Raw genomic sequence first — 57,671 nt, 5'->3', positions numbered from 1 at the left:
CCCGTCCGCTGATTTCCATCGCAACACGAGCAGGCGGGAGCAGGCGATCGGCGTCATCCCAGGTTTTCCATCTCGTCGACGCTGATGATCCGGGCGATTGTCGACATCAGCTTCATCGAAGCCTGATGCTCGCTTTCGTCACCGGCTGCACAGGCCTCTTCGACGATGCAGACTTCGTAGTCCCGATCATGCGCATCACGTGCTGCGGCTTGCACCGCCCATGAGCTGCTCACGCCTGCGATGACGAGCCGCTGCACTCCATTGGCACGCAGGGCTGCTTCGAGCGGGGTGGCATAAAAAGCGCTGACGCGGGGCTTTACGATCACCAGGTGATCGCCGCTGATCTTCAGCCCGGGATGAAACTCGGTACCGTGCGCACCCAGCTTCAGGGCGCCTACCTGCGCGGCACGCCCGAACATGGGTGAGTGCTTGGGTTGCTCCAAATAGTTCGGCGAGAAACCTATCTTGACCAACACGCGCAGCCATCCCTTGCTTTGGGCGATGGCCAGGGCCCGGTTGGCCTTGCCGATGATGTCCCGCTGCGCTGCGTGCGCGGCCGAACGCGCAATCTTGCCGTCGGGGTGCATGATGTCGACGATGTAGTCGATACCTATGAATGCCGTGCTCATGTCTACTTCCGCATGTTGTGGTGGGAGGGGTGCCGGCGAGCCAATCGCCGCGCTGCTTTCGGTTTTGATTGAGAACCGCGCAGCCGTGAAGGGTCAAATGCTTGCACTTGCAGTGGCATTTGGATCGTGACAAATTGGCGTGGGGATAAATATTCCCGATGCCGCCAAGGCCATCCTAGAGACACCGCCGGGGAGAGCTGCCATCGATATCTGGGGTTGGATCCGTGATCAGTTGACGGACTTCTTCGGCCTGGCGCCGACGCTGGCGATGTTTGCTTCCGGCGACTACCACAAGCTGCTTACGGTAGATGGCTTCGGTAGCGTGGTCGCGCCTATCGTCCCGCTGCTGCTGGTATTCGAACTCGTGCGCGGCGTGGGCCTGCGTCGGACCAAACGCGAGGATTACCAGGTTCCACTGCTGGAGCTGATACTGAACCGTTTCATCGGCAGCTTTCTCGCCATTGCCATGGTGAGTTTCTGCATCGGCCTGTTCAACCGCTTTGCCCCGTTCCAGGCCGGACTCAGCTGGTACGGATTGCTGTATGGCTACGTCGTGTGGGAGCTAGCGCATTTCGTGTACCACTTTCTGGCCCACAAAGTGCGTCTGCTGTGGTGTTTGCATTCGACCCACCATGCGCCCGTGGCGATGAACCTGTCGGTGAACTATGCGCACATTTTTCTGGAGGGACCCTATGCCGATTTCGTGCGCACCAGCATTTGCATGCTGCTGGGAGTAAGCCCGCCGCTGCTGGTGCTGATCATGATCATCGACAGTTTCTGGGGGCAGCTCATTCACCTTGGCGAGAACGTACTGCCGGCGGGGAAGCTGGGTGTGTTCTATCGCGTGGTGCTGACGCCCTCGCACCATCGAGTTCATCATGCACGCAACGTGCTCTACATGGACACCAACTTCTGCAACCTGCTGCCGATCTGGGATCGCCTTTTCGGCACCTATATGGAGGTGCACGAAGACATCCGGATCGAATACGGCATCACCCGGCCCGTAAGACGTTACAGCGTGCTGGATGCCTACCTGGGTGAATTCTGGTTGCTCGGGCGAGACGTTTGGTGCGCACCCGGCCTGCGCAACAAGCTGCTATACCTGCTCATGCCGCCAGGCTGGAGCCACGACGGCAATCATCACACCGCCAAAGCCGCCAAGGCGGCACTACTGACGCAGCCGAGATCCGCAACGCAGGTAGAGGCGGGCATTTAGCCGCCACTCGGGGTGCCGTCGGCTGGCGTAGACTGCGTGCTCAACGCCGCCAGCTTGCTCCCGGAAGGAGGTTGCCTACGAGCGTTCGACAAGCACTAATCGTGGACCCATATGCTTCGGGCACGGGGAAGGTCGGATGAGGGCCGATCGTGCAAAGCATGCCTGCACACCTCGCCGGCTGCCGGCCGGGCGAGCCTTGGTGTGCATGGCATGGATGGCGTGCGCAGCGTGGCTGTCCGGTTGTGTATCGACGGGCGCGGGACGTTCTTCCCATCTTTCTACCGAGGCGCTGCTGGAGAAAGCACAGGGATGGCAAGCGGTGGCGATCCGGGGACAGTCGGAACGGATTCAAGCCGATGCGTGGCTGCAATGCGCGACGCTAGCGCACGATGCCATGGGTACCGACAAGGCGGCTACCGAAACGGCTGCCGGCTTGCTCGCGACGCAATGCAGCCGCGCCTTCTTCGATCTGGTCGCGCAGGGCGGCCCGATCGGTGTTGCAAAAGGGCAATCGTTACTTGGCGGTGTCGCCATCCGCGTCGAATTCCGCGGCATGCCGGACAGCCTCGGCAGCAGCGTCTACCTGGAACCAGCCGACCAGGTATCGATGGACCCATTGGGCGGCGTTCGCCACCACCGTGCAGGTTTTGGCGTGCCGCTGGTGGCGTTTGCGTTGCCATGCTCCGATCGCCCGATCTGCCGTCATTATCCGCCGGAAGGTGTTTTTCGGCCGACGACGATGTGGCTGGAAGGGCCATCCGGCACAGATGCGCACAAGGACCCACCCGTGCTGGTGTTGCAGAATCCCGAGCTGCAACCGGAACACGTGACGGGCGCCAACCACTACGCTCTTGCCGAGGATGTATCGGCACCGTTCGCGCAGCTGCTGGAACGAACGCGCCTGAAGCGGCTGGCCTGGTGGGGCATGATCGGCGGTGCAGAGGTGGGCAAGCGGGCCGGGCTGTTCCTGCTGGATGACTACGATCCGCACAAGACCCCCATCATCATGATTCACGGCGTGGCCGGAAGCCCTTTGATCTGGTCGCGACTGAGCAACGCGATCATGGGCGATCCCGAGCTGCATCGGCGCTACCAGATCTGGCACATCGTCTATCAGAGCAACGCACCGCTGCTGGTGGAGCGCTACCGTGTACAGCACTACATCGATGAGGCCTGGCGCGTCCTCGATCCGGACGGTCATGCGCCGGCACGGCAGGGCGTTGTGTTGATCGGGCACAGCATGGGCGGCGTGATTGCGCGCTTGCTATGCGCGCAAAGTACACCCGAGGTCTGGAGCGCGGCTTTCCTGCAGCCGATGGACAGCCTGCATGCCAATGCGAACGACCTGGCGACGCTGAAGAACGTTTTCCAGTTCCAGCCGTATCCCGGCGTCGACGAGATCATCTTCATGGCCGCGCCACAGCGTGGCAGCCCTGCGGCGGATGGTTTGCTGGGACGCCTGGTGGGTTTGCTGGCCTGGCGGCATATCGAAGAAATGGCAGGGCTTATGCGCATCGTCGCCGCGAACCCGAAAGCGATTCAACCGGCGATCCGCGCGATGATCCAGACCGGCCACATCACCAGCATCACCAGCTTGCAGCCCGACGAGCCGGTGTCGCTTGCGGATGAAAAGCTGATGCCTGCGGCCGGCGTACGCTACGACACGATTGCCGGTGTACTTCCTGGCGTAAAACCGCCCGGCGACGGCTACGTGCCTTTGAGCAGCGCGCTATTGCCAGGCTCCACCACGACCTTGGTCGTCCGCTCCGACCACAAGGTGCCGGACCGGCCGGGGGCGATTGCGGATGTGTTGAAAATCCTGCATGAGCATGGCGCTTCACACGCTATGGCGAGCAATGCAATGCCATAGAAGCGCGTAGGCTGGGATGACAATCCCAGCATCGGATGCTGCATGCAAAGCTGGGATTGCCATCCCAGCCTACGCGATCGTCGATGCGATCGAATTCGGCGGAACACGGCGATAGCAACGCGCGGTAAACGCGATCAGCAACGCGACGACGAGCACGATCAGCCCATAGCCGATGAATCCGCGCTCATCGTGCTTGGGCGAGCGATCTACCACCTCAAAGAGGTTGAAGGCCAAGTTGCTCGCGGTATGAAAGAGCAGCGCAATCAGGATGCTTTGGCGATTGCTGGCATAGCCCCAGACAATCACGATGCGTAGCGCTACGGTAAAGAGTACGAATACCCAAAAGGGCATGAACGACTGCGTCAGTCCGGGGACAAAAAACAACGGGATATGCCAGCAGCCCCAGATCACGCCCAGCACCGCCGCAGCCCGTAGCAGTCCCTGTCCCTGCCGCAGGCGATCGATCGCATAGGCCCAGCCGAATTCCTCGTTGACCGAACCGCCGAACAGAAGCAATTCCAGATACAGCAAGGGCAAATGGCCAAGCGATACCCCGACGGCGAATGGCGGGCCGCCATGACTAGCCAGCCATGCCATCGACAGGGCGGCGGCAACAGGCGTCAGCAGCACGGCGGCCAGAAAATAGATCGGGCCCATGCGGTAGCGCAGGCTGCGACCGGCAAATTCGCGCACCGCCGGCCAACCGCCATCGCGATAGACCGCTAGAAAGGCCGCGATGAAAGGCCCGAAGGAGCCGGCGAACAGGCATGCTAGCTGTGCGGCCTGCCCAAGCTGCAATACGCCGTGGTTGGCAAGCACCGGTAAAAGCCAGAAAACCCAGGTGATGCCGAAGGCGGCCCCAAAGTAAAACCACGCCGATGTGCGAAAAGACGATTGCATACATGTCCCCTCATGGCTTCGCAGTGCAGCTTGTTCCCGTCCGCCATCGAAACTCCACTGCCAAAAGGCATTCATGCCAAAAGGCACCCTTGAGCCTAGGGTGCGGTCGCGAATTGCTCAACTCGGCTGGATCATTTTCATGAATGAATGCGTATTTTCCCTAACCAAGTTCACGCCATGACAACACACGACACTGCAAAAAGACCATTGATGTGGTGACAACGAGGCTTTTTCCATGCGCTCTTATCAACGTTTTGCTTATGTGTCGCTGGCTGTACTGGCTGTAGGCCTTGGCGGATGCCAGGGCTATGTCAAGAAGGCCGATTTCGACGCAGCCATCGGCGAGTTGCGCGCCAACCAACAAAAGCAGCAGCAGGAAATCGACAGTCTTACGCAGCAGATGCAGCAACATTTTGCTCAATACGACGCGAAGATCGCCGAGCTGAATGGCCGCATTCGCGTCGATACGGTGTCCCACTTCGCCTTCAACGACGCCACGCTGCGCGATCAAGACAAACCCTTGCTGGACGATTTTGCCAAGATCATGTCCAAGAATTACCCACAAGCCGTCATCACCGTGGAAGGTTTCACCGATCCCGCGGGCGGTGCGGCGTTCAACCGACGGCTAGGGCGCAAGCGCGCGGACGCCGTGCGCGATTATCTGGTGAACAATGGCGGCATGTCCGCCGACCAGATTCGCACGGTGAGTTACGGCAAAGAGGCTGATCGCCAGGTACTGAAGGGCAAATCAGGTGATGCGGGGGAGCCCAATCGCCGCGTCAGCCTGGTGGTGGATTTTGCCGGTGCCCAAACGCAAGCGCCGGCCACTTCCCAATCGCCGGCGGCTCCGCAAGGATAAGGTCGATAGCGCTGATCATGGCAGGCCCTTAGGCAGGGCTTGCCTGCTGCGCGCAAGCATCGGCAGGCGAGGCTATGCTTGCCGCTTCGCGTCCCGAAAATCGTCAAGACACTTCCTTTGCAACTTGGTGGCCCATGTCGCGACGCACGCTGCCTAGCTCGCGGTACTCGTCGCTTTCAAGGTAATCCTTCAATTTGACGTCGGCGCCATCGTCGATGCCGTAATCCGTGCTGCCGGCGCTTAGCATGGCGGCCATGGCGCGCAGGATTCGCAGCTCGGGCATCAGTTCTTCCACAAACAGGAACTGGCCGGCCTGGTTGACCTCCAGAAAGTAGATCTCGCCCTGTTGGTCGACGACCAGGTCGATGCAACCGAAGACTATCCCTAAGCGTTGCATCAGATTGCGTAGCTTGGCTTCCAGCGGGGCGCCTATGTCGCAGGCTTCGATCCGCATGTCGTGGTCGTGGGAATGCGGGCGCCAGTCGAAGTAGGCACGGCCGGATGCGTTTCTCATCCGCACGGCAAACAGGCGGCAGCCGATGACGGTTACGCGGATATCGTAGGATTTTTCGATGTAGCGCTGGTAGATGCCGGGGCTCATCGCGATGGCTGGTTCGGGAAGGTCGCTGGCGGCATCGAGCATCACCGCGCTCATCTGATAGGTAATTCCCTTGCTGCTGTCGTCCCAGCTTTGCGGATAAAAGGTTTTGAAAACGACTTTCCCGCAACGCTCGATCAGCTTTGCGACATCGGGCGCATGATTGCCAATGATCGTGTCGGGTATGCGCAGCCCGGCTGCACGTGCCGCTTGCAGTTGCACAAGCTTGCTTTCGGCGTAGTCCGCCGCGCGGGGGCGGTTTACCCACAGGGTATTGAGCAGGTCGTCCGCGGCGTCGAATACCCCCTTTTGAAAATACTTCCACTGACCCTCGATGAAGCCGCGATCGGCCTCCAGGCAGGAGCCCGCTTCGGGCAGGCGCGGGCGACGATACCAAATGGAGCGGATTTGCGCGCTGTCTACGTCGTCGATCGAAACGTGATCTTCTGCGTCGTCGACATGAATGGAGAAGCGTGTTGCAACGTCGACGCGCAAGGACGGATTTAGCCTATAAGGCGTACCGTTGCGACGCAGCGCCCAGGCGACAGCGGAGGCGTGCGGATCGTAGTCCACGGAAAACAAGAGGACAGAGGCGTTCAAGGTTGCTCCTAAGCGTGTCGCATAAGACCGCCACGGTGCACCGTGGCGGCATGTCATGCAGCGAACCGCCAAGGCAGTTCGAGATAACTGGATGAACAAGGCTCAGGGGATATCCGGCCAATCGTTGAAGACGTGCCCGGAACGGACGCTGACGAAAGCCCCTTTCTTGATCATCGAATCCACGTCTTCGGTGGGCACTTCATTGGCCATCATGCGTGCAAAGGGACGTACGATCTCGACGTTCTCGTTATTCATAGGGAATAACCTCCAGTTTGCATTGATGACAAGCGGTCATCGCGCTTCTTGCTGTGCAAGAAACTGTTCGGTTGCAAGGGGCTTGCCAGGCAGGCTCAGAGTTGCCCGGGCGTAGTCGCTTTTGCGTGGTATTGGCTGACCGGCGAGCTGTTCCATGTTCGAGTGCTTGCAGTGATCCCTCACATGGAGAGCGGCTTGCGGCTCTCCGATTGATTTGGCCGGATGAAAAGCTTCCTAAGCATCTTTACGCTGATTATGTGATAGTTAGGTGAAAAGCATTTTCACACGATCATTAACGCATAGCGAAAGAAAAAACACGAACTTCTTGCGAGTCAAATGACCTGCAAATGCGGTTCGTGCGCGAGTGCATTTTGCGCTGACTATTTATATTTAGCTGGCGTGCGCTTGTAATCGGTCATGCATTTTTAGAAAAATCCATATAGTAGGCTACGATTTTTTATTTGGATGCTTCCGCGGAAACTTTCCTATGCTTCGTATTCCCGCTGGATCAGGAGTACGAATTAAGTCCAGAGTTTCCGCGGGTCATGGAAAGTCACGCCTAGTGGGGTCTTGCAACACCCTCCAACAAGGAGTTCCGTGCGTTGTCGTGGCCGTGACAGATATTGCTCAGAGATACGATACCGACGAGCCTTTTCTGCCGATCGACTACCGGCAACCGCCGGATCCCCAAGTCGGCCATATTGTCGGCGACGTGCACGACATCTTCGTCCTCGAAACAATATTTGATGCCCTCGCACATCACCTCGCGCACCGCCGTATCGACGGATTTGCCTTTTGCTACGCCCTTGATGGCAATGTCGCGGTCGGTGATGAGTCCGACGAGGCGATCATGATCACCCACCGGCAAGGCTCCAATATCGTGCGCGGCCATGGCCATGGCCGCGTCGCGAAGGCTCTGGTCCGGGCTGACGATTTTCACGTCCCTCGTCATGACGTCTTTAATGGTGGTCATACGACTAATCCTCAGTTGCGCAGGAAAAGCCCTATGGTGAGGTGATGGGAGTAAATCGGCGTCAAATTTTCTACGTGATGTCGTAATCAAACCATTTGCCATACGGCGTCGCGAACTACCGGCTACGCACGAGGAAAACCTTTTCCTTGCATGCGGGATACATAAGGTGTACATCTCGCGCCCAGGGTTGGTGAGCACCGGAGCACGCTCTCCGGAAGGGCGTTCGAAACAGATCCGTGCGTCCCGCGGCCTGTAAGGTACGGCGGTCGCGCTGCAGAACGATGGTTTGTAATCAGGGGCAGCAGTGGTTTGATCCGGTGTGGCGCCGGTCATGGTTCCGTGGCGACGGTATCGACCGCCTGCCAGCGGTACTGTTGCCTCGATGTATCGGATGCGGGATCTTCGGTACGCCGCCTTGTGCTGCGCGCCACACGACAAGGAGGCAGCCATGGCAGCAGAGGATGTATTACCCGGTGATGCGCATCGCGATCGGGAAGCCGTGCGGCAAAGACGCGCGGCCCTGAAAAACGCTGACGGCACGCCACAGCTTGCGCCGGACGCGCCGATCATCGGCCTGGCGCTCTCCGGCGGTGGCATCCGCAGCGCCACCTTTTGCCTCGGCCTGCTCCGTGCGCTCGCCAAGAACGGTGTCCTGCATCGCTTCGACTACCTGTCCACGGTCTCCGGTGGCGGCTACATCGGTGCGATGCTCGGGCGCCTGTTCCATCGCGGGTCCTCCGGCGCCGCCAAGCATGTCGAGGCCGGCATGGCCGACGATAGATCGCTGCTGTTGTGGTGGCTTCGCAATAACGGGCGCTTTCTGCTGCCTTCGGGGGGAAAGGACATACTCCAGGCATTCGCGGGCCAGTTTCGCGGCTTCCTGGCCACGCAATTCGAGGTCATGGTGGTTGCCATGTTCCTGACTTGCCTGGTGGTGTTGCCGCACGTGCTCTATTCCTGGCGACTCGGGCCGAGCGCGGTGCCGCTGTTGAGTTTCACGTTGTGGTGGTGGGGGTTGCCGGTGGCGGGAATACTCGCGCTAATCACCATCGACGCCTACTGGATACTCGGCTTGGCGCCCCGTATCGGGTTCGGTATTTCCCTCCTCGCCATCGCGGTCGGCGGCTACTTGGCCTATCTCGGCTTCGCGTCGCCAATGACCTTGTCCGCCTCCTTGCTATGGGTTGTTCGCGTCGCCGCGCTGGCGATCCTTTCAGTCGTGCCCGGATGGGTATGTGCGGTGGTCAGCAATCGGCGGCGCGAGCAGGAGAGCAACCGCATCCTCTACACCAAGCGGCTGGCGTACTGCTTCCTGTTGGCTGGCATGTGCCTGGTGCTGGGTTGCCTGGACATGGGCGGCTGGATGCTGCGTGACATTTTTCTGGCCGTGTTGAATGGCGAATCGCAACTCGCCCTGCCTTGGGGCATCGGCTGGACCTCGCTGCTATTGATAGTCGCCCGCGCCATCGCACCCTTGTTGACGTCGAAGGAGCGGGTCGCGGCCACCGGCTTGCCGTTGGAGACCCTGGGCAACCTGCTGGGCCTGATCCTCATCTTGCTGGTGGCGGTGTTCTGGCTTGGCGTCTTCCAGATGATCCTGCTGCCTAGTGTCGAGGGTTCGTACATGGGCGTGCCGGCGGCTTATTTTTACCTCCCGGCCGTTGTCGTCGTCGGTGCGCTATTCCTATGCTTTACCGGCAACGAGGTGCAGCAACTGAATCGCTCGTCGCTGCATTATTTCTATCGCTCACGGCTGGCGCGATCTTATGTTGCCGTGGGCAATTATGGCGCGGCGAGCGGTGCCACGACCGCGCGATTTCCGGTTTGTCCGCTGCAGACCGACAGTCCTGCCCTGGTCGAGGGCACGCAGCGTGTCTCCGATCTGCTCCCGGGCGACGACGTGCTTTTGGGTGAATATCGTCCGCACGCAGCGGGCGGCCCCGTTCACCTGATCAATTGCTGCATCAACCAGACCACCGATGATCGCACCGGCTTGTTCAATGCCGATCGCAAAGGCGTCAGCCTTACGGTGGGGCCGCTAGGAGTGGAAACTGGCACTCAGCTTCCGAGCACCTCCCATCAGGCGGTACTGGAGCAAACGACACTGGCCGAATGGGTGGCGATATCCGGGGCGGCGGTTGGATCGGGCATGGGCTCGCTCACCAAGCCCGGTGTGGCGGTGATGACATTCCTAAGCGGCTTCCGCCTGGGCTATTGGCGGCGTTCACTGACCAGGAGCGCCGAGGCATCACGGGTAGGCTTGGCCAAGTACGCCTCGCTGCTGCGGGAGATGTTTGCCCATTTCCCGGGTTTGAATGCGCCTTATTGGTATCTCTCCGACGGCGGTCATTTTGATAATACCGGGGTGTATGCCCTGCTGAAGCGTCGACTGCCGCTGATCGTGCTGGCCGATTGCGGCGCCGATCCGGATTATCTATTTCGCGATGTGGAAAACCTGGTGCGCAAGGCGCGCATCGATCACGACGCCCTGATCGAATTCGTCGATGCCGACAGCCTCACGCCGTTCGTCGGCCCACTGGCTGCACGATTCGGAACGCCTACCTCGATCGCGCCCGGGGAAGGAGAGGGCTGTCTCATGCTTGCCCGCATCACCTATGCGAAGGGGCAGCAGGGTGCTTTGCTGGTGGTGAAACCTCGCGTGGTGCCGGATCTCGAACTGGACATCTCAGGATACGCCAGCCGCAACCAGGATTTTCCCCAACAGAGCACGCTCAATCAGTTCTTCAGCGAAGAAGAATGGGAGGCCTATTGCGCCCTGGGCCTGATGTTGGGGCGATGGGTTGACGCTTCGGTGCTCGATTCAGCGACCCAATGGGCCTGGCAAGGACAGGTGGCGCCCACACCGGCTGCCGGTTTGAGTTCGCCGACGCCGGCCGCGGCGAAAGCGCCCAGACGAGTTGCCGCAACGGTTGGCAAATCCTTGGGCGCCGGCGCCTTGATCACCAGCCTGTTGGCCGGCTGGCAGGCGTGGAGCGACTACCAGAAACAAAAGCAGACGCAGGACTCCGCGTTCGAAACCGTCGTGGACGAGGCATTCAAAGAGCTGAGTTCGGCTACCACCGGTTTTACGCCGGAGTTCAAGTTCCAATTGAATACCTTGCATAGCCGTGCGGTTCGCTATCAGCTTTCCAGCGATCAGCAGGCAACGATGCAGGAGATCGGCGAACAGATCCAGGCCTTGTGCGCAGACAAGAACACCGACGCGAGCCTGAAGGGCGATTGCATGGACATCGCGGCGAAATGGGGAAACGGCGACGTCAGCGCGAGAAGTTACTGGAGCGTCCCTCTCGCGCGTTATACCAACTGGCCTACGCGGTCGAGTACGGAAGCATCCCAGCCGGCAAGTACGCTGGCTGAGCTTTCTCTTCCCAGCATAGTTCCGCCACCTCCGCCACCTCCGCCACCCATGGTCGAGCCGCCGATGGCGATGGCATCGACACCAGCAGCTGCTCGCGCGCCGGTTCTTGTCGAGGCCGAATCGATGGTATCGCCCGCTGGCGGGGCGGCAAGGTCGAGAAATGAGATGGCAACCGCAGCAAAAAGCACCGACTTGGCCTCGGCATCTACGCAAGTAAGCCAGCAATGCGCACGCAGCGACGGGCGCTTGTTCACCCTCTACACCCAGATCTACGACGAACAGCAGCGGGCTTCCGCGCTACAGCTGCTTTCCAATATCCGTCCCTTCGGCATCGTCGTTCCGGACGTGGAGAACGTGACCGCAACGGCGAAGCGCAATCAACGCAAACCACCGATTCCCTGGAGCAAGCCGACACTGCTCTATGGTACGGATGGGCAACAATGCGCGCAGGCTCTGTCGGCTTGGATGCACGGCCACTTGGGCGATGTCCAAGCGCTCCCGCTTCCATCCTCCATGGCAACCGGCAACCATGTCATCGAGTTATGGCTGCCACCGCCGACGAACAGCCCTTGAGTCATCGCATATTTACGCAGCACTCGTGAACTTAAGACGAGGACAACCGGAGGATCGTCATGTCGAACTCGCCCCAATATCAGGTGGTTTTTCAGTTCATGTTCCAGCAGAACTTCACAGGAACCATCGAACTGGATATCACGGACAACAATAGTTTTCTCATCGCCCCATCACAGAGGGCTCAGCTGGCACCTTATCTAGGGAACGATACGCCGCCGCTATTGAATTTCGGCATGAGCAGCAAGCAGCTGTTCTTTAGTATCGATGGCGGCGTGGGTGGCCGCGGTTTGCAGAGCATCGTGTGGTCGAGCTTTACCAGCGATGCAGGCGATGCGAGTCTGATGGTCGAGCTGCAGGTATCTTCGCCCGAAGTGACGGCCTACTACGCGGTGCTCGGGGCAGGGGGCGGCAGCGGCAGCCTAAATAACGGCATGAACAGCATTGTCGTCATCAGCTGATCGCGGGCAAAGCGAGCGCACCCAAGATTTCGCGCCGCTAACATCATGGGGTACCGCGGGTCCACGGCGACAAGCTTCGTGGCCGGCGGCCCGGGGCAAATATTGGATTGCATACAGAATGGCTACCCAACAAGATTTCGTCGACTACGTGATGGAGCAAGTGGCGCTTGGCGATCGCTTGACGCAAAAGAAGATGTTTGGCGAGTATGCTTTGTACGTCGATGGGAAGGTCGTCGCCTTCGCCTGTGACAACAGCCTCTTCATAAAACCTTCCACGGCTTCCACCAAGTTGTCGCTAGAGCTTCCGCGGCGTCCCCCTTACCCCGGCGCCAAGGACTACCTGGTTGCCGACGAACTGCTGGACGACTCCGACCGGATTCGCCAACTTGTTCTGGAAACCGCAGCGCTGATGCCGATGCCCAAGGCGAAGAAGGCAACGTCACCACGCAAGTCCGGCAAGTAACCCGTAGGCTGGGATGCTAATCCCAGCCTCTTTCGGAGATATGGCGGGCCTGCAAGTCAGCATTTCTATACGGCGCCTTTCGCACCCGTTCCCTCTGCCTGTGCCTTCAAGCTGGTCAATCCCTTGTCGAATTCACCGCCGACCATCTTGTCCATGTTGAAGCACACGCCGAACAGCTTCTGCATGTAAGTCGAGACACCGGTCATTTCCCAGGAAACTTCGGTGGCGGCGCCTTGCGGCTGTAAAGTGAAGTGGACGGTGTTGGTAGCCTTCATCGGCTTTTCGAATTGCAGGCTCATCGTGACGCGCCGGGCGGGCAGGGTATCGGTGATTTGCATGCGGCCTTTGCCGCCTCGCCCGGTGCTGTCCCAGTCGTAGCTTCCAGTCTTTCCCTCTGTGGAGGCGCCGTAGGTTACCTTGAGCGAGGGATCGCCTTTGGCGAAGGGATTCCATTCGTTGAAGCGGCGCAGATCGTTGATCAGGGGGTAGATCGCTTCTGCGGGCGCATCGATCGCTACCGATCGAGCAATGCGAAATTCATTCGGGCGCGTGGCGGCGTAAACCAGAAGACACACTACAGCCGCGATAAGTACTAGCCCAACAATGGCAATGATGCTGAACATGATGCATACCTCCGTTTGGAAAGCGTGTCGTTGCTCAACCACCACATCGACTTCGTCGAGGTGCAAGTGAATGGCGACGGGTGACCCTTGCGGGATGAGTGAAACTTGACGAATCTTTTAACGGCGCCAGGGGAACACGGCCCGTAGGCTTGCGTTGCGTAGATACAGTCCGCCCCAGATAAAGATCGCGAGATAGACGCCGGATAGAATGTGCGTAGCAAGCGGGTTGCCGACCCGGATGTGGCTTGCGACCGCTCCGCCGAGGTAGGCGGTGAGCAGCACAGCCCCTAGTACGGACGTGCGGGGGATGACGTAGAGCAAGGTGCTCAGCAGCATTATCGCGGCCAGCAGGTGCGCAAAGTCGGCCGTGGCTGGGTAGCCGAGTTGCGCGCTGGCTTGAAGCACGACCGGCAGCGCCATCAGCTTCATGCCTGCATCGAGCAGCAGGAAGAGTACGGCGAATGCGGTCAAGCCATAACCCACGCGGCGCATGGCGGGGGAGGTCGAGGTTTGTACGGCAGGGAACTGGCTGCGGGCTTGGAGCGAAGTCATGATGCTTTCTCCTTGGATCGGTGGGTTGGTTGGGTGCCTGTCGATTTATTTCCTCGCCGCATTTCCTCTGCGCATTCGGCGGCGAGTGCCGTGGTGCGCTCCAGAAAAGACGCGATCGTTTCAAGCTCTTCGGCCGTGAACGTGCGCCACAGCTCGTACATGCGAGCCTGACTGGGCATGAACATCTCCTTGATTGGCTCAATAGCGTCGTGGCGACTGCATACCCAGACCTTGCGGCGATCGGTGGCGTCGTCACGGCGCTCGACATAGCCCGCCTTGACCAATCGGTCGACCAGGGCCGTGACGGAACCGGAGGTGAGCCCGGTGGCTTTGACCAGCTCGCCGGCCAGCACCTTTTTCCGCATATAGATGATGTCCAGCACGCGCAGGTCGGTGGTATGCAGTCCGAAATGATTGGCCACGATCTGGCTGGTCACGACCGTCTGGGCGGCCATCTCGCGGATCAAGACGTCAACCCGGCCAACCCGCTCGTCGAGGGTTTTGCGACTCGGCGCGGGTGCGCGTTTGGGGGGCTTGCTTGAGGTGTTCAAGGCGGTGGTGCTCCAGTGATCGTGAAATAACTCTACAGTCAAATATCTTGATAGTCAAGATATTTGAAGTGATGGACAATGGCGCTGGAGACCTGAGCTTCCAGGGCACGTTTTTTAGGAAAAAGCCTTATAGAACAATCCATTAGAGGAGGTTGTATGGCAATCCTGAGAGAATGGCGCGCGGAAATACGCCGCGAGCTGAAAGACGAATATGTGGAGTACGTCACCGCGACGGGGCTGGCCGAATACCGGCGCACGGAAGGCAACCTGGGCGCGGTGATCGCGGTACGGGATCTCGATGCGAGGCGATCGGAGATCGTCACGCTCAGCTGGTGGAAAGACGAAGCCTCGATCAGGGCATTCGCCGGCGACGATATTTCGCACTCCCGTTACTACCCTGAAGACGACCAGTACCTGCTGACGCACCCGGAAACCGTCCAGCACTACGACTCGTCGATGCCTTGCGAGTCGTCCGAGGATGAGCGGATGCTTATCTGATTGACAGCCTGGCTTTAGGTACGTGAGCAGAATGGCGAAAAAAGCGCGCAAAATTGGTGCACCCAAGATTGCACACGTTTTTAAAACATATTCCTATTTCCGCGTACGCAAGAGCAGGGTAAAAAAGAATAAACGGAATCAAATGATGAATTATCGTCATTACACCTATCGAGTCATGTGGTCTGAAGAAGATCAGGAATACATAGGCCTGTGCGCCGAGTTTCCGAGCCTTTCATGGTTGGCCGAAGATCTTCAAAAAGCGCTGGCTGGGATCCTCGATGTGGTCCGCGATGTCGTAGTCGACATGCAGAAAAATGGGGAAGCGTTGCCGGAGCCTCTCAGCAGCAAATCTTACTCTGGCAAGTTTCAGGTGCGCATCCCGCCGGAGCGGCATAAAGCACTAGCCATTCGCGCAGCAGAAGAGGGTATTAGTCTGAATCGCTACGTTTCAGACAAGCTATGCGCATGATTAAGAGCCGTCCAACGCCTAAGAAAGGCCTAGTTGCTGTCCGCCAGCGCAGTTAGCGCACTGCGGGTCTCCGTCTCCGCCTTCTGTGGCGACCATGAGGCCATTTCACTCAAGCTGTGGCTGCGGCTCAGGACGCGTATGACGTGCAGTCCAAGCCAATATCCCGAGCGATTGGGCAGCTTGGCTTGGAACTGGGTTCGCCCCGAGTCAAACCAGCGCACATAGGTATCCGATGTCTTGTGTTTCGCCGGATCTATGGTCATTACGTCCGCGTCCAGGAGAAAGCGCTTTGCCACCGCGGGCAATGTCGCATCCGGCAAAGCACCAAGATCGTTCTGAAGAAGGTACTCCCCATCGGTGTGCCCGGGCGACACGACCGTGCTCACGTAAGTCGCCAATCCCTCTTCAAAAAGCGGTAGCAGCAAATGCGTGCTTGGCATCACGCCATCGTTGGTGATGCCGGCATGTTCGGCATCCCATAAATGGAACAGCTCGTGTGGCAGCAGCACATCCAATTGCGCTTTTTCCAGCAGCAGGGAATCGACCGCCAGTGTAAGCACCGGTGTGCCGTCGGGCAGGATGCCGCTCTTGGCATCGAAATTGGGGGAGAGCACCACGACCGCGCGAGGTTGCCCCGACGCACCGAAATACTGGGCGAATCGTTTCGCTTGCACACCCAGCGCAGTATTGATGGCCTGGGTTTCTTCCGGTATGCCCTTGCCCATGCTGCGGTACTCATCAAACCGGGCTTTCAATTGAAGGTCTTTCTGCTTGCGCCAGTCCGGATTGTCGCGGACTTCCCAGACAACGGATTGATAAATCGCCTCACGGGGTTGCTCAATGTACTTGTCCCAGAGCGCCTCCTGTTCGGCGAATGGCTTGTCCTTGGCTGCTTGCCAGAACGAGATGAAGGATTGATCGATCGGCGGCGCGGCATCGCCATGCCGCGAAGCTGCGACAGCCGGAAGGCTGGCCACCCATGCCGTGGCAGCCACGCTTAGCAAGGCCCGAACCGAAGCTGGCTTTTTCATGCTCTATCCTGGAACCGCGGTGAATAAGCGAGGGCAGATGGAACGGCCTTGTCGCATGTAAGTGATTCACTAGCCATAGACCATATGGCCTATGGACGGTTGCGGGTACTTGGAGCGCGAACCTTGCTCTGGTGAGTCGGGCACTCAGCTGGTATGCAGTACCCGAAAACGATGAGGCTCCTTCGGATCGCGATCCACGACTTGCACTGGTGGCCAAGTCCATTGCCACACGCTGATGCCTGGCGCGCGGGAGAACTGGATCTTCCCGCGGGTGCCTTCGACGGAAACGCGCGACCAACATTCTTTATTGCGCGTCAGATCCAAGCCTTGGCGCAGCACATCGGCAAGCACCGCGATCGTGTCGTAGCCCTCGAAGGCGACGAAGGAGGGCGCTTCGTTCAGTCGTTCGCGAAGAGCTACCTCGACTCGGGCGCCGAGCGCGCTGAAGCGCTCGGGCAAGTAGCGCAAGAACGGGATCGAGTTGCCGTCGTCGCCCAGCAACGTTGCCCACTCGGTCAACTCCGGTTGGCCTGCTGGAGCGCCCATCAGTAGTTCGGCGAGACGCGGGTCGCGACGCACGGACCTGACGATCGACACTGCCGGCTCCGAGTGGCCGGCCAGAAGGAGGAGGGCTGTTACGCGATGGTTGATCAATTCATCGCACACGGCCCTGGGTGCAAGCACGCTCATGTCGAGTTCGGTGATCGTGCCGCCCCGTGGCGTAAGGTGGTCGCGCAGAATGCGCGCCCCTGCTGTCCAGTAGACACTCGGCTGAATGGCTACGGCGATTCGACGGTAGCCTGCGCTGAGGAGGAAGTCGGCGTAGATGCGCCAACCGTGGGACTGTGCCGGGGCGAGGCGCGCTACCCAATCCGTCGGCTGTTCGGTGAGTGCGTCGAGCACCGCGGATGAGCAAACGAAGGGCAGGCCAAGGGCATTGGCGCGGGCAGCTACAGCGCGAGCAACGACGCTGTGATATTCCCCCGCTAGTGCGACTACGCCCAGGCTGGCCAATTCATCCACGGCCGCTGTGGCGCGCTGTGGATCCGCCGCGGTATCTCGGACGATCAGTTCGAGCGGTCTTCCCTGGATTCCGCCTGTGTCATTCACTTCTCGAACAGCCAGTTCGAGTCCGGCAAGCAGGTGTTCGCCTGCTTGGACCCAGCCGGGTCGGCTTCGCGGAACGAGTGCGCCGATGCGGATGGATGGCGCATCGGTGCGTTTAGCTTCGGGTGACGACGGTGATGTATTCACTTGAGTTCCAGAGAGCGCAGTTGCAAGAGCGACCTGTTTTTACCAAGCGCCACTCAGCCCGACAGAAAAGCAGCCGCGTCAACGATGAAATGGGCCAGCATGCATGCCCACAGGTTTCGGCGCCACAGGTAAAACACAGTAAAGATCGCGCCGGCCGCGCCGGCCACCAGAACGTGATGCCAGCCCCAGCTGCCGACATGATCCAGCGCGAACACCGAGCAACTGAGCGCGCCGGCGACAAAGCGGCTGCCGGTAAGCTCCTGCAGTCGCTCGACAGCATAGCCACGGAAAAGCAGTTCCTCGGATACTGCTGCGCGTACCACGATCAAGCCATTGAGCCAGTAGGGAATCGTCGCCAGCTGGGCCAGGTGCTGGTTTTCAGACCAGTTGAGAGCCGGAAACACAACGTAGTAGATCAGTCCAAGGCAGGCGAGTATCAGCAGGCCGACAAAAAACGCCAGCGACCAATCTTTCCAGCCCGGTCGCCGGAACCCGACTGAGGCAAGCGGACGTCGCTCCACTTTGATTACATAGCCAAGCAATGCGGCAACCAGGCCCCAATAAAGCAGCTCTTTGCCAATTAGCTGGCCAAGTCCGGTGAGTTCGTTCCAGTTGCCGGACAGCAAACTGATGCCTCCCAGCGCCAGCAACAGCCCGCCCAGCGTGCGCATGGTGGGCCTGCCAGGTGTAGGCGCAGCAGCAATCGTTGCGACCATGTCATGTTCCCCGTTTACGTGTGGATGTACTACGCGGCTTGAGGGTGGCGCTCGCACGATGCAGGCGCGCCTGCTCCACCAGGCCGATGAAGCGGTCGAGCGCATGGGTGGTGCGCTTGCGGTCGCCGGTGTTCATCAGCTCCAGGAACAGGCCGTCGAATACGGCGATCGGCAAGCTGGCCATGGCCGCGTCGCGCTCGTCGTCCGGCATCACGCGCTTGACCAGCTCTAACCAGCTCGCCGCGTGGTTTTTTAACAGGTGGCCGTAGGTTTCCGGGTTGCGGGCCGCCAGTATCTGTAGCTCATAGAGCAGCTTCAGATAGGGGAAATTCTCTGCTGTGATCGCCCAATCCCAGAACCGGCGCAACGGCTTGGTTCCTTTCGGTGCATGGGCATCTGCCAGAGCCTGCAACGAGCTGCGCAGATGTCCATGCATCGCATCCATCGCTGCGGCCAACAAACCTTCCTTGGAACCGAAGTGGTAGATCAGCAGGCGCGCACTGGTGCCCAGCTCGGCGGCAAGTGGTCGCAGCGACAGCTCCGACAGGCCATGTGCCAGCAAGTAATCGATCAGTGCGGCGGTGAGTTCTTCTTTGCGAGGTTGCATGTAACGAACGTTACATGTAACGTTCGTTACACGTCAAGCCGTGGCCGACAGACCGCAATGGCTACCCAATGAGCTGCGGCCAGTCGATCGGCATGCTTGCTGCTCATTTGTCTCCCGCGCGCTTTCTGGCACTCCTGCCAGGAGGCGTATCTTTGGCCGCATCGGCCAAGATCCCGCTTGCGCCGATCTGCGTTAGCCATGACAGGTCATCGACGTATGCCAGGAAGTGCCGCAGATACTCGGGTGAGCTTTCGCGCATGAGCGCGATCGAACGATGGACGAGCGCGCTTGAATTGAGCGGGCCTGCGTCCGTGGGTACCTGCTCCAACGACTGTTGCAACTGGCTTTCGGCACGTAGTCGGGACCAGGTTTTCCTGAAGTCGTCGAGCAGCCCCAGGCTTGGAAAGCTGTCGCGCCGAAGCAGGGCGTCATTCGCCCCGAGTTCGTTGCTGCGTGCCGCCACATGGCTGTCGATGTGCTTGGTCAGTGCGCCGAGGGCTCCACGCTCCGGAGCGGATGGTACTGGCGCAGGGTCGGTCGCATCGGCGTTGAAGGCGGCCTTATCCAGATCACTGGCATAGGCATCAAGCAGCCTGGCCAGTTTTTCGTCCAGCATCGCGCGTGCTTTTCCGCCATGTCCGGCCGTACGCCGCGCCATCGCCGCGATAAATTGAAAGCGGACCGGATCCATGCGATCGGCGCGCTGCTTGCGCCACCTATCGAGCGTCAGCTTGGCGCGAGTTCGGCTAGGGCTCATGGGGGGGCGTTGTTGCCGATGGTGGACTGGGCAATGGGGCGATTTCAACGCGCCGGTTTCTCGCCCGTCCTTCGTCATTGGCATTCGGGGCCACGGGCTGCTGCGAGCCGAATGCAGCGGCGAATATCGCGGAGGCGGGGATGCCTTCGGCAATCAGGGTACGCGTAACGGTCAGCGCGCGTTCCGCCGACAACTCCCAGTTGTCGGCGAACTGGCGATTGCCGTCGCGCACTTGCTGGTCATCGGTGAAGCCGCTCACCATCAGCATGCCGCCGCGAGCTTTCAGGTAGTTTGACAGAGGGCCGGCCAGGCTCTTCAACACCTCGCGGCCTTCCGGTTGCAGTTGATCGGAGTTGAGCGCGAACAGCACATTGCCGGCAATGCCGATGCGCCCGTTAACAAGGGTGACGCGGCCCGCCGCCAACGGTACTGCCAACGCCTGCTCCAGGGCCTTGCTGCGCTGGGCCTCGGCCTGCCGCTGCCTGATCTCGTCGTCCAAACGATTGGACAATTGCAGCTGCACCCCGATCACGCCCACCAGGATCAGCACGAACACGCCAAGCAGCACCGACATCAGGTCACCGAAGGCGGCCCAGATCGGCGCCGTCGATACTTCCATGTCGTCGTTCATGCGCTTTGGGTTCCGACCGACGCGGGCTGCTGGGTCATGCGTTGCAGATCCTCGATGATCTGCTTTTGCGAAAGCATGCTCAGGTCGATCACTTCCCTGGCTTGCGCCACGTAATAGGCGAGCTGTTCGTCACTGCGCACCAGCGACTTGTCCAGCGCGCCGGCGATCTGCTGCAAGTGTTCCGTCAAGACCTGGTTCGACTGGCCAAATAGCTGGACCGCCGTCCCGAATGCCTCGCCCAGGCTCGCTACCTCTACCGCGCCACTGGTGACCTGTGCCGCCGCCGCGTCCAGCTTGCCGACCTCCGCCTCGATCTGGCCGGAGAAGCGAGTACTGACCCGCTCCAGCAAGTCCGCCGAGGTGGTCACCAGCGCGTCGACCGCAACCCGTTGTTCGGTGGACGCGTGATTGACGGCATCGAGCAGGGTTTGCAGTGTGCTCAGCAAACGGTTGCGCTCCTCCAGCATGGCGTTGTCACGAGCCATGCTTTCAGAAAGACTACGGCGTAGTTCGGCGATGACGTCAGCGGCCACCTTGGGCGCTTCCGATGCAGCTTGTACGAGACGCAGAACCTCAGCGATGGTATCGCTGGTATGTGTCTGCATTTGTGCCGACACCTCGTGCATGGTCCGGGCCAGCGTGTCGCAGACTGCCGTTTGCCGCTGCGCGGCTTGCTCGTCCTGTTGCACCCAACGCTGGTTCAAGGCCGTGGTCATCGTGGCGAAGGTCTCGCTCCAGGTGGCCAGGCGCTGCTCGTCGCGCGATTCCAGCACGGCCTGCAAATCCGTATGCGACCGGTGCACGACATCGACCAGCGACGTTGCATGCTCTTTGAAGGTCACGGCAGCCGCGCTCAGCGCTTGCTCATGTCCAGTGGTCAGCTCCGCATGGACTGTCTCTTGGCGCGACAACGCCTCATTCCAGCCGTTCGACAGCTGGTTCGTCATCTGGTCGAGGCGCGTGGCGATGTTTTCGACCAGATCGAGCGAGCGGCGGTCGAAGGTCTCGGTGAGATGAGTCTGCGCAAGGCGCAAATCTTCGGCAAGCGCCGCATTCGATTGGCGGTGTTGCGCCAATGACTCGTTCCAGATGCCCGCCACGGCCGTAGTGGTTTGCTCAAAGCCAGCGGATAGCTCATCCAATTGACGCTGTACCGCATGCGTAACGGTGCCGTGCATGGCAGCCGTTTCGCGCACCAGGCCCGCCATGGTGGCCTCCATGGCAGGCTGCAACACGGCGCTGACGGCATGAGCGCTTTCGGTGGCGCTGCGCTGCAAGGATTGCTCCACTGAGGTGGCCAGGCGTAGATAAGCCGCCTCGGTGGTGGCGTGAAAGGCTTGCTGGTTGGCCAGTTGCCGCTCGCTCGCGGCGATGCTTTGCTGCTCCATGGTCGCCATCATCGCCTGCAACTGATGGACGAGGGCAGGCATCAGCTCGGTCTGCTGTTGCAACAGCTTGAACGTTTCCTCGCGCCGATGGGCGGTCGAATGGACGCGCAGCGTCGTCGCGATTTTCACATCCAGCCGTTGCACCGCCTGGAGCCGCTCGCGCTGGTAGAGCGCGGAAAGCAGGCCGAGCATGGCCGAGCTGGCGACACCCGCCATGGAGGTGCCGAAGGCAAACCCCAGTCCCTTGATCGGAGCAGCGAGAGACCCGCGGATGGCTTGCAAATCCGTTGCGCTTTCCAGCGCCAAGCCGGTACCCCTGAGCGTAGCCATCATGCCAAGCAGCGTGCCTAGCATGCCGAGCAGGACCAGCAATCCGACCAGATACGGCGTTAGCGTCGGCCCTGGCAGCGTTGCGCGCTCACCTTCGATGCGCAGGCGCACCGGTGTGCGCAGGCGCTGGGGCAGCACGTCGAGCCACTCGTTCAGGCTGGTCGGCGGTGCGGTCAGGCCGGCGACGGCATGCTGCAGCGTGGCCGTAGCGCGCCGATAGCGATGCAACTCGAATCCGCCGGCGAGATAACAAATTCCAATGGCCATCGCGACGGTGGCGCCCAGTGCATTGGAACCGACATAACCCACGCCGATCCAGCCCACGGCCACAAGGCCTGCAAGGAATACGGCAAGATAAAGAAGATTTCTGGACATAGTTTCCGATTCAGCAGGCGCGAAGCGCTGCAAGCAAGCCATCGACCGGTTGAAAACGAACCTCCAGTTCGGCGAGCAGCAGGCTCTGCATGTCTTTGCGAAAGACGCCCAGCCACGCGCTTTCCGACAGCTGTGCGTCGGCGGGCGAGTCCTGCCTGGATTGACGCAAGCGTTCGAAGCGCTGGCCAAGCAGGGCGGGCACGCTGGCCATCACTTTGAGCTCGCGCGGGCTCAACGCCATCTCCATGACGGCATCCACTTCCGCCAGACGGGCCATTTCCGCCGATCTTTGCGCAAGCACGCCGCGGAGTTGGCTGCGCAGGTTGCCGATCGCCGTATGCATGCGCCGTTGCAGGGTGAGGTAGTGCTGACGAAAGACTGTGTAGTCGATGGGTACGCCCAAGTCTTTTTCTTTGCTGCCCGCCTTTGCCTGGCCATGCGCCAATGCCTGGTCGCCGGCAATGGCTTGGATCAAGCCCATGCGCACGCGCGCGCACGCATCTTCTACGGTGTTGTCAAGGTGTGGGGCGCCGGAGTCCACCTCGGACGGCTTGTCGTCCAGTGCCGTCGACAGTGCAATCGCCTGGCGCCAATCCAGCCAATGGCTGAGCCGGTGCGGCACCGACTGGCCAGGCGCGGGCACGTCGACGGCATCCGTCAAGCGAGCAAGCAGGCGGATGAAGGTCGGTCCACGGAGGGGCGCGCGTGGGGTGGTTTGCATCATGATTACAGGCAAAAGTCGGATAGTTTACACGCTAACGCCAGGTAAGGCCTCCTTGGGGCGCCGCGTATCCCTGCGAGCACCCGATTAGGGCCATGTCCCAGTTAACGGGTATCTGCTCCCTCCCTTACGTGAGGCGCGTAGGCTGGGATGCTAATCCCAGCTTTCTATGCGGCATCCGGATGCTGGGATTGTCATCCCAGCCTACGCGCTCAAACATTACGGCAAGCTCGTACAACCCCACCCCAACCCTCCCCTGCCAAACAGGGGAGGGAGCTGTATGTCGCGCAGTGGAGACATAACGCGAATCAGGTACGAGCAGAGAACGGATTGCCTCTGCGTCGTCACAAAACATCGACAAAAATGTCGAACCGTTGACAGTGCGCGGCAGCTCAACGCAAGCAAAAAAATGCAGGTAGGGTTGTGTCAGCGCAATCCGTTTTATGGGACTATGGCTTGCTGTTCATAAGCAAGACTGCGGCACGTTTGGGGCAAGCTCGGAAGATACGTACTCCCATCTTCGCGACAAGCGAAGGTAAGGAGTTGAACACGTGCCGTCTTCCATCGCACTCGCATGCATCGGGGAATACTCATGAAGAGCAAGATCGCGTTGTGGTGTTTTATTGCCTGCCTGTTGGCAGGTATGGCCGGTGTGGCTTCGGCCTCCAGCCCGCAAGAAGAATCCGAAGCCGAACACGAGCAAATGATCGCAACGCCCAATGCCAGCAGCGGCAGTTGCGGTGTGGAGCGCTGGTCGGTCAAGACGGGTACCGATCCCGATGCCGGCCTGGTCAATCTCAACAGTCCGGTTCCGCAAACCATTAGCTATCTGACTTCGCTAACGGCGCCCAGCTCGCCGCCGGCCAATAGTCGCGTGCAACCGACCGAAACTACCTTGTATGTAGTCGATGCCACCTTGGTCGAATATAAGTTGGAGAGCGATTCGGATTACCACCTGGTGCTCAAGGACGCCCAGGGCAACACCATGATCGCGGAGATTCCCGATCCGGCCTGCGTCGGTGCAGGCAGTCCCTTCGCTGCGGGCATTCAAAACGCACGTAGCGAGTTCGATGGCAAATATACCGCTACGACCAGCTTCCAGACGGCAAATATTCCAGTGGAAGTTCGCGGAGTAGGCTTCTTCGACTTCAATCACGGCCAGACTGGCGTCGCCCCGAATGCGATCGAGCTGCATGCGGTGCTCGACATCAATTTCAATCCCACCAGTGGTGGCGGCGATGTTCCGCCAGTGGCGAACTTCAGCGATTCGACCAACGGATTGACCGCATCGTTCACCAACAGCTCCACCGACAGCGACGGCACGGTAGTGTCCAGCTCCTGGGATTTTGGTGACGGCAGCACGGCCACCGACACCAGCCCAAGTCATACCTATGCGGCCGCAGGCACCTATAACGTGACCTTGACCGTAACGGATAATGGAGGCATGACTGGCACCAAGACCAGTGCGGTGACGGTGTCCTCGGGCAGCACCGGCGGCAGCACCCAATTGCTGGGCAATACCAGTTTCGAAAGCAGCACCGCGGCGCCCTGGGCGATGAGCAGCAGCGTGATGTGCACCAACAGCACTTGCTCCGGCGAAACGGCGCATACCGGAACGGGTTTTGCGTGGCTGGATGGTTATGGCAGCGTGCACACGGATACGGTGTCGCAGGCAGTCACGATTCCTGCCGGCGAGACTAGCGCAAGCTTGGCGTTCTGGCTGCATATCGATACCGCCGAAACCTCGACCACCAATGCCTACGACACGCTCAAGGTGCAGGTGCTCGATGGTTCCGGCACTGTGCTCGGCACGGTGGCGCAGTTCTCCAATCTCGACGCCGCATCGGGCTACCAGCAGCACACTGTCGACCTGAGTGCCTACATCGGGCAGTCGATCACCTTGCAGTTCATCGGCACTGAGGATGCGCAGAAGCAGACCTCATTCGTGTTGGATGACGTGACCTTGAACGTGCAGTAAGGATCAAGCGTTCGCAAGCGGACCAGGGATGGTCCGCCGAAGCGCGTAGGCTGGGATGACAATCCCAGCATCGGGGTGCCGTGGGGAAGCTGGGATTGGCATCCCAGCCTACGCTTGCGCCAATGCCTCACCGGCTGCGGCGCTGCGCGGCAGGGTCTGGTTCGACTCCAATAGCGAGGCCAGCAGTTTGCGCTCTCCGCAATAAGTGCGACGACCGTGCGCAACCTGGATATTGTCGATCAGCGCGATATCGCCTGCCTGCCAATGAATGTCCACGGCCGCCGCGTCGAAAGCGGCGCGAATCTGTTGCAGCGTGTCGGGTTCGATGGCCTCACCATTGCCATAGTAGGCGTTGCGTGGCAACAGGTCCGGGCCGAAGGCATCCAGCATGAAGTTCAAGGTTTCCTCGCCCAGGGCGGAGGGGTGGAACAGGTGGGCCTGGTTGAACAGGAAGTTTTCCTGGCGCGCCGGGTGACGGACCACACCCGGATTGATTTGCGAGGTTTTCAGCACGTCGTCTTCCAGCCATTCGTACTGGATTTCGTTGAGTGCGCAAAACTCCTCGACGTCCGTGAACTGATCGGTCTGGAACACCTCCTGCCAGGACAGGTCGATATTGCCGTGGAATACGCGGTCGTAACGCACTCCTAGCTGCTGGAATTTTTCGACGATGCTGGGATCGAGCTGGCGCTGCACCTCCAGCATGTCTGCCAGCGGCGTGGCGCCGCCGGCTTCTGCCGGCTTCACGCAACAGAACGCCAGCTTGCGTGGCCAGATGCGTTGATAGGAGTTTTCGTTGTGCATGGGTATCTCGCGGTCGGCGGGATACTCGGTGGCGGTGTAGAAGCCTTTGCCCTGGCGCGTACGTGGCGTGGAGCGATACACGTATTCGAGCGGTTCGATGCCCAGTGCCTGGATGAACGTGCCGAAGGCTTCCGCGCTAGCCGTGCCGAAGCCGCGAAACAGCACCGCGCCATGTTCGGTCAGTCGCTGCATGACGCTGCCGCGGTGGGCGGCAAGATAGTCTTCGATAGCGCCGGCGTTGCCGTCGGACTCGATCAGGTACGGCATGCGGCGGTCGGGGCTGAGTGGCCCCTCGTTTGGACGAGTCATCGTTGATGATTCCAGATGGGGATGGAAGGCGGCCAAGTACGTTCACAGGCACCGAGGGCGAGCATCGCGACGAAGCTCGCCCTCGTCTCATGCTGGTCAGCCGTCCATCGCCACCAGGCTGGCCGGGCGCATGTCGGTCCAATTCTGTTCGACGTAGTCGAGCGCTTCCTGGCGCGGGCCAGGGCCGTGCACCACTTTCCAGCCGGCCGGCACCTCGGCGAATTCCGGCCACAGTGAGTGCTGGTTTTCGTGGTTGACCAGGACCAGGAAGCTGCCGTTGGCGTCTTCGAAGGGATTGCTCATGGTGTTACTCCGTGTTGATGAGTGGAATGAAGTCAAAGTGTGATGGTGCGGCATCCGCGTAGCCGTTCGGCGCCGAGCCCGGCGCCGCGGCAGCGTTCGAGCAACTTGTCCGATTCGACGATCTGCTTGCTTTGCGGCGTATATTCCAGGCCGGTGACGAAGCGCATCCACGGCTCCTGGCCCATCGCGTAGACATAGATGTTCTGGCAACCGAACTCCTCCACGATCGCCCAGGCGTGCTCGCTGTCGGAACCGGACAGCCGGCGCGAATCATCGTCCTTGCGGTTGACGGGGTTGCTCAGGTAGGGGCTGTACAGCCAGGTCAGCGGCGCGCCGTCGCATTCCATGCCGATGAACAGATGATCCACCTTACCCAGGCGCTGAACGAGGCGGCGGTACAGCACGCGGTCCTTGCCGTCCGAATCGGCCAGGAACATCAGTCGCCGGCCTTTCAGCTCGATGCACATGCCATGCTTGCTGGTGATATTGAGATCGGCGTGCTCGCCATAGAACGGCAGGCTGACAATCCAGCCGTCCGGCAGCGCCACGCGATCCATCGGATCCATCACCGTCACGTTGTGATGGCCGAGCTGGCGCAATACCAGCCGCATCGACGGATCGACCACGCTGGTGGCGTTGTTGCGCGGAATCAGGAACGCGCCGACGCGGTTACGCAACTGCAGCAGCACTTCGATACTGAAGTGGTCCTGGTGGTTGTGGGTCAGGAAGACGTAGTCGATATGATCGGGCAGGTCGTGGAAGGTCAGCCGGCCTTCGCCGTCGTCGCGATCCCAGGTAAGGAAAGGATCGACCAGTACGCTGACCTCGGCGCTTTGCACCAGTACGCAGGCATGCCCGAAATAGCGCACACGCACGCCGTCGCCGGTGTAATCCGGTTCGTTGCGCACGGGTGGCGTGGTGGTGAAATAGCTGCGCAACCGTTCCTTGCCGGCGTCGTCATGCACGTCAAAGGCCTCGGCCACGCGCTGGAAGCAGACTGGCTTGATGCGGCTCGCCGCAAGCAGGTCGAAGCGCTCATCGGCGAACGGGGACGGAACGATCATCCGTTCATCCGACGGCAGCCGCGGGGTGTTGAGAAAAAAGTTGCGCGAGGTATCGCGGGTCTTGCTGAAAGCCAATTCCTGCGCGGGCCGTTTGAACGCCTCGTCCTCATAGGCCAGCTCTTCCAGCAGGCGCAGCGATACATGGTTGTTCGGATCGTAGGTCACCTCCACCAGGCCGGCCAGCGAAACGGGCAGCTTGTCGTACAGGTGGTCCAGGCTGAAGCCAGTCTCGGTCTTCTGCACCTGGCGGTCGAGCTGGATGAAATCGTCGGCAAAGCCGAGCAAGTGGGTGCCGCGCTGGGTGATGTCCTGCAAAAGTTCGCGTACGCCCGGCACATCGCTCTTGCTCAACTCCAGGAAATTGCCGCCCAGCATCTTGGGGTTTTTCGACGCTGCCTCATGCACAGCGGGATTGGCGATGAAGGACTTCAGCATCGGCAATTGGCGGAAGGCCAGGTTCAAGGCCTGCTGCAGCGGCGAAATCAGGTGGCTCCAGGCGTACCAGCGAAACACCAGCGGTTCCAGCTTGGTGTCGCTGGCGAGGAACACGGGCTCGATCATCTCGGGGGCGTTCATGCAGTCTCCAGGCTTGCGTCGATGTTCAGCTTCTGGCTCAACACACGGCCGATCGGCACGCGGAATTCCTGGTTGAGCATGTTGAAGTGGTTGGTGGGAATGTCATGGATGTCGAGGCGGCCGGCGACGTGTTGCGACCACACGCTGACCGGTGGCGTCTTGAGCGCTTCGATTACTTCGGTGGCGCGGAAGAACACGATGTCGCCATGGAAGCGGTCGGGCTTGAATGCGCGTGCCAGGGACTCGCCGCGGCGGAACGATTGCAGCATGCGCGTGATCGTCTGCATGTCGTTGGCGGAAAGTTTTCCTTCGGCCCGCAGGGTTTCGAGCACATGCCGCGGATCTTCATCCGCCTGCGCCACCGGCAAGGACTCGATGCCGAAGCTGGCGAGAACCTCCTTGAACACGGTCTGCCCAAGCCGCTGCAGTTCCGCGTGTTGTGCATGATCCGGCTGCGTATCGAGGTGCTCCACGCCGCGCGGATACGCATCGATCATCGCCAGCAGGCTTACCTCTTCGCCGGCCGCCTGCAGGCGTGTGGCGATCATGTGCGCGATCAATCCTCCCAGCGACCAGCCCATCAGGCGATAAGGACCCTTCGCTTGCACTTCGCGCATATCCGCGACATGCCGGTCGATAACTTCGTCCAGGCTGGCGTCCCGGCCGTCGGCATCTTGCAGATCCGGTGCGTGCAAGCCGTAGACCGGGCAGTCGGCATCGATATGGCTGATCAGGCCAGCATAAGTCCAGGCGAGGTTGCCGCCAGGCGGCACACAAAAGAGTGGCGGCTGCTCGCCGGTGGAGCGCAGCGGCAGCAAGGACGGCCGCTGTTCCGGATCGGTAAAACGAGCTGCCAGTGCAGCGACGGTTGGTGCTTCGAACAAGGCCTGGATCGGCATATCGTTCTGCATCATCGAACGAATGCGCGCGACCAGGCGGATCGCCAGCAGCGAATGGCCACCGAGTTCGAAGAAGTTGTCGTCGATGCCGACGCCTTCCACGCCGAGTGCTTCGGCAAACAGTTCGGCCAGCACGGATTCTTCCGGCGTACGTGGCGCGCGTTGCGTAGCGGGAGAGAAGTGTGGTGCCGGCAATGCCTTGCGATCGAGCTTGCCGTTCGGATTGAGCGGCAGCGCATCAAGGGCGACCACGGCAGCCGGCAGCATGTAGTCGGGCAAACGCTCAGCCAGTTTGGCACGCAGCGATGCCGCAGCCACGGCGTCCGCCGTGACGTAAGCCACCAATTGCAGCTGGCCGGTGTGATCGGCCCGCGCTACCACCACGTTTTGAGTCAAACCCGCCTGTGCGATGGCCGCCTCGATCTCGCCCAGTTCGATGCGCAGGCCGCGCAGCTTCACCTGATGATCGGTACGGCCCAGGTATTCCAACTGGCCGTCCGCGCGCCAACGTACGCGGTCGCCGGTGCGGTACATGCGAGTGCCCGGCAAGAATGGATTGGCGACGAAGCGCTCGGCAGTAAGTCCCGTGCGATGCAGATAGCCACGCGCCAGGCCGGTACCAGCCAGATACAGCTCGCCCGGCACGCCGATCGGCGTTGGTTGCAAGCGGTCGTCCAGGACATAGGTTTGCGTGTTCCAGATCGGTGCGCCGATCGGCACCGACTGGCCGGCGGTTTCGTCCCGGCAGGCCCAGGCGGTCACGTCGATGGCGGCTTCGGTCGGGCCATACAGATTGTGCAGCGGTCGATCCAGTGTCTGCTGCCAGCGCTCGCGCAAGGCGCCGATAAGGGCTTCACCACTGCAGATCACGCGACGTACGCTGTGGCACTGCGAGCTGGCTGGCTCCTGCACGAAGGCTTCCAGCATCGACGGCACGAAGTGCAGCGTCGTCACCCCTTGTTGCTGGATCAACCCGGCCAGGTAGGCCGGATCGCGGTGGCCACCCGGTTTGGCTAGTACCAGGCGTGCGCCGTACAGCAGCGGCCAGAAGAACTCCCATACCGATACGTCGAAGCTGAAGGGGGTTTTCTGCAGCACCGCGTCGTCGGCCTGCAGCGCGTACGCGTCTTGCATCCAGGCCAGGCGATTGACCAGGCCGGCGTGGGTGTTGGGCGCGCCCTTGGGTTTGCCGGTGGAGCCGGAGGTATAGATGACGTAGGCCGGATGCTGCGGATGCATCGTTACTGCCGGACTGTGCGCGGGTGCATTCGCCAGCGTCGCTTGCATGGCTGTCGCATCCAGGTCCATCCGTGTCACATCAGCACCCGGCACGTCGATATCGCTACGTGTAATCAGCAATACGGGCGAGGCATCCTCCAGCATGAAAGCCAGGCGTTCGGCGGGATAGTCCGTGTCCAGCGGCAGGTACGCGGCTCCGGCCTTCAGCACGGCCAGCAAGGCGACGACCAGTTCGAGCGAACGGGGCAGGGCAATGGCTACGATGCTTTCCGGTTCCGCACCGGCTGCGACCAGCTGATGGGCAAGCCGATTGGCGCGCCCATCGAGTTCGGCATAGCTGAGCGTCTGGTCTTCGAAGACGGCGGCGATGGCGCCAGGTGTCCGTGCGACTTGCTGCGCGAACAACGCAGGCACTGTGGTGTCGGGCACGCCATGCTCCGTGGCATTCCAATCGTGCACGAGCTGCCGCTGTTCGTCGCTGTCCAGCAATGGCAATTCGCCGATGCGTACGGCGGGGTTGGTCGCAACCGCCGTCAACAAGCGCACGAGCCGCTGCCCCAGTTGCATGGCCGTGGCCTGCTCGAACAGATCGCTGGCATACATCAGGTCGAGCTGGATGCCATCCACCTCGCCGTCCTGGGCATATCGCTCGGTCACGTTGAGGCTCAGGTCGAACTTCGCCATATCCAGTTCGAACGGCTGCATGCTGCAACGGACGCCCGGGAGTTCCAGCGTGGCCGTGGCATTGTTCTGCATCAGCAGCATCACCTGGAACAGCGGATGGCGCGAAGACGAGCGTGGCGGGTTGAGCACATCCACCAGTTGCTCGAACGGCAGCTCCTGGTGTTCGTAGGCGGCAAGATCCGTGCGGCGTACGCGTACCAGCAGTTCTTCGAAGCGCGGATTGCCGGACACGTCGGTGCGCAGCACCAGCGTATTGAGGAAGAAACCGACCAGGTCATCCAGCGCTGCATCCGTGCGGCCGGCGATCAGGCTGCCGATCGGGATGTCGGTCCCGGCGCCGTGGCGGCTGAGCAAGCTGGCGAGCGCAGCCTGCAGCAGCATGAAGAGCGTCGCGTCATGCGCCTTCGTCAGTGCCAGCAATTGGCGGTGCAGTTCGGCGTCCAGGGTGAAGCTGAGATTTCGCCCGCGATAGGTGGGAACCGCGGGGCGTGGTCGATCAGTGACCAGATCGAGCTGATCGGGCAGATCCGCCAGCGTTTCGCACCAATAACGCAGCTGGCGCGAAATCATGCTGTCCGGGTCGCTTTCCTCGCCCAGAACGTGTTGCTGCCACAACGTGTAGTCGGCGTACTGCACCGGCAGCGGCGCCCAAGCTGGCACACGTTTTTCAACGCGTGCGGCATAGGCTTGCGCCAGGTCGCGCGCCAGCGGCTTCAGCGAAGCACCGTCGCCGGCGATGTGGTCCAGCACCAGGACTAGGACGTGCTCCTGCGCGCCCAGGCGGAGCAATTGCGCACGCAACGGTATCTCATTCGCCAGGTCGAAAGGTCGCGCCAAGGCACCAGCCAGCACGCCAGGCAGTTCGCCTTCGTCGATATCGGCCGGCTCGCCATGGATGCGCGCGTGCTTGAGCACTTGCTGGTAAGGCACGTCCGAGGCCGGGAACACGGTGCGCAGGCTTTCATGGCGCTCGACCAGATCGTTGAGCGCGGCCTGCAAGGCGTCGGTGTCCAGTTCGCCGTGCAGGCGCAAGGCCAGCGGTATGTTGTAGACCGCGTTCGGTCCTTCGAACTGGTGCAGGAACCACAAGCGGCGCTGCGCGAAGGACAGTGGCAAGCGCTCTGGACGCGGCATCGGCTGCAACGGCGGACGCGCGCTGGAGGTGGCCGGCAGGTGTTCCGCCAGCGCCGCCACCGTGGGCATGTCGAACAGCAGGCGAATCGGCACATCGACGCCCAGGCGCGCGCGAATGCGGCTCACCAGTTGCGTGGCGAGCAGTGAATGGCCACCCAGTTCGAAGAAGCTGTCGTCGATGCCGAGGCGCTCCACGCCCAGCACTTCGGCGAACAGTTCGCATAGCGCGGCCTCTCGTGGCGTGCGCGGCGCGCGTCCTTGTTCGCTGCCGAAATCCGGCGCGGGCAGGGCCTTGCGGTCGAGCTTGCCATTAGGCGTGACGGGCAGCGCTGGCAGCACCACGAAGGCGGCCGGCAGCATGTACTCGGGCAATTGCTCGGCGACGGCCTTGCGCAGCGCTGCCGTATCGACAGCCTGCTCGCCGTCGGCCACTACGTAGGCCACCAGTTGCGCATGACCAGGCTGGTCCTCGCGCACGATCACGCTGGCTTGCCGTAGCGACGGAAGGCGCATCAGCACGGTTTCGATTTCTTCCAGCTCGATGCGGAAGCCGCGCAGCTTCACCTGCTTGTCGGCGCGCCCGGCGAAATCGAGTTGGCCGTCATGGCTCCAGCAGGCGAGGTCGCCAGTGCGATACATGCGGCTGCCCGGCGCGCCATAGGGATTGGCGACAAAACGTTCGGCGCTGAGCGGTGCGCGATGAAGATAGCCGCGCGCCAGGCCGGGCCCTGATACGTACAATTCACCCGGCACGCCAGGCGGCACCGGACGAAGACGGGCATCCAGCACGTACACGCCGGCGTTGTGGATTGGCCGGCCGATCGGCGGTTGCTGTGTGCCCTGCAATGGTTCACTGATCGTGGCGCACACGGTGGTCTCGGTCGGACCATAGGCGTTGAACATCCGCAGCCGCGACGACCAGCGCTCCACGAGCGCCGGTGCACAAGCTTCGCCTGCCACCACCAGGTGCATGCCTTCGGGCAGGCTTTGTTCCGGCAGCACAGCCAGAGCGGCTGGTGGCAGTGTGGCGTGCGTGATGGCGTGTTTGGCGATCAGCTCGATCAAGCCGCCGCCGGGCATCAGTTGCTCGGCTGGCGCCAGCACCAGTTGCGCGCCGGACAGCAGCGACATGCATACTTCCCAGAATGCCGCGTCAAAACTGGCCGAGGCAAACTGCAACACGCGTGACGCACCGTGCATACCTAAGTGGTGCGTCTGGCTGGACAGCAGGCTCGGCACGCCGCGATGTGTCACCGCCACGCCCTTGGGCAGGCCGGTGGAACCGGAGGTGTACATCACATAGGCCAGATGATCCGGTTGCAGAGCGCGTGCCGGCGCCTCTGCCGGATAGTCAGCCAGCACATCGGCCTCTTCATCCAGCAGCACCAGGCTGCCCCAGTGAGTTGGCAGATAGTCCAGCAGCGCCGATTCGGTGAGCAGCACCGGCGCCATGCTCTCGCCTAGAACATGCGCCAGGCGTTCGGTGGGGTGCGCGGGGTCCAGCGGCAGGTAGGCCGCGCCCGCCTTGAAGATGCCGAGCATGGCGACGATCAGGTCCAGCGAACGGGACACGCACAAGGCGACCAGGACATCCGGACCTACGCCCAGGGCCTGCAGGTGATGTGCAACGCGATTGGCATGCTGGTCCAGTTCCCGATAGGTGAGCTGGCTGTCGCCAAACACCACGGCGATTGCATCGGGCGTTGCCGCGACACGCTGCTCGAACAGGTCCGGTAGCGTTGCCGCAGGCACGGCGTGTGCCGAGGCGTTCCACTCATGCAGCACTTGTTGACGCTCCGCTGGCGTCAATATGGCGAGTTCGCGTACCGGTTTCTGCGGCGCCGTTTCCAGTGCTTGCACCAGCTGTTCCAGCACTTGTTGCATATAGCCGCAAACAAGCCGTGCGTCGACCGGCTGCAGCGCTTGCACAGTTACCCCGAGCGAACGGCCATCGTCATCCACCGACAGCGCCAGCGGGTAATTGCTGCGATCTACGCCGCCCAAGCGTTCGATATCTTCCGGCGCTTGATTGGTGTGCTCCTGCGCGGTGTTGTGGCGATAGTTGAGCAGCGCGCTGAACAACGGCGCCGGCGCGGCGACGCCACTGCAGCGTTGCGCCAGCGCCAGCGACGCATGCTCATGGCGCAGCAGGCCGGCCAGGCGCGCATGCGCCTGTTTTACGCTGGCTTCGACCGGCGTCTGGTCCATGTCCAGGCGCAGCGGCAAGGTGTTGATGAATACACCCATGGCGCGGTCGGCATCCTGGCCGGCATGCATGCGGCCGAACAAAACAGTGCCGAACACCACTTGCTCGCGACTGCTGGTAAGCGCCACCACCTGACCCCAGGCGACATGGCACAGACTGGCCACGCTCACGCCCAAGCGACGGGCCTGGGTGCGCAAGCGATCGTTCAAGGACGGCAGCAGGCTGATGCGTGCCTCGTCCATGCGGCTACCGTCGCGATGCACGTCAGTCAAGCCGAAGGGCGTGGTGGATGCGTCGATATCAGCGAGCATGTCGCGGAAGAAACGGGTGTGCTCTTCCTGGCTGATGCCGAGCCGCGCCTGCGCCACCAGGTTGCGGAATGGCTGTGGCGCACCCAGTGTGTCGCCGCTTCCTTCGACAATGGCCTGGACCTCGGCACTAATCGCCGCCACGGTGGAATGGTCGCCAAGCAGGTGATGCATCATCGTCAGCAACACGCAGCGGCCATCCGGTTCTTCAGCAATGGCAAACTGCAGCAGCGGCGCCTGGGTGAGGTCGATGCGATAGACGGCCGGATCGAAGCGCTCGGAGAGATACTCGGCCGCCGTACCTGCCTCGACCTTGGCTTCGGTGATCTTCAGGCGGGCGCGACGCAGCACGACTTGCGCGGGTGTGCTCAAGCCCTCCCACACGAAAGCCGTACGCAGGATGTCATGGCGATCCACCACTTGCTGGATCGCATCCAGATAGCGGTCCATCACGCCGCGCCCGCTAAAGGCCAGTTGCGACATCGACAGATACGTGTCGCCTGCGCTGCTCAGGCGATGATGGAACAGAATGCCGTCCTGCAGCGGCGACAGCGCGTAAACGTCCTGGATGTTGGCGACCCCGCCGGGAATCTTCGCCACCAATCGATCGATGTCCGCCTGTTCCAGGTCGATCAGCGGCAGCATGTCGGGCGTGATACGGCGCGTATCGGGCGTGATCAGGTTGGCGGGCACGGCCACGTCGCCATGCCCGCCCAAGCTTGCCGCCAGTTCGGCCAGGTTGGAGGCGGCAAACAGGGCGCGCACTTCCACATCCAGTCCCTGGCGTCGCAGGCGCTCCATCACCTGCATGGCCAGCAGCGAATCGCCGCCCAGGGCAAAGAAGTTGTCGAAGCGGCCAACTTGTGCCAGGCCGAGCACTTCCTGCCATACCGTGGCTACGCTCTGCTCGATCTCGCCCTGTGCCGCGGTGTATTGCTCACGTAGCAGTGCGTCATCGGCAGGTACCGGCAGCGCCTTGCGGTCGAGCTTGCCATTTACGCTGTGTGGCAAGGCAGCAAGCACCACGTAGGCGGATGGCAGCATGTAGTCGGGCAGGCCGCCGGCCAGTTGCTCGCGCAGGCCTGCAAGCAGTTCGCTGGAATCGGCCGAAGATGCCATGGCCAGGTAGGCCACCAGGCGTTTGTGGCCCGGCATGTCTTCGCGCACGATCACTGCGGCCTCGCGCACCCAGGCATGTGCCAGCAAGCGTGCTTCGATCTCGCCCGGTTCGATGCGATGACCGCGGATCTTCACCTGCTGGTCGCTGCGGCCGAGATACTCAAGTTGCCCGTCGCGCCGGTAGCGCACCACGTCACCGGTACGATACATGCGTGCGCCCGGCTCGAACGGGTTGGCGACGAATCGGTCAGCCGTAAGTGCAGCGCGCTGCAGATAGCCGCGCGCCACGCCTTCGCCGGCGAGATAGAGTTCACCGACCGCGCCGATCCACACCGGCTGCAACGCGTTGTCGAGTACGTACACTCGCGTGTTGGCGATAGGCCTGCCAATACTGTTGCTGCCACCAGCAGCGCCGCGCGGCAGCTCAGCAACCGTGGACCAGACGGTGGCTTCGGTCGGACCGTATTCGTTGTAGATGGTGGCTTCCAGGCCCAGTGCCGCATGCCGTTCCAACAAGCCCGCCGGAATCGGTTCGCCACCCAGCACTACGCGCTTGAGCGGGCGCAAGCGTGTGTCGGCGCCTTCCAGCGCGCTGCGATACAGTGCCGGACCGCTCAGCCAGGCTTCGATACGGTGCTGCTCGACCAGCGTCGCCAGCGCATGCGGATCGCGCTCCAGTCCCGGCGCGGGCAGCACCAGCGTTCCACCCGTAGCCAGCGTGTGCAAAATTGCACCCAGCGATGCGTCGAAGGCGAGCGACGGCAGCAACAGCAGGCTTTCCACGCGTGGGTAGAAAGCCTCGCGCGCCAGGGTGGAATGCACGATCTGGCGATGCGCGACCAGCACGCCCTTCGGCTTGCCGGTGGAGCCGGAGGTGTAGATCAGATAGGCCGGATGCATGGTCTGCAAGGGCCGGCGGCGTTCCTCATCGCGCGGGTCGTGCGAGGATGCCTGCAGCAAGGCTTGTTGCAGAGTGGGGGCGTCGAGGGCGATGACGATGTCACTTTGGCCCAGCTCGGCGGCGATCGCGGCATGGGCGATCAGCGCGGCCGGTCGCGCATCGTCCAGCATGCTGCGCAGGCGCGCGTGGGGATGATTGAGATCCAGCGGCAAATAGGCGGCGCCGGCCTTGAGTACGGCAAGCAGGGCGACCACGCTTTCCAGCGAACGGGGCAGGGCGACGGCGACGATGGCTTCCGGGCCAATGCCGCGTGCAATCAGTTCATGCGCCAGCCGATTGGCCTCCTCGTTGAGGTCCGCATAGCTGAGCGCGCGTGTCTCGCAGATAGCGGCAATCGCGTCGGCCGCCTGCGCAACGCGCTGCTCCAGCAGGCGGGTGAGAGTAAGGTCGGGCACGTTGGCCGCCGTTGCGTTCCAGTCGTGCAGCAGTTGTTGGCGCAACGAGTCTTCCAGAACGTCGATGCGGCCCACCATCCGTTCCGGCTGTTCCACCAGCGCTTCCAGGATACGTGCATAGCCGGCTGCGAATTGCCGGATGTCGACCTCGTCATAGATATCGGGGCGATAGCTGAAACCCAGCTTGATCCGTTCGCCGGGCGCCACCAGCAGGCCCAGCGGATAGTGCGTGCTGTCGCCGCCGTGGTGACTATGAAAACCGATGCGCATCGCCGCGCCTTGCGCCTCGACCATCTGCGCATCGACCGGGTAGTTCTCGAACACCATTACGGTATCGAATAGCTCGCCGTGGCCGGACAGGCGCTGGATCTCGCTCAGGCTCAGGCAGGCGTGTTCAAGCAGGTCGGCTTGCTGCCGCTGCAGGCGCTGCAGCAGCGCGCCGATCGATTCGGAAGCATCCAGGCGCAGGCGCAGCGGCAAGGTGTTGATGAACAGGCCCACCATCTGCGCGCTACCGGCCAGCTCCGCCGGGCGATCGGACAGGGTGATGCCGAATACCACGTCATCCTGGCCGCTCAGGCGTGCAAGCAGGATCGCCCAGGCGGCCTGCGCCAACGTATTGAGCGTAACGCCCAGACGCTTGGCCTGTTGCATCAGCTTGGCGCTCAAATCCGCCGGCAGGCTTTCACGCAGCACCTTCGACGCAACCGCCGCGGCCGGCGCATGGGCAATGCGGCACGGCTCTTCCAGGCCATCCAGCGCTTCGCGCCACGCTGCCTGTGCGGCGCTCCTGTCACGTGACGTCAGCCAGCGCAGGAAGTCGCGATACGGCGTAACCGGTGGCAGCTGCCGGCCATCGCCGCGATGGCGATACAGCTCGAACAGCTCCTGCAACAGGATCGGCATCGACCAGCCGTCGAGCAGGATATGGTGGTGGGTAAACACCAGGTGGTGCTTGTCCGATCCTTCGTGCAGCAGGGCAAAACGTAGCAACGGTGGCGCTGCGCAATCGAAGCGGCGCCGCTGATCTTCATCCAGCCACATGGCCAGCCCCTGGGCATCCAGGCTCAGCTCGCGCCACGGTAGTGCCACCGAACGCGGAATCACCTGCACCGGCTGTTCCAGGCCCTCGTACACGAAAGCGGCGCGTAGATTTGCGTGGCGTGCCAGCAAGGCTTCAGCGGCAGTCCGCAACGCAGACGCATCCAGTGCGCCTTCGAAGGTGAATACCAGCTGCTGCACGTAATTGTCCCGCGCCTGCCGGTCGTACAGCGCATGGAACAGGAACCCATGTTGCAACGGCGACAGCGGCAGGATGTCCTGCAATGGCGGCTGTTGTGCTTCGATCTGCTCGATTTGTGCCTGGTTCAATGTCACCAACGGCAGGTCGGCCGGCGTGAGCAGCGTGCCCTCGCGCTGGCTGGTTTCATGGGCGATGCGCGTAAGCACGGCGAACCAGGTTTCCGCCAGGCTGCGCACTTCCGCTTCATCCAGCAACTGGTCGGCCCAGTTCCAGGTGGCGCTCAGGCGCGGGCCTTCCGGGCCGTCCTCGGTAATGGCATTGACCTCCAGCACGTGCAAAAGCGGGCGTGCCGAATGGTCGCCGACAGCGGTGAGCGCCGCTTCGGCGGCAACCCCCCAGTCCTGTGTGCCGGCCGCACTGAAGCGGCCCAGGTAATTGAAGGCAAGCTGCGGGGTGTGCTGCTGGCCAAGAGTAGCGCGGCCCTGATCGTCCAGATAGCGCAACAGGCCATAGCCGATGCCCTGATCGGGCAGGCTGTGGAGCTGCTCTTTCACGCGCTTCATCGCGCGTTCCCATGCTGGTGCGTCCTGTGCATCGCCCAGGTCCAGCTGTACTGGGAAGAGGCTGGTGAACCAGCCTATCGTGCGCGCCAGATCCGCGCCCTCGACGATCGCTTCGCGACCGTGTCCTTCCAGGTCGAAACGCACGCGCGAGTGAGTGCTGATGCCACGCTGCGTGCGCCATTCGATCACGGCCAGGGCGAAGGCGGTCAACAGCACGTCATTGATGCGTCCGCCGATGCGTTCCGGCGCACGTGTCAGCAGGCATTGCGTCACCTTCGTATCCAACTGCAGGCCAAGGCTGCGTTGCGTGTCGATGGTGTCGCGTGCCGGGTCGAGCGGCCGCGCGCCGAGCAGCGGCTCTTCGCCTTCATGCATCGACTGCCACAGCGGTAGTTCGTTGCGACGTTGTGCGGCCGCCTGAGGCATCTGCAGCGCCCAGTGGCGGAACGAAGTGGAAACCGGATCGAGCAGCATGGGCGCGCCACGCGATGCAGCCTGGTAGGCCGCCTGCAAATCAGGCAGCAGGATGCGCCAGGAAATGCCGTCCACGGCCAGGTGATGGATCATCAGCAACAGGCGCGACTTCGCGCCCGCATCGAACCACACCACCTGGATCAGGCGGCCGGCGGCAAGGTCCAGCCGGTCGCGCGCCGCACGCGTATGCTCGCGCATGCGGCTGATGCGCCGTAGTTGCGGCAATCGCTTGATGTCCACGCGCTGCACCAGCTGCGCCGCATCGATACCGCCCGCTTCGCTGACATGCAGCCGCCTGTCGGCCAGCGGACGCATGCGCAGCGTGTCATGGCGATCGAGCAAAGCTTGCACGGCGGCAAGCAGATGCTCCTCCTGCAATGCAGGTACTTGCAGCAGCAGGGCCTGATGGTTGCAGTCGAGCGGGCCAGGCTGGTCCAGCAGCCAATGCATGATCGGCGTTGCCGGCAGTTCGCCATGCGCGGCTTCGATCACCACGCTGTCGGCTGCGCGCGGCGTATCGGCAACTTGTGCGAGCGCGGCGACGGTCTGGTGCTGGAACACATCACGGGCCGAAATGGCCAGGCCATGCTTGCGTACACAGGCCACCAGCTGGATCGAGCTGATGCTGTCGCCGCCCAGCGAGAAGAAGCTGTCGTCGATCGCCACTTGCGACAGGCCAAGCACTTCGGCAAAGGCGGCGCACAGCGCGCCTTCCTTCGCATTGCGCGGACCGCGCGCGCTGCTCGGCGCGAAGTCCGGCGCGGGCAGGGCACGGCGATCGAGCTTGCCGTTGCTGGTCAGCGGAATCGCCGCCACCGTGACGATCGCCACCGGCACCATGTAGTCGGGCAGGCGCTCGCCCAATCGCTGGCGCATGCCGGCGCTGTCCGGCACGCCAGCTTCGCTGGCGACGACGTAGCCGACCAGTTGCTTCAAGCCGGGTCGGTCCTCGCGCACGATCACGCGGGCCTGCGCTACTTCCGGCAAGGCGGAAAGTGCAGCTTCGATTTCGCCCAGTTCGATGCGGAAGCCGCGGATCTTGACCTGCTCGTCGGCGCGGCCGAGGAAATCCAGCACGCCATCGGCACGCCAGCGCGCCAGATCGCCGGAACGGTACATGCGCGCACCGGGTTCGAACGGGTTGGCGACAAAGCGTGAGGCGGTCAGGCCAGCGCGATGCAGATAGCCGCGAGCCAAGCCGGCGCCGGATACATATAGCTCACCTGACACGCCGACTGGTGCGGGCTGCAGGGTATTGTCCAGCACATACAGTCGCAGGTCCGGTGTGGCGCGACCGATCAGGCTGCCAGCGGCCGCGTCGGCCATCGCGCGATCCAGCGGCATGTAGCTGGCATGCACGGTGGTTTCGGTAATGCCATACATGTTGATCAGGCGGGGTGACCGATCTTCGTGCCGCGCGTACCAATCCTTGAGGCGCCGCAGGTCCAGCGCCTCGCCGCCAAAAACCACGTAGCGCAAGGCCAGTTCGCGACCCAGCTCCGGCTGCTCGGCATCGGCCTGGACCAACTGATAGAACGCCGAGGGCGTCTGGTTCAGTACAGTGACGCGCTGTTCCACCAGCAAGGCCAGGAAGTCTGAGGAGGAGCGCGACACGGCATGTGGCACCACCACCAGCTTGCCGCCGTACAGCAGCGCGCCCCAGATTTCCCACACCGAAAAATCGAACGCATAAGAGTGGAACAGCGTCCATGCGTCATCGGCATAGAAGCCGAAATCCGCTTCGCAACTGCCGAACAGGCTCACCACGTTCTGGTGCGAGACCAGTACGCCCTTGGGTTTACCGGTGGAGCCGGAGGTGTAGATCACATAGGCGCTGTGATCAGGCTTGGCCTGCGTGGCCGGGTTGCTGGCCGGGCGAGCGGACAGGTCGATCGCATCGAGCGCAATCACGGGTGTGTCGGCGCGCAGCGCAGGCAGCGTGCCCAGCGTGATCAGTTGCACCGGCTTGGCGTCGTCGAGCATATAGGTCAGCCGCTCAAGCGGATAATCCGGATCGAGCGGCAGATACGTAGCGCCGGCCTTCAATACGGCCAGCACCGCTACCACCAGGTCCAGCGAGCGCGGCAACGCGATAGCAACGCGGTCTTCGACTTGCACCCCGCGTGCGATCAGCTCGTGCGCGAGGCGATTGGCTCGTTCATTCAATTGCGTGTAGGTCAGCTGCGCAGCTTCGCACACCACGGCAACGGCCTCTGTGCGAGCCGCTGCCTGCCGCTCAAACCATGCGTGCAATGTATTGGGCGACACGTCTTCCGTCGCCGGGTTCCATGCCGTCAGCAGATATTCGCGTTCGACCGCATCCAGCAGCGGAAGCTCGCCGATGCGCTGGGAAACATTCGCGGCCATGGCGCTCAGTGCGCGTACAAAGCGTTGCGCGATAGCCTGCGCCGTCGCCTCGTCGAACAGATCGGTGGCGTATTCCAGGTGGCCGACCAAGCCGGCCGGTTCGTCGTGCTCGTCGTGTTGTTCGCTGAGGTCGAAACTCAGGTCGAACTTGGCCACCGGCATGTCGAACGCCTGCCGGCGGCACTCCAGGCCGGGCAAATTCAGTTGCGCGCGCGACATGTTCTGCAGGGCCAGCATCACCTGGAACAAGGGGTGATGCGCCATCGAACGCACCGGGTTGAGCACGTCCACCAGCTGTTCGAACGGCAGGTCCTGGTGTTCGTAGGCGGCCAGGTCTACTTGCCGGGCGCGCGCCAGCAAGTTTTCGCAACTGGGGTTGCCGGCGGTATCCACGCGCAGCACCAGGGTATTGAGGAACAGGCCGACCAGGTTTTCCAGCGCCGCATCGACGCGTCCGGCGATCGGGCTGCCGATGACGATGTCGTGGCCGGCGCCAAGCCGGGTCAACAGGGCGGCCAGGGCGGCGTGCAGCACCATGAACAAGGTGGCGTCATGCTGTTTGGCCAAGGCCAGGCATTGGCGATGCACGTCACGGTCGATGTCGAAGCGCAGGTGCTTGCCGCGATAGCTGGCGACGGCCGGGCGCGGGCGATCGGCGGGCAGGGTGATCTGCTCCGGCAGGTCGGCCAGCGTTTGCCGCCAATAGCCGTGCTGGCTGGCGATCAGGCTGTTCGGGTCGGCCTCTTCGCCAAGCAGGCGTTGCTGCCACAGGCTGTAATCGGCGTATTGCACGGCCAGTGGCTGCCACTCCGGCGCAGCGCCTTGCAGGCGCGCGGTGTATGCCTGCGACAGATCACGCGCGAGTGGCGCCAGCGATGCACCGTCGCCGGCGATGTGATGCAGCAGCAACAGCAATACGTGTTCAGCGGCTTGCCCCGTGGGCGGCAGCCGGAACAGCGTGGCGCGCAGAGGAATGTCCGTGGTCAGATCGAACTTATGCGCGACCGCCGCGTTGATCTGTTCGAGCAGCGTCGACTCTTCAGCATCGTGCAGCTCCAGCGCCAGCTCTGCTTGCGCCAGGATGTGCTGCACCGGTGTTTCGCCGGCCGGGAAAATCGTGCGCAAGCTTTCATGGCGCTGCAGCAGGTCGTTCAGCGCCTGGCGCAGCGCCTCGACATCCAGTGCGCCAACCAGGCGCAAGGTCAACGGGATGTTGTAGTTGGCGTTGGGCCCTTCCAGTTGCTGCAGGAACCACAACCGCCGCTGCGCGTGCGAAAGCGGTAACTGTTCGGGGCGACGCTGCTTGCGTAATGGCGGGCGCCGCACGCGATCCGGGTCCAGTTGCGTGGCCAGTTCCGCCACGCTCGGCGCATCGAATAGCGTGCGGATCGACAACTCGATCTTCAGGCGCGCACGGATCTGCCCGATCAGGCGAATCGCCAGCAGCGAGTTCCCGCCGAGGGCGAAGAAACTGTCGTCGATGCCGATCCGCTTGACGCCCAATACCTGGGCATAGAGTTGGCACAGCCAGGTCTCGCGTGGATTGCGCGGCTCACGGCTTTGCTTGGCGGATGCAAAATCGGGTGTCGGCAGTGCCTTGCGATCGAGCTTGCCATTCGGGGTCAACGGCAGCGCATGCAGGCAAACAAAGGCAGCCGGCACCATATAGTCGGGCAAGCGCTCGGCCAGTTGCGCACGCAAAGCTCCGGCATCCACGCTGTCGCCGACGAGATAGGCCACCAGATGCTTTTGATCTGCCTGGTCTTCACGCACGATCACCGCGTTGTGCGCATGCCCCAGCTGCGCCAACACGGCTTCGATTTCACCTAGCTCGATGCGATAACCGCGGATCTTCACCTGCTGGTCGATGCGCCCCAGGTAATCCAGCCTTCCGTCGCTGCGCCAGCGCGCCAGGTCGCCGCTGCGGTACATGCGCTCGCCCGTCGCAAACGGATTGGCGACGAAACGTTCCGCGCTGAGCGAGGGGCGGCGCAGGTAGCCGCGCGCGAGACCTTCGCCGGCGATATAAAGCTCGCCGGGCATGCCTACCGGAACCGGCTGCAGCGTATCGTCGAGTACGTAGAGCTGGGTATTCCAGATCGGGCGGCCAATCGGCACGCCGGTGGCGCTGCGCATGTCTTCGCTTACTTCATGCGTGCAGCAGCCCACGGTAGCTTCAGTAGGGCCGTATTCGTTGATGATGCGGACGTGTGAATGATGTTCCTGCCAGTAGGCGAGATCGCCGGGCACCAATGCTTCGCCACCGAGCAATAGCGCCTGCGTAGGCGAGGACGCATCGATCGGCAGATTGTTGTTGAGCAGTTTCAGGTGCGCCGGGGTCAGCTTGATCAGCGCATGCGGCTCGGCACGCTGCGTCGACCAGGCGGAAAAGTCGCCACCGGCCGGCACCAGTGTGACGGCCTGCCCGGCGAGCAGCGGACCGAACAGTACGGTGACACTGCCATCGAAGGTGGCCGATAGGGTGGTCGGCGAGCCGCCATCGCCCGTGCCGTAATAGGCGTGGTTGCACCAGGCAAAGTAATTGGCGGCAGAGCGATGCGCGATCAGCACGCCCTTGGGTTTGCCGGTGGAGCCGGAGGTATAGATCACATAGGCCGGATGCTGCAGGTTCAACGGCTGCAGGCGATCGGCATCGGTGAGATTGCCGGCGCGGCATTGCGCCATGCCATCGACGACGTAGGCGCTATCGAGCTGCCAGGTCGCAAGCGTATCGGGCAGATCACAAGCGACATCGCCGCGTGTCAGCACCAACGACGGCTGCGCGTCGTCCAGCATCATCGCGATGCGCTCGGCCGGATGCTGTACATCCAACGGCAGGTAAGCCGCACCGGCCTTGAGTACGGCAAGCAGGGACACCAGCAGATCCATGCCGTGCGGCAGCGCGATCGCCACCAGGCACTCCGGGCCGACCTGCGCCGCCCGAAGCATATGCGCAAGGCGATTGGCGCGTTCGTTCAATTGAGCAAAGCTCAGCTGGCATCCAGCTTCGATGGCTGCGACGGCTTCGGGCGAGCGCGCCACCTGCTGCTCGAACAGGTCGGGCAGGGTGGCGGCAGTGAACGCCTGTGCCGTGTCATTCCAGTCTTTCATCAGCAGTTGGCGTTCGCTGGCATCGAGCAGATCGATACTGCTCACGGGTTGCTGCAGGTCGTCGACAAAGGCCTGCAGGATGCGCTGATAGCGGGTCGCGAGGCGCCGCACGTCGTCGGCCGCGAATACATCCGGGCGATAGCTGAAATTCAAATGCAGGCAGCTGCCGGGCGCGATCACCAGGCCTAGCGGGTAATGCGAAACGTTGCCGCCCCAGTGGCTGTGCATGCGGCTATGCAAGCTGCTGTCACCACTGCCGGCGGCGTGCGCGCCGGCCGGATTGATCGGGTAATTCTCGAACGTGACCAGGGTGTCGAACAGTTCGGGTGCGCCGATCAGCTGCTGCAACTCGGTCAGGCCCAGGTACTGATAATCGAGCAGCGCCGCTTGTTGCTGATGCAGCTGCATCAACAGGCTATGCAGCGTATCGCCCGCGCGGCAGCGCAGGCGTACCGGCAAGGTGTTGATGAACAGGCCCAGCATGTGTTCCACGCCGGGTAGGTCCGCCGGACGGCCGGATACCGTATTGCCGAACACCACGTCGTCACGCCGGGTGTAATGCGCTAGCAGGATGCCCCATGCCGCCTGCACCACCGTGTTGGGCGTCACACCGGTCGTGCGCGCCAGCTGGGTTAGGTTTGCACTGAGCTGTTCCGGCAAGTTGTATTGGAAGCTGGCTGGCTCTACCGCGTCGGTGCCGGCCTGGGTAGCGAGGCGTACAGGTTCGCCGAAGCCTTCGAACACGCGTTTCCATGCTGCTTGTGCGGCTTGCCGGTCGCGCGCATGCATCCAGCGCAGGTAGTCCTTGTAGGCGGCGACGCGCGGCAGCTGCTCGTAATGGCTGCCGTTGCGATACAGCGTAAACAGTTCCTGCAGGAAGATCGGCATCGACCAGCCGTCGAGCAGGATATGGTGATGGGTGAAGATCAGCCGATGGCGGCGCTCGCCCAGCCGCACCAGGATGAAGCGCAGCAGCGGTGCCTTGCTCATGTCGAAGCGCTGCTGCTGGTCGTCGTGCAGGATGCGCTGATAAGCCGCTTCGCGCTCGTCTTCCGGCATGGCGGCAAGCTCGATCTCCTGCCATGGCAGCTCCACCTCATTGAGGATCAGCTGCACCGGCTCCTTCACCTGACGATGCGCAAACGCCGCACGCAGGTTGGCATGACGCCGCAGCAGGGCGTCCGTGGCCGCCCGCAACGTGTCCGCTTGTAGTGGACCGGTAAGCTCGAACGCCATCTGCACGACATAGCTGTCCTGCACCTGCGTGTCGTACAAGGCATGGAACAGAAAGCCTTGCTGCAGTGGCGACAACGGCAGGATGTCTTCAATTTTCTGGTTCTGCATAAAGCGACTCCAGGAATTCGATGTCGTTTTGATCCAACGCGACCATCGGCACGTCGGAAGGCGTCATGGCGGTGCCGTCGGAAGCCAGGGCATAGGCGGCAACGCGGCGAAGTGCGGTGAACCAGCTCTCGGCCAGTGCGCGCACGGCGTCTTCGTGCAGCAGCTCGCCGGCCCAGATCCAATTGGCACACAGCTGCGGGCCGTCGGGGCTGTCTTCGGTTAGCGAACTCAAATCCAATACGTGTGCCAGCGCTTGTGCGTCATCCGCGCCGCCGCCGAAATGGCTGGCATCGCCAACTGCACCCTGCGCGGCGGCGAAACGGCCCAGGTAGTTGAAGCCGATCTGGCGGGCCGGATACGGGGTCAGCGCCGCACGCCCGACCGGATCGAGATGGCGCAGCAGGCCATGGCCGATGCCGTGGTCGGGCAGGCGGCGCAACTGTTCCTTGACCGCCTTGAGCACACGTTCCATCACCTCGTCGTCGTGCATGGCCGCGGCGGGATCCAGCTCGGCCAGATCCAGCTGCAGCGGGAACATGCTGGTGAACCAGCCGACCGTGCGCGAGAGATCCGCCCCGGCAACGACGGCTTCCCGGCCATGGCCTTCCAGGTCGAAGCGCACGCTTTGCGCATGGCCCATGCCTTGACGCTTGCGCCAGTCGATCAGGGCCATCGCAAAAGCCGTCAGCAGCACGTCGTTGACCTGGCCGCGGATGCGCTGCGGTGCGACGGTCAGCAGGCATTGCGTGGTTTGCGGGTCCAGGCGAACGAGCAGGTTGCGCAGCGTGCCGAAGGTGTCGCGTGCCGGATCGAGCGGCCGGCGGCCGAGCCGTGGATCGTCACCGTCGAACATCGACTCCCACAACGATAGTTCGTTGCGTCGCTCCGCCGCAGCATCGTGCAGCTCGAGTGCCCAGTGCCGGAATGAGGTGGCCGGCGGCTCCAGTTCAATCGCGCGCCCAGCCGCCACCGCCTCGCAAGCGGTCTGCAGGTCGGGCAGCAGGATGCGCCACGACACGCCATCGACCACCAGGTGATGGATTAGCACAAACAGCTGCGATTGCTCTTCGTCGTCGAAGCTGACCACTTGCAGCAGCCGCCCTTCGCGCAAGCTCAGGCGATTGCGCGCGGCCAATGCGTGTTCGCGTATGCATGCCTCGCGTGCCGGCGGTGCCAGGCCGCGCAGGCTTACGCTGTGTACCAGCGTATCTGCCGTTACGCTGCCTGGTTCGCCGATATGCAACTGGCGCTGGTCCATGACGCGCAGGCGCAAGACATCGTGGCAGTCGAGCAATGCCTGCACGGCAGTCACCGTGTCGGCGTGCGACAAGGCCGGCATCGGCAACACCATCGATTGGTGGAAAGCGTCCAGCGGACCATGCTGATCGAACAGCCAGTGCATCACCGGCGTGGCTGGCAAGTCGCCGCAGGCAGCGTGCGCTTCCGTATCGGCATCCTCGCGCAACGGTGTCACCACCGCGGCCAGCAGATGCACCGACTGATGCTGGAATACATCGCTGACGTTCATCTGCAAGCCGGCCTTGCGGGCGCGGCTCACCAGTTGGATCGCGCCGATGCTGTCCCCGCCCAGGCTGAAGAAGTTGTCGTCGGCGCCCACCTCGGCCACGCCGAGCACCTCGGCGAACAAGCGGCACAGCAGGGCTTCGCGTTCGTTCTGCGGTGCGCGTGTGCTCGTCGATGCAAAGTCGGGCGCGGGCAAGGCCTTGCGATCGAGCTTGCCGTTGACGGTCAACGGTAGTTGTTCCAGCTGCATGACCGCGGTCGGCACCATGTAGTCGGGCAGCATGGCCGCCAAGGCATGGCGCAACGCGTCGGTATCCAGCCGGCCATGCTGATGGGCGACCACATAGGCGACCAGTTGTTTGTGCTGCGCCTGGTCCTGCCGTGCGATCACCGCAGCCTGTTGCACATGTGGCTGACGGCACAGTGCCGCTTCGATTTCGCCCAGTTCGATGCGGAAACCGCGGATCTTCACTTGGTGATCGCTGCGGCCTTCGAACATCAACACGCCGTCGCCACGCCAGCGCACCACGTCGCTGCTGCGGTACATGCGGCTGCCGGGCGGGCCGAACGGGTTGGCGACAAAGCGCTCGGCGCTGAGCGCTGCGCGACGCAAGTAGCCGCGCGCCAGTCCGCTGCCGGCGATATACAACTCGCCGGGCACGCCTGCCGGCACCGGCCGCAGGGCTTCGTCCAATACGTATACCTGCATGTTGTCCAGCGGCGCACCGATCGGCACGCCAGCCGTTGGGGGTGCTTGCATCGCGTGGTTGGTGGCGAAGGTGGTGGTTTCGGTCGGGCCGTAACCGTTGATTACGCGCAGCTGCGGATGCTGTTCAAGCAAGCGCCGGATATGTGCAGCCGACAACACATCACCACCGGCGATCACTTGCCGCAAGCCGGCAAACCCGTCGATGCACTCGTCGATCATCAGATGGAACAGGCCGGCGGTCATCCACAGGCCGGTGACGTGATGCTCGGCGATGGCCTGCGCCAAGGCGTGGATATCCGTCCGTCCCGGCGGCGCTACTACGATCTGGCCACCGTTCAGCAGTGGCGCCCAGATTTCGTAGGTAGAAGCGTCGAAGGCCTGCGGCGAGTGCAACAGCACGCGTTGCTGGCTATCGTTGCGCCAACGCCGGTCCAGCGCCAGTTCGGCCACGTTGCGATGCGTGACGGCGATACCCTTGGGTACACCGGTGGAACCGGAGGTGTACATCACATAAGCCAGATGTTCCGGCTGCAGCGCGACTTCCGGTGCCGAGGTTGGATATTGCGCAATAGCCGCGGCTTGGTCTTCCAGCCACATCACACGGCCGCTGTGCTGTGGCAGGCGGTCGCGTAGCGAAGCCTGTGCGATCAACACCGGCCCCTTGCCTTCATCCAGCATGTGCAGCAAGCGCTCGGCCGGGTAATCCGGATCCAGCGGCAGATAGGCGCCGCCCGCCTTGAGGATGCCGAGCGTGGCGATCAGCAGCTCCGGCGAGCGCTCCACGCACAGGCCAACTAACGTGTCCGGCTGCACACCCATGCTGCGCAGATGATGGGCGAGCTGATTGGCGTGCTGCTCCAGTTCGCGGTAACTCAAGCCGCGGTCGCCGGATACCACGGCAATGGCATCGGGTGTACTCGCTGCTTGCAGTGCGAACAACTCCGGCAAGCTGGTCGAGGCGGGTTCGCGTGCCGTGTCGTTCCAGCTTTCCAGCAATTGCGTACGTTCTGCGGTCGTGAGCAGTTCGACTCGGCCGATCGGCTGCGCGATATCGCTCGCCATCGCCTCCAGCATGCCGATGAAGCGGCGCACCAGGGCCTGGGCCGTGGTGTCGTCGAACAGATCCGTCGCATACACCAAGTGCGCGCGCAGCCCGGCCGGAGTGCCGTCGCCATGTTGCGTCTCGCTGACTTCGAAGCTCAAGTCGAACTTGGCGGCTGCCCAATGCAGCGAATGCAGCGAGCAACGCATGCCGGGGACATCCAGCAAGGCATGCGCGGTGTTCTGCAGGGTCAGCGTCACCTGGAACAACGGCTGATGGGCCAGCGAGCGCGCGGGATTGATCTCGTCCACCAGTCGTTCGAACGGCAGATCCTGGTGTTCGTACGCGGCCAGGTCCACGTCGCGCACGCGCGCCAGCAAGGTGGCGAAGCTGGGATTGCCGGATGTGTCGGTGCGCAACACCAGGGTGTTGAGGAACAGGCCGACCAGGTTTTCCAGCGCCGAGTCGGTGCGTCCGGCGATCGGGCTGCCGATCGGGATATCGGTGCCGCCGCCGAGCCGCGACAGCAGCGCGGCAAGCGCTGCTTGCAACAGCATGAACAAGGTGACGCCATGTTCATGGGTAAGGGCGAGCAGCCGGCGATGCAACGCGGCATCGATTTCGAAATCCAGCTTGTGGCCACGATAGCTCTGCACGCTGGGGCGTGGGCGATCGGTCGGCAATGCGATCTGCTCGGGCAGCTCGACGAGGGCGTTCTTCCAATACGCAAGCTGCCGGGCGACCAGGCTTTCCGGATCGGCTTCTTCGCCAAGCAAGGCCTGCTGCCACAGGGTGTAGTCCGCGTATTGCACCGGCAGTGCGGTGAAGCGCGGGGCTTGGCTGGTGCTGCGCGCCACATAGGCCTGGATCACATCGCGCGCCATCGGCGCCATCGAGGCGCCGTCGCCGGCAATGTGATGCAGCACCAATACCAGCACATGATGTTGTGGCGCCAGGCGCAGCAAGCAGGCGCGCAGCGGGATCTCCTCGCTCAGGTCGAAGGCATGGTTGGCGGCGTCGGCAAGGGCGCGATCCAGCTCCCCGTCGGCAATATCCTGTAGCGCAAGCGTGATCGCGGCTCGCGCCAGCACCAGCTGGTGCGGGAAGTCGCTGCGTGGAAACAGGGTGCGCAGGCTTTCATGGCGCGCCACCAGGTCGTCCAGCGCGGCCTGCAACGCCTCCACCCGCATCGGTCCTTCCAGATGCAGCGCGAGGGGAATGTTGTAGGTGGCGCTGGGTCCCTCCAACTGATGCAGGAACCACAGGCGCCGCTGCGCAAACGACAATGGCAGCAAGGCAGGGCGATGCATGGGTTGCAGTGCCAGGCGCGTGCCATGAGTGCGCGGCAGCACACGTGCCAACGCTTCCACCGTAGGTGCTTCGAACAGGCTGCGGATGCCGACTTCCACCTGCAGACGATCGCGCATGTAGCTGATCAATCGTGTCGCCAGCAAGGAATGGCCGCCCAGGGCGAAGAAGTTGTCGTCGATGCCAACCTTCTCCACGCCCAGCACTTCGGCGAACAAGGCGCACAGTTGTTGCTCCTGCGCGGTACGCGGTGCGCGCGTGCTGGCAGAAGCGAAGCTGGGGGCGGGGAGAGCACGCCGGTCCAGCTTGCCGTTGGGTGTCAGCGGCAGGCGATCGATCGCCACGAAGGCGGCCGGCAGCATGTGCTCGGGCAGGCGGCCGGCAAGTTCGCAGCGCAGCGGGCCGGCATCGATCTCGCTGTCGTTCGTCACCAGGTAGGCGACCAGTTGCTGCTGGCCGGGCAGGTCCTCGCGCACGATCACCGCATTGGCCGCAAAACCAAGCAGTGCCAGCGCCGCTTCGATTTCACCCAGCTCGATGCGGAAGCCGCGTAGCTTCACCTGGCTATCGGCGCGTCCGCAGTAATCGAGCTGCCCGTCCGCGCGCCAGCGAGCGAGATCGCCGGAGCGATACATGCGCTGGCCATGCTCGAACGGGTTGGCGACAAAGCGTCCCGCGGTCAGCGCTGCGCGACCGAGATAGCCGCGGGCGAGGCCAAGTCCGGCGATATACAGCTCGCCGATGCAGCCTTCCGGCACCGGCTGCAGTGTGTCGTTCAAGACATACAGGCGCGTATTCCAGACCGGCCGACCCAGCGGTGGCGTGATAAGGCCATGCAAGCCGCCGCTCATAGCAGCGCAAATGGTGCTTTCGGTCGGACCGTAGGCGTTCACCACCCGGCGCTGATCGTTCGACCAGCGCTGCACCAGGTGCGCCGGACAGGCTTCACCGCCCACGATCAAGCTGCGCAGGCTGTGCACGCGTGCAGGATCGACACTGGCCAAGGCGCTAGGCGGGATCAATGCGTGAGTGATGCCGTAATGCTCGATCGCGCCGGCAAGTTCATCGCCAAGCAAGATGCCTGGACGTGGCGTAACCAAGGCTGCGCCGGCTGCGAATGCCATCAGCATTTCCATGCTGGCGGCGTCGAAGCTGAGCGAGGCGAACTGCAGCACGCGGCTATGCGCCTGGATACCGAAGCGCTGCACTTGCGCGCCGGTAAGACTGGTGATGCCTGCATGCGAAACGACCACGCCTTTGGGGCGTCCGGTCGAGCCGGAGGTGTAGATCACGTAGGCCGGATGCTCGGCCCGCAACGGACGGATGCGTTCGTCATCGCGCGGATCGTGCGTGGGTGCGTGCTCCAGCACGGTTACCTGCGCCTCGTCGTCGAGCCATAGCGAAGGCGTTTCACCCGGCAGTCGCGGCGCCGTGTGGCTATCGGTAATCAATAGCTGCGGACGCGCATCTTCCAGCATATAGGCGAGACGGTCGCGCGGATAATCCGGATCCAGCGGCAGATACGCCGCACCGCTCTTCAGGATTGCCAGCAACGCCACGATCATTTGCGCCGAACGTGGCAAGGCCAGTGCCACGCGATGCTCCGGCCCGATGCCGCGCCCGATCAGCACGTGCGCCAGCCGGTTGGCGCGCTGGTTGAGTTCGGCATAGCTCATCACGCCGTGCTCACCGATGACTGCATCAGCTTCCGGCGTGGCCGCCGCCTGCTGCGTGAATTCCAGAGGTTGCAGCGCAAACGCCACGTCGTGCGCGCTGGCGTTGCGCGATACCAGTAGTTCCTGCCGTTCTTCGCCACTAAGCAGGTCGAGGCGGCCGACAGCCTGTTGCGGATCGGCCGCCATCACCTCAAGCAGGCGGTGCAGGCGCGACGCCATCTGCCGGATCGCCGCGTCGTCGAATTGCTCCGCATCGTAATTGAGCCGCAAGCTCAGCTGTGTGCCCGGGTTGACCAGCAGGCTGAGCGGATAGTGTGTGGCGTCATGGCTATGAAAGCCGGTGACGCGCAGTTCGCCAAGTGCATTTTCCAGCGCGTGGCTGTCGATCGGATAGTTCTCGAACACGTATAAGCTGTCGAACAGCGGTCCGAGTTCGGCCAGCCGCTGGATCTCGGCCAGGTCCAGATGCTGATGCTCGATCAGCGCCGCCTGCCGTGCCTGTGCCTGCAACAGCACTTCGGCCAGCGTCTGCGACGACTGCCAATGCAAGCGGATCGGCAAGGTGTTGATGAACAGGCCAATCATGCGGGCCACGTCGGGCAGTTCGGCCGGCCGGCCGGATACCGTGCCGCCGAACACCACGTCGTTGCGTCCGCACAGATGGCCCAGCAGCAAACCCCAGGCGCTTTGCAACACGCTGTTGAGCGTCAGCCCCAGTTTGCGTGCCTGCTGGCCGAGGCTGCGCGTAAGCGCCTCGGACAACTGCCATGCATGATTGTGTTGCGCGCCGGTACCGGTGCGTTGCGTGGGCGCCAGCAAGGTCGGCTGTTCCAGGCCGTGCAAAGCGTCCAGCCATGCCTGCCGCGCAGCGTTGCGGTCACGCCGCGCCAGCCAGTCCAGGTAATGCCGGTACGGCGTCGGGTGCGACAACGATTGCGTTGCGCCGCGCGCTGCCTTGTACAGCTGGAACAGTTCCTGCGTCAGCACCGGCAACGACCAGCCGTCGAGCAGGATGTGGTGGTTGGTAAGCAGCAGCCGGTAGCGATCGTCCGCTAGCCGCAATAGCGTGAAGCGCATCAAGGGCGGGCAGGCGAGGTCGAAGCGGGTGTGACGATCCTGCTCTACCAGCCGTGCTAGCTGCTCATCTTGTTCGCCGGCAGCCAGCTCACTCAAATCATGCCAGCGCCAATCCAGCGGCACCTCCTTCGGCAGGCATTGCACCGGCTCGCTGCCGTGCGGATGCATGAAGGCGGCGCCTAGTTGCGGATGCCGCTGCAACAGTGCATGTGCAGCCTGGCGCAGCGCTGCGGGATCGAGTTGACCCTGCAGCTCGAAGCCCACTTGCACTACGTAGGCATCGGGGCCCTGGGTGTCGTACAGGGCGTGGAACAGCAGGCCTTTTTGCAGCGGCGACAATGGCAGCACATCACGCAGCGGCTGGTCTGCCTCCAGCGCTTCGATCTGTCCCTGGTCGAGGCGGACCAGTGGCAGGTCCGAAGGCGTGAGGCCACCGGCGAGTGGCTGTTGCAGGTGCCTGCCGATCGCCTGCAAGGCGCGTGTATAGGTTTGCGCAAGATCTTCCATCTGCGCTTGGCTGAACAGCTCTCCCGCCCATGACCAGGTGGCGACGAATTGGGCGCCGTCGCGCGATTCGCGGGTCAGGGCATTCAATTCGATCGGATGCGCCGGCGGCATTGCCGGATCGCCATGCACGCCGGTCTGTTCGGTGGCGACACTCCAGTCCTGCGTTTGGCCAGCAGGTACGCGGCCAAGGTAATTGAAGCTGATTTGCCGTTCACCGAAGGCGGCCAGCTGCTTGCCGGCTTCCGCATCCAAGTAACGCAACTCGCCGTAGCCGAGGCCATGGTCGGGCAGGGCGCGTAATTGTTCCTTCACTTGCTTGATGGTGCGCCCCATCGCCGTACCGCCACGTAGCGCTTCATCCAAGTCAATACCGATCAAATCCAGTCGCAGCGGGAGCAGGCTGGTGAACCAGCCGACCGTGCGCGTAAGGTCGATGCCCGTATCGCCGGTTTCGCGGCCGTGTCCTTCCAGGTCAAGCAGCACCTGCGAGGTCGATGCACCGGTGTGGCGGCGACGCCAATCGGCCAAGGCCAGGGCGAAGGCGCTGAGCAAAATGTCATTCACCTGCCCATGGAAGCGCGCCGGTGCTTCGCTCAGCAGGGCCTGGGTCAGCTCGATCGTTAGCTGCGTGCTGAATTGCCGCACGCTATGGCCGGTGTCACGCGTCGGATCGAACGATCGTGCTGACAACAGTGGATCGGGTACGTCAAGCAAGGCCGTCCACACCGGCAACTCCGCCTGCCGCCTGGCCGAGTGCGCCTCGTCGGCCAAGTGCGCCGACCAGTGGCGCAAGGAGTGGCTGACGGGTTGCAGGGCCGGCGTACGGCCGGCGGCAATCGCCTGCCACGCCTGCTGCAAATCGGGCAGCAGGATGCGCCAGGACACGCCGTCGACCGCCAGGTGGTGGATCACCAGCAGCAGGCGGCCGGAGCGTTCGCCGGCATCGAACCACACCGCCTGCAACATCCGGCCGTCTCGTGGTGCGAGACGACACTCGGCTGCAATCGCCTGTTCGGTCAGGCAGGTTTGCAGGCTTTCGTCGTCAAGCTGCGAGATGTCCACTCGCTGCAGGAGTGTGCGTGCGTCGAGGCTGCCGCTCTCGGGGATGTGCAGTCGTGCGCGCTCCGGCGTAATGGATGCCGACAGCTGCATACGCAGGGCGGGGTGATGATCGAGTAGCAGCTGCAAGGCGGCGACCAAATCGTCTTCGCGCAGCAACGCTGGCACCTGCAACAGCACCGATTGGCAGAAGCGATCGAATGCCAGTTTGCGTTCGAACAGCCAGTGCATGATCGGCGTCGGCGCCAGTTCGCCATGGGCGATATCCGGCGCCTGTGCCATATCGTCTTCCAAGTTGCGAGCAACCAGGGCGAGGGCGGCAACACTCTGGTGTTGGAACACGTCGCGCGGGGTGATCAGCAGGCCGGCCTTGCGAGCGCGGCTTACCAGCTGGATCGAAATGATGCTGTCGCCGCCCAGGTCGAAGAAACTGTCGGTGACGCCGACGCGCGGCAAGCCGAGCACTTCGGCGTATAGCTCCGCCAGCACCTGCTCCTGGGCCGTGCGCGGTGTGCGCCGGGCGTCGATACTTGCCTCCGGCGCCGGCAGCGCCTTGCGGTCCAGCTTGCCGTTCGGGGTCAGCGGCAGCTCCGGCAGCAGCACCAGGGTCGGCAACATGTGTTCGGGCAGCTGGGTGCCGATATAACGCCGTACGTCGTTGAAGCGCTCGAAGCTGGTGGGGTCATTGGCGTAACGTGACGCGTGATGCAGCCCGGCTCGCGGTAGATACAGATCGGTAATTGCGGCCGAGGCTTGCGCGTCCTTGACGAACACGGCGTCGAGCCAGCCATCGGCCTGGTTCGACCAGGTGATGGCGACGCGATAGCCCAGCACTTCGCCCAGGGTGCGCAACTCGTCGGTGTCGAATTCGCCTGCAGTCTGGTCGCGCAGTCGCTGCTGCAGGTCGCCCAATGCCGCGCCCGTCTGCAATGCCTGCATCGCCTCAAGTTCTGGCGCTAGCAAATGATTGGGCAGGCCGGTGACGCGCAGCTGCGCAGGCCGTTGCTTCTGCAGGTGGCGGCGTAAATCGCGTAACGTAACGAAATCGACGCCCAGCGCGATCTGCGGAATATGCGCGAGCGATAGTGTCTGCAACGGCGCCTTGCGCAGCACCACTTCGTAGCGGTGCCGGCTCAGCTCATTTCCGTAACGAGCGCGTTTGACCTGGATATCCACCGACGCGATGCCATCGATCAATGAGGGCAGGCGGGCGAAGAATTCGGGTGCAAGCAGCAGCTCCTTCTCGGCCAGCATGGTCTGCTCGATGCGCCGCTGGACGCTGTGCGGATCGGCATGGATGTCGGCCTGCTGGATCTGCACCGTGCTGGCGAAACAGCGTAGCGAGTGCAGGTTGCGCACGTCGCCCAGGAAAATCGCCCCACCCGGGGCCAGCAAGGTGGTGGCCTGGCGCAGCACTTCGGTCAGGTAATCGGCGCTGGGGAAGTACTGCACCACCGAGTTGAGCACGATCACGTCGAAGCTTTCGGCCGGCAGGCCGTCTGTTACGTGCGCCGGTTGCGCGCGCAATTGCACTCGCGCGGTCAACTCCGGATGCTCGCTGAGCTTGCCACGCAGCAGCTCGATGGTGGCGCTGGACAGGTCCACACCCCAGTAGCTGTCGCAATGCGGCGCCACCTTGGCCAGGATCAGGCCGCTGCCCACACCGATTTCCAGCACGCGGCGCGGCTTGAGCGCGAGGATGCGGTCCACCGCGGCGGCACGCCATGCCTGCATGTCGCGCAGCGGAATCGGCTGGCCGTCGTAGCTGCTGTTCCAGCCGCCGAAATCTTCGCCGAACACGGTTTCGTCGACCGGGCGCTGGTCCTGCGCTTCGCCGTGCAGCTTTTCGTAGATGGCCTTCCACTCGCCGACCTGGCGTTGCTCGCGATCCTCGTCGCGTGCCAGGCCGGCGGCGCGGTCAAGCACTACGTAGCCGACCAATTGCTTGTGTCCGCGCACATCCTCACGCGCCATCACTGCCGCCTGGGCCACCGCCGGATGCTGTTGCAGCACCGCTTCGATTTCTCCGGTCTCGATGCGGAAGCCGCGGACCTTGACCTGGTGGTCGGTGCGGCCGAGGTATTCCAGTTGGCCATCCTTGCGCCAGCGCGCCAGGTCGCCGGAACGGTACATGCGTGCGCCGGCTTCGAACGGATGCGCGACAAACCGCGTGGCGGTCAGCTCCGCGCGACCAAGATAGCCGCGGGCCAGGCCGGCGCCGGCGATATACAACTCGCCCGGCACGCCGACCGGTACCACGCGCAACTGATCATCCAGCACGTGCACTTGCGTGTTTTGAATCGGCCGGCCGATGGGGGCGACCTGCTTGCCGCTGAGCGCCTGGCTCATCGAGGCACACACCGTGGTTTCGGTGGGGCCATAGGCGTTGATCATGCAGCGCCCGTGCGACCA

Annotated in this window: 31 protein-coding genes (2 of these 31 cut by a window edge); 10 read left to right on the top strand and 21 right to left on the bottom strand. The window is 62.6% G+C overall.

Annotation, left to right across the window (positions count from 1 at the left end; all coding sequences use genetic code 11):
- Window positions 1-12 carry the 3' end of an FAD-dependent monooxygenase gene (locus QQJ96_RS06920; RefSeq protein WP_284331240.1) on the top strand. It extends 1,455 nt beyond the left edge of the window, so only the last 12 of its 1,467 coding nucleotides appear in the window; its start codon lies beyond the left edge, outside the window; its stop codon occupies window positions 10-12.
- Window positions 13-53: 41 nt separating this feature from the next.
- Here QQJ96_RS06920 and QQJ96_RS06915 read toward each other — a convergent pair whose 3' ends face one another.
- Window positions 54-629 carry a cysteine hydrolase family protein gene (locus QQJ96_RS06915; RefSeq protein ID WP_284331239.1) on the bottom strand — a complete coding sequence of 192 codons (576 nt, stop codon included), beginning with the start codon at window positions 627-629 and terminating at the stop codon, window positions 54-56.
- Between the two features lie 139 nt (window positions 630-768).
- On the opposite strand from QQJ96_RS06915, the gene QQJ96_RS06910 reads away from it, so the two are divergent.
- Both QQJ96_RS06910 and QQJ96_RS06905 read left to right on the top strand, forming a co-directional pair.
- The gene (locus QQJ96_RS06910; protein ID WP_284331238.1) at window positions 769-1,845 is read left to right on the top strand and encodes a sterol desaturase family protein; all 1,077 of its coding nucleotides are present in this window, start codon (window positions 769-771) and stop codon (window positions 1,843-1,845) included.
- Window positions 1,846-1,981: 136 nt separating this feature from the next.
- Window positions 1,982-3,715, top strand: coding sequence for a hypothetical protein (locus QQJ96_RS06905; protein WP_284331237.1), 1,734 nt, complete (start codon window positions 1,982-1,984; stop codon window positions 3,713-3,715).
- Window positions 3,716-3,784: 69 nt separating this feature from the next.
- On the opposite strand, the gene QQJ96_RS06900 is transcribed toward QQJ96_RS06905, so the two are convergent.
- Complete coding sequence (locus tag QQJ96_RS06900) at window positions 3,785-4,615, bottom strand: CPBP family glutamic-type intramembrane protease (RefSeq protein ID WP_284331236.1); 831 nt, start codon at window positions 4,613-4,615, stop codon at window positions 3,785-3,787.
- A 235-nt stretch (window positions 4,616-4,850) separates the two neighbouring features.
- On the opposite strand from QQJ96_RS06900, the gene QQJ96_RS06895 reads away from it, so the two are divergent.
- Window positions 4,851-5,474, top strand: coding sequence for an OmpA family protein (locus QQJ96_RS06895; RefSeq protein WP_284331235.1), 624 nt, complete (start codon window positions 4,851-4,853; stop codon window positions 5,472-5,474).
- A gap of 103 nt (window positions 5,475-5,577) precedes the next feature.
- On the opposite strand, the gene QQJ96_RS06890 is transcribed toward QQJ96_RS06895, so the two are convergent.
- The 3 genes from QQJ96_RS06890 to QQJ96_RS06880 all read right to left on the bottom strand — a co-directional run bounded on the left by QQJ96_RS06890 (window position 5,578) and on the right by QQJ96_RS06880 (window position 7,900).
- Window positions 5,578-6,672 carry an MvdC/MvdD family ATP grasp protein gene (locus QQJ96_RS06890; RefSeq protein ID WP_284331234.1) on the bottom strand — a complete coding sequence of 365 codons (1,095 nt, stop codon included), beginning with the start codon at window positions 6,670-6,672 and terminating at the stop codon, window positions 5,578-5,580.
- Window positions 6,673-6,774: 102 nt separating this feature from the next.
- On the bottom strand, window positions 6,775-6,927 hold the full coding sequence (locus QQJ96_RS06885) for a hypothetical protein (RefSeq protein WP_284331233.1): 153 nt from the start codon (window positions 6,925-6,927) through the stop codon (window positions 6,775-6,777).
- Window positions 6,928-7,486: 559 nt separating this feature from the next.
- Window positions 7,487-7,900 carry a CBS domain-containing protein gene (locus tag QQJ96_RS06880; protein WP_284331232.1) on the bottom strand — a complete coding sequence of 138 codons (414 nt, stop codon included), beginning with the start codon at window positions 7,898-7,900 and terminating at the stop codon, window positions 7,487-7,489.
- 448 nt (window positions 7,901-8,348) lie between these two features.
- Here QQJ96_RS06880 and QQJ96_RS06875 point away from each other — a divergent pair, with 448 nt between their 5' ends.
- From QQJ96_RS06875 to QQJ96_RS06865, 3 genes are all read left to right on the top strand, one after another.
- A complete protein-coding gene (locus tag QQJ96_RS06875) occupies window positions 8,349-11,852 on the top strand; it encodes a patatin-like phospholipase family protein (RefSeq protein ID WP_284331231.1) in 3,504 nt (1,167 codons plus the stop codon).
- A gap of 59 nt (window positions 11,853-11,911) precedes the next feature.
- On the top strand, window positions 11,912-12,310 hold the full coding sequence (locus tag QQJ96_RS06870) for a hypothetical protein (protein ID WP_284331230.1): 399 nt from the start codon (window positions 11,912-11,914) through the stop codon (window positions 12,308-12,310).
- 118 nt (window positions 12,311-12,428) lie between these two features.
- On the top strand, window positions 12,429-12,773 hold the full coding sequence (locus tag QQJ96_RS06865; protein ID WP_284331229.1) for a TfoX/Sxy family protein: 345 nt from the start codon (window positions 12,429-12,431) through the stop codon (window positions 12,771-12,773).
- 65 nt (window positions 12,774-12,838) lie between these two features.
- Here QQJ96_RS06865 and QQJ96_RS06860 read toward each other — a convergent pair whose 3' ends face one another.
- From QQJ96_RS06860 to QQJ96_RS06850, 3 genes are read right to left on the bottom strand one after another with little or no spacing between them, the layout of a single operon-like run.
- The gene (locus QQJ96_RS06860) at window positions 12,839-13,462 is read right to left on the bottom strand and encodes an SRPBCC family protein (protein ID WP_284331228.1); all 624 of its coding nucleotides are present in this window, start codon (window positions 13,460-13,462) and stop codon (window positions 12,839-12,841) included.
- A 51-nt stretch (window positions 13,463-13,513) separates the two neighbouring features.
- Window positions 13,514-13,948 carry a DoxX family protein gene (locus QQJ96_RS06855; RefSeq protein ID WP_284331227.1) on the bottom strand — a complete coding sequence of 145 codons (435 nt, stop codon included), beginning with the start codon at window positions 13,946-13,948 and terminating at the stop codon, window positions 13,514-13,516.
- Window positions 13,945-14,499 (bottom strand): MarR family winged helix-turn-helix transcriptional regulator, encoded by a 555-nt coding sequence (locus tag QQJ96_RS06850; RefSeq protein WP_284331226.1) that lies wholly within the window; start codon window positions 14,497-14,499, stop codon window positions 13,945-13,947. Before QQJ96_RS06850 ends, QQJ96_RS06855 begins: the two co-directional genes overlap by 4 nt.
- A gap of 156 nt (window positions 14,500-14,655) precedes the next feature.
- Between QQJ96_RS06850 and QQJ96_RS06845 the strand changes: the two genes are divergently transcribed.
- Complete coding sequence (locus QQJ96_RS06845; RefSeq protein ID WP_284331225.1) at window positions 14,656-14,997, top strand: hypothetical protein; 342 nt, start codon at window positions 14,656-14,658, stop codon at window positions 14,995-14,997.
- A 31-nt stretch (window positions 14,998-15,028) separates the two neighbouring features.
- The gene (locus tag QQJ96_RS06840; protein WP_284331224.1) at window positions 15,029-15,466 is read left to right on the top strand and encodes a type II toxin-antitoxin system HicB family antitoxin; all 438 of its coding nucleotides are present in this window, start codon (window positions 15,029-15,031) and stop codon (window positions 15,464-15,466) included.
- A gap of 29 nt (window positions 15,467-15,495) precedes the next feature.
- Here the strand turns inward: QQJ96_RS06840 and QQJ96_RS06835 are convergent, their stop codons facing one another.
- From QQJ96_RS06835 to QQJ96_RS06800, 8 genes are all read right to left on the bottom strand, one after another.
- A complete protein-coding gene (locus QQJ96_RS06835) occupies window positions 15,496-16,497 on the bottom strand; it encodes a hypothetical protein (RefSeq protein ID WP_284331223.1) in 1,002 nt (333 codons plus the stop codon).
- Between the two features lie 144 nt (window positions 16,498-16,641).
- Entirely contained in the window at window positions 16,642-17,751 is a 1,110-nt protein-coding gene (locus QQJ96_RS06830; protein ID WP_284331222.1) for an ABC transporter substrate-binding protein, read from the bottom strand.
- A gap of 53 nt (window positions 17,752-17,804) precedes the next feature.
- Entirely contained in the window at window positions 17,805-18,467 is a 663-nt protein-coding gene (locus QQJ96_RS06825) for a CPBP family intramembrane glutamic endopeptidase (protein WP_284331221.1), read from the bottom strand.
- Between the two features lies 1 nt (window position 18,468).
- Window positions 18,469-19,074 (bottom strand): TetR/AcrR family transcriptional regulator, encoded by a 606-nt coding sequence (locus tag QQJ96_RS06820; RefSeq protein WP_284331220.1) that lies wholly within the window; start codon window positions 19,072-19,074, stop codon window positions 18,469-18,471.
- A 103-nt stretch (window positions 19,075-19,177) separates the two neighbouring features.
- Window positions 19,178-19,831: a DUF2894 domain-containing protein gene (locus QQJ96_RS06815; RefSeq protein ID WP_284331219.1), complete on the bottom strand. Its 654-nt coding sequence runs from the start codon at window positions 19,829-19,831 to the stop codon at window positions 19,178-19,180.
- The gene (locus QQJ96_RS06810) at window positions 19,821-20,462 is read right to left on the bottom strand and encodes an OmpA family protein (RefSeq protein WP_284331218.1); all 642 of its coding nucleotides are present in this window, start codon (window positions 20,460-20,462) and stop codon (window positions 19,821-19,823) included. Before QQJ96_RS06810 ends, QQJ96_RS06815 begins: the two co-directional genes overlap by 11 nt.
- On the bottom strand, window positions 20,459-22,555 hold the full coding sequence (locus tag QQJ96_RS06805) for a DUF802 domain-containing protein (RefSeq protein WP_284331217.1): 2,097 nt from the start codon (window positions 22,553-22,555) through the stop codon (window positions 20,459-20,461). The genes QQJ96_RS06810 and QQJ96_RS06805 overlap by 4 nt, the downstream gene beginning before the upstream one ends.
- A 10-nt stretch (window positions 22,556-22,565) precedes the next feature.
- A complete protein-coding gene (locus QQJ96_RS06800; protein WP_284331216.1) occupies window positions 22,566-23,279 on the bottom strand; it encodes a DUF3348 domain-containing protein in 714 nt (237 codons plus the stop codon).
- Between the two features lie 589 nt (window positions 23,280-23,868).
- Between QQJ96_RS06800 and QQJ96_RS06795 the strand changes: the two genes are divergently transcribed.
- A complete protein-coding gene (locus QQJ96_RS06795; RefSeq protein ID WP_284331215.1) occupies window positions 23,869-25,254 on the top strand; it encodes a PKD domain-containing protein in 1,386 nt (461 codons plus the stop codon).
- Window positions 25,255-25,362: 108 nt separating this feature from the next.
- On the opposite strand, the gene QQJ96_RS06790 is transcribed toward QQJ96_RS06795, so the two are convergent.
- The 5 genes from QQJ96_RS06790 to QQJ96_RS06770 form a co-directional block, all read right to left on the bottom strand.
- Complete coding sequence (locus QQJ96_RS06790; RefSeq protein WP_284331214.1) at window positions 25,363-26,367, bottom strand: TauD/TfdA family dioxygenase; 1,005 nt, start codon at window positions 26,365-26,367, stop codon at window positions 25,363-25,365.
- Between the two features lie 96 nt (window positions 26,368-26,463).
- Entirely contained in the window at window positions 26,464-26,670 is a 207-nt protein-coding gene (locus tag QQJ96_RS06785) for an MbtH family protein (protein ID WP_284331213.1), read from the bottom strand.
- A 32-nt stretch (window positions 26,671-26,702) separates the two neighbouring features.
- A complete protein-coding gene (locus QQJ96_RS06780; protein ID WP_284331212.1) occupies window positions 26,703-28,310 on the bottom strand; it encodes an MBL fold metallo-hydrolase in 1,608 nt (535 codons plus the stop codon).
- Window positions 28,307-46,357 (bottom strand): non-ribosomal peptide synthase/polyketide synthase, encoded by an 18,051-nt coding sequence (locus tag QQJ96_RS06775; protein WP_284331211.1) that lies wholly within the window; start codon window positions 46,355-46,357, stop codon window positions 28,307-28,309. Before QQJ96_RS06775 ends, QQJ96_RS06780 begins: the two co-directional genes overlap by 4 nt.
- Window positions 46,338-57,671, bottom strand: partial view of a non-ribosomal peptide synthase/polyketide synthase gene (locus QQJ96_RS06770; RefSeq protein WP_284331210.1) — the 3' portion only. The gene runs 16,266 nt beyond the window's last position; 11,334 of the gene's 27,600 nt are visible here — the last part of the coding sequence; its start codon lies off the right edge, out of view; the stop codon is at window positions 46,338-46,340. Before QQJ96_RS06770 ends, QQJ96_RS06775 begins: the two co-directional genes overlap by 20 nt.

Source organism: Dyella flagellata (assembly GCF_030160275.1).
GTDB classification, from domain to species: Bacteria; Pseudomonadota; Gammaproteobacteria; order Xanthomonadales; family Rhodanobacteraceae; genus Dyella_B; species Dyella_B flagellata.
The sequence above is the reverse complement of the archived record's forward strand: the minus strand, read 5'-3'. Positions and strand labels throughout refer to the sequence as shown.

What these genes read in the sequence shown, in the direction of transcription:
- QQJ96_RS06915 (WP_284331239.1), bottom strand. Translation starts at nt 629, where the DNA reads ATGAGCACGGCATTCATAGGTATCGACTACATCGTCGACATCATGCAC.
- QQJ96_RS06905 (WP_284331237.1), top strand. Translation starts at nt 1,982, where the DNA reads ATGAGGGCCGATCGTGCAAAGCATGCCTGCACACCTCGCCGGCTGCCG.
- QQJ96_RS06900 (WP_284331236.1), bottom strand. Translation starts at nt 4,615, where the DNA reads ATGCAATCGTCTTTTCGCACATCGGCGTGGTTTTACTTTGGGGCCGCC.
- QQJ96_RS06895 (WP_284331235.1), top strand. Translation starts at nt 4,851, where the DNA reads ATGCGCTCTTATCAACGTTTTGCTTATGTGTCGCTGGCTGTACTGGCT.
- QQJ96_RS06885 (WP_284331233.1), bottom strand. Translation starts at nt 6,927, where the DNA reads ATGAATAACGAGAACGTCGAGATCGTACGTCCCTTTGCACGCATGATG.
- QQJ96_RS06880 (WP_284331232.1), bottom strand. Translation starts at nt 7,900, where the DNA reads ATGACCACCATTAAAGACGTCATGACGAGGGACGTGAAAATCGTCAGC.
- QQJ96_RS06875 (WP_284331231.1), top strand. Translation starts at nt 8,349, where the DNA reads ATGGCAGCAGAGGATGTATTACCCGGTGATGCGCATCGCGATCGGGAA.
- QQJ96_RS06870 (WP_284331230.1), top strand. Translation starts at nt 11,912, where the DNA reads ATGTCGAACTCGCCCCAATATCAGGTGGTTTTTCAGTTCATGTTCCAG.
- QQJ96_RS06865 (WP_284331229.1), top strand. Translation starts at nt 12,429, where the DNA reads ATGGCTACCCAACAAGATTTCGTCGACTACGTGATGGAGCAAGTGGCG.
- QQJ96_RS06855 (WP_284331227.1), bottom strand. Translation starts at nt 13,948, where the DNA reads ATGACTTCGCTCCAAGCCCGCAGCCAGTTCCCTGCCGTACAAACCTCG.
- QQJ96_RS06845 (WP_284331225.1), top strand. Translation starts at nt 14,656, where the DNA reads ATGGCAATCCTGAGAGAATGGCGCGCGGAAATACGCCGCGAGCTGAAA.
- QQJ96_RS06840 (WP_284331224.1), top strand. Translation starts at nt 15,029, where the DNA reads ATGGCGAAAAAAGCGCGCAAAATTGGTGCACCCAAGATTGCACACGTT.
- QQJ96_RS06835 (WP_284331223.1), bottom strand. Translation starts at nt 16,497, where the DNA reads ATGAAAAAGCCAGCTTCGGTTCGGGCCTTGCTAAGCGTGGCTGCCACG.
- QQJ96_RS06825 (WP_284331221.1), bottom strand. Translation starts at nt 18,467, where the DNA reads ATGGTCGCAACGATTGCTGCTGCGCCTACACCTGGCAGGCCCACCATG.
- QQJ96_RS06820 (WP_284331220.1), bottom strand. Translation starts at nt 19,074, where the DNA reads ATGCAACCTCGCAAAGAAGAACTCACCGCCGCACTGATCGATTACTTG.
- QQJ96_RS06815 (WP_284331219.1), bottom strand. Translation starts at nt 19,831, where the DNA reads ATGAGCCCTAGCCGAACTCGCGCCAAGCTGACGCTCGATAGGTGGCGC.
- QQJ96_RS06810 (WP_284331218.1), bottom strand. Translation starts at nt 20,462, where the DNA reads ATGAACGACGACATGGAAGTATCGACGGCGCCGATCTGGGCCGCCTTC.
- QQJ96_RS06805 (WP_284331217.1), bottom strand. Translation starts at nt 22,555, where the DNA reads ATGTCCAGAAATCTTCTTTATCTTGCCGTATTCCTTGCAGGCCTTGTG.
- QQJ96_RS06800 (WP_284331216.1), bottom strand. Translation starts at nt 23,279, where the DNA reads ATGATGCAAACCACCCCACGCGCGCCCCTCCGTGGACCGACCTTCATC.
- QQJ96_RS06795 (WP_284331215.1), top strand. Translation starts at nt 23,869, where the DNA reads ATGAAGAGCAAGATCGCGTTGTGGTGTTTTATTGCCTGCCTGTTGGCA.
- QQJ96_RS06790 (WP_284331214.1), bottom strand. Translation starts at nt 26,367, where the DNA reads ATGACTCGTCCAAACGAGGGGCCACTCAGCCCCGACCGCCGCATGCCG.
- QQJ96_RS06785 (WP_284331213.1), bottom strand. Translation starts at nt 26,670, where the DNA reads ATGAGCAATCCCTTCGAAGACGCCAACGGCAGCTTCCTGGTCCTGGTC.
- QQJ96_RS06780 (WP_284331212.1), bottom strand. Translation starts at nt 28,310, where the DNA reads ATGAACGCCCCCGAGATGATCGAGCCCGTGTTCCTCGCCAGCGACACC.
- QQJ96_RS06775 (WP_284331211.1), bottom strand. Translation starts at nt 46,357, where the DNA reads ATGCAGAACCAGAAAATTGAAGACATCCTGCCGTTGTCGCCACTGCAG.